57 protein-coding genes and 1 tRNA gene (1 of these 58 running past the window's edge) are annotated in these 54,029 nt (G+C 66.7%); 32 read left to right on the top strand and 26 right to left on the bottom strand.

The genetic code is table 11. The features are described from left to right. A protein-coding gene (locus ACFQ4E_RS05020; RefSeq protein ID WP_386801931.1) for a biotin transporter BioY crosses the window boundary here: on the bottom strand, positions 1 to 425 show its 5' portion. The gene continues 175 nt to the left of window position 1, outside the view; the window shows 425 of its 600 coding nt (coding positions 1-425); the start codon lies at positions 423 to 425; the stop codon falls past the left edge of the window. A gap of 86 nt (positions 426 to 511) precedes the next feature. Next, entirely contained in the window at positions 512 to 961 is a 450-nt protein-coding gene (locus ACFQ4E_RS05015) for a DUF6314 family protein (RefSeq protein ID WP_386801845.1), read from the bottom strand. A gap of 82 nt (positions 962 to 1,043) precedes the next feature. Between ACFQ4E_RS05015 and purB the strand changes: the two genes are divergently transcribed. The 4 genes from purB to ACFQ4E_RS04995 all read left to right on the top strand — a co-directional run bounded on the left by purB (position 1,044) and on the right by ACFQ4E_RS04995 (position 4,750). Next, positions 1,044 to 2,351, top strand: coding sequence for an adenylosuccinate lyase (gene purB / locus ACFQ4E_RS05010; RefSeq protein ID WP_386801844.1), 1,308 nt, complete (start codon positions 1,044 to 1,046; stop codon positions 2,349 to 2,351). A 66-nt stretch (positions 2,352 to 2,417) separates the two neighbouring features. Beyond that, on the top strand, positions 2,418 to 2,573 hold the full coding sequence (locus ACFQ4E_RS05005) for an adenylosuccinate lyase (protein ID WP_386801843.1): 156 nt from the start codon (positions 2,418 to 2,420) through the stop codon (positions 2,571 to 2,573). 111 nt (positions 2,574 to 2,684) lie between these two features. After that, positions 2,685 to 3,752, top strand: coding sequence for a flagellar motor switch protein FliG (locus ACFQ4E_RS05000; protein ID WP_386801842.1), 1,068 nt, complete (start codon positions 2,685 to 2,687; stop codon positions 3,750 to 3,752). 62 nt (positions 3,753 to 3,814) lie between these two features. Continuing rightward, complete coding sequence (locus ACFQ4E_RS04995) at positions 3,815 to 4,750, top strand: lysophospholipid acyltransferase family protein (RefSeq protein ID WP_386801841.1); 936 nt, start codon at positions 3,815 to 3,817, stop codon at positions 4,748 to 4,750. On the opposite strand, the gene ACFQ4E_RS04990 is transcribed toward ACFQ4E_RS04995, so the two are convergent. Then, positions 4,714 to 5,412, bottom strand: a complete 699-nt coding sequence (locus tag ACFQ4E_RS04990; RefSeq protein WP_386801840.1) for a DUF1223 domain-containing protein — start codon at positions 5,410 to 5,412, stop codon at positions 4,714 to 4,716. The genes ACFQ4E_RS04995 and ACFQ4E_RS04990 overlap by 37 nt on opposite strands. 228 nt (positions 5,413 to 5,640) lie before the next feature. On the opposite strand from ACFQ4E_RS04990, the gene acnA reads away from it, so the two are divergent. Further along, entirely contained in the window at positions 5,641 to 8,430 is a 2,790-nt protein-coding gene (acnA, locus tag ACFQ4E_RS04985; RefSeq protein ID WP_386801839.1) for an aconitate hydratase AcnA, read from the top strand. Positions 8,431 to 8,500: 70 nt separating this feature from the next. Here acnA and ACFQ4E_RS04980 read toward each other — a convergent pair whose 3' ends face one another. Both ACFQ4E_RS04980 and ACFQ4E_RS04975 read right to left on the bottom strand, forming a co-directional pair. Next, the gene (locus ACFQ4E_RS04980; RefSeq protein WP_386801838.1) at positions 8,501 to 9,202 is read right to left on the bottom strand and encodes a L,D-transpeptidase; all 702 of its coding nucleotides are present in this window, start codon (positions 9,200 to 9,202) and stop codon (positions 8,501 to 8,503) included. Positions 9,203 to 9,268: 66 nt separating this feature from the next. Next, complete coding sequence (locus ACFQ4E_RS04975) at positions 9,269 to 9,616, bottom strand: hypothetical protein (protein WP_386801837.1); 348 nt, start codon at positions 9,614 to 9,616, stop codon at positions 9,269 to 9,271. A gap of 189 nt (positions 9,617 to 9,805) precedes the next feature. Between ACFQ4E_RS04975 and ACFQ4E_RS04970 the strand changes: the two genes are divergently transcribed. Then, positions 9,806 to 11,113, top strand: coding sequence for a short-chain fatty acid transporter (locus ACFQ4E_RS04970; protein ID WP_386801836.1), 1,308 nt, complete (start codon positions 9,806 to 9,808; stop codon positions 11,111 to 11,113). Positions 11,114 to 11,309: 196 nt separating this feature from the next. On the opposite strand, the gene ACFQ4E_RS04965 is transcribed toward ACFQ4E_RS04970, so the two are convergent. From ACFQ4E_RS04965 to ACFQ4E_RS04940, 6 genes are all read right to left on the bottom strand, one after another. Continuing rightward, complete coding sequence (locus ACFQ4E_RS04965) at positions 11,310 to 11,852, bottom strand: DsbE family thiol:disulfide interchange protein (RefSeq protein WP_386801835.1); 543 nt, start codon at positions 11,850 to 11,852, stop codon at positions 11,310 to 11,312. Next, a complete protein-coding gene (gene ccmD / locus ACFQ4E_RS04960; RefSeq protein ID WP_386801834.1) occupies positions 11,842 to 11,994 on the bottom strand; it encodes a heme exporter protein CcmD in 153 nt (50 codons plus the stop codon). Before ccmD ends, ACFQ4E_RS04965 begins: the two co-directional genes overlap by 11 nt. Further along, positions 11,991 to 12,719: a heme ABC transporter permease gene (locus tag ACFQ4E_RS04955; RefSeq protein ID WP_386801833.1), complete on the bottom strand. Its 729-nt coding sequence runs from the start codon at positions 12,717 to 12,719 to the stop codon at positions 11,991 to 11,993. Before ACFQ4E_RS04955 ends, ccmD begins: the two co-directional genes overlap by 4 nt. Before the next feature lie 42 nt (positions 12,720 to 12,761). Next, on the bottom strand, positions 12,762 to 13,418 hold the full coding sequence (gene ccmB, locus ACFQ4E_RS04950) for a heme exporter protein CcmB (protein ID WP_386801832.1): 657 nt from the start codon (positions 13,416 to 13,418) through the stop codon (positions 12,762 to 12,764). Continuing rightward, positions 13,415 to 14,020: a heme ABC exporter ATP-binding protein CcmA gene (gene ccmA / locus ACFQ4E_RS04945; RefSeq protein ID WP_386801831.1), complete on the bottom strand. Its 606-nt coding sequence runs from the start codon at positions 14,018 to 14,020 to the stop codon at positions 13,415 to 13,417. Before ccmA ends, ccmB begins: the two co-directional genes overlap by 4 nt. A gap of 130 nt (positions 14,021 to 14,150) precedes the next feature. Next, positions 14,151 to 15,296: a pyridoxal phosphate-dependent aminotransferase gene (locus ACFQ4E_RS04940; protein WP_386801830.1), complete on the bottom strand. Its 1,146-nt coding sequence runs from the start codon at positions 15,294 to 15,296 to the stop codon at positions 14,151 to 14,153. 54 nt (positions 15,297 to 15,350) lie between these two features. Here ACFQ4E_RS04940 and ACFQ4E_RS04935 point away from each other — a divergent pair, with 54 nt between their 5' ends. From ACFQ4E_RS04935 to ACFQ4E_RS04925, 3 genes are read left to right on the top strand one after another with little or no spacing between them, the layout of a single operon-like run. Next, positions 15,351 to 16,667 carry a M48 family metalloprotease gene (locus tag ACFQ4E_RS04935; RefSeq protein WP_386801829.1) on the top strand — a complete coding sequence of 439 codons (1,317 nt, stop codon included), beginning with the start codon at positions 15,351 to 15,353 and terminating at the stop codon, positions 16,665 to 16,667. Between the two features lie 25 nt (positions 16,668 to 16,692). Beyond that, positions 16,693 to 17,442, top strand: coding sequence for a DsbA family protein (locus ACFQ4E_RS04930; protein WP_386801828.1), 750 nt, complete (start codon positions 16,693 to 16,695; stop codon positions 17,440 to 17,442). After that, positions 17,439 to 17,963, top strand: coding sequence for a hypothetical protein (locus ACFQ4E_RS04925; protein ID WP_386801827.1), 525 nt, complete (start codon positions 17,439 to 17,441; stop codon positions 17,961 to 17,963). The genes ACFQ4E_RS04930 and ACFQ4E_RS04925 overlap by 4 nt, the downstream gene beginning before the upstream one ends. Positions 17,964 to 18,079: 116 nt before the next feature. Here the strand turns inward: ACFQ4E_RS04925 and ispG are convergent, their stop codons facing one another. The 3 genes from ispG to hemA form a co-directional block, all read right to left on the bottom strand. Next, a complete protein-coding gene (gene ispG / locus ACFQ4E_RS04920) occupies positions 18,080 to 19,213 on the bottom strand; it encodes a flavodoxin-dependent (E)-4-hydroxy-3-methylbut-2-enyl-diphosphate synthase (protein WP_386801826.1) in 1,134 nt (377 codons plus the stop codon). 102 nt (positions 19,214 to 19,315) lie between these two features. Next, positions 19,316 to 20,584: a helix-turn-helix domain-containing protein gene (locus ACFQ4E_RS04915; protein ID WP_386801825.1), complete on the bottom strand. Its 1,269-nt coding sequence runs from the start codon at positions 20,582 to 20,584 to the stop codon at positions 19,316 to 19,318. Positions 20,585 to 20,736: 152 nt separating this feature from the next. Continuing rightward, entirely contained in the window at positions 20,737 to 21,966 is a 1,230-nt protein-coding gene (gene hemA, locus ACFQ4E_RS04910) for a 5-aminolevulinate synthase (protein ID WP_386801824.1), read from the bottom strand. A 378-nt stretch (positions 21,967 to 22,344) separates the two neighbouring features. On the opposite strand from hemA, the gene ACFQ4E_RS04905 reads away from it, so the two are divergent. The 4 genes from ACFQ4E_RS04905 (at position 22,345) to ACFQ4E_RS04890 (ending at position 25,848) form a co-directional block, all read left to right on the top strand. After that, complete coding sequence (locus tag ACFQ4E_RS04905) at positions 22,345 to 22,677, top strand: 5-aminolevulinate synthase (RefSeq protein ID WP_386801823.1); 333 nt, start codon at positions 22,345 to 22,347, stop codon at positions 22,675 to 22,677. Positions 22,678 to 22,823: 146 nt separating this feature from the next. After that, the gene (locus ACFQ4E_RS04900; protein ID WP_386801822.1) at positions 22,824 to 24,203 is read left to right on the top strand and encodes a M20/M25/M40 family metallo-hydrolase; all 1,380 of its coding nucleotides are present in this window, start codon (positions 22,824 to 22,826) and stop codon (positions 24,201 to 24,203) included. 209 nt (positions 24,204 to 24,412) lie between these two features. Beyond that, positions 24,413 to 24,949 (top strand): hypothetical protein, encoded by a 537-nt coding sequence (locus ACFQ4E_RS04895; RefSeq protein ID WP_386801821.1) that lies wholly within the window; start codon positions 24,413 to 24,415, stop codon positions 24,947 to 24,949. A 17-nt stretch (positions 24,950 to 24,966) separates the two neighbouring features. Next, on the top strand, positions 24,967 to 25,848 hold the full coding sequence (locus tag ACFQ4E_RS04890; protein ID WP_386801820.1) for an alpha/beta fold hydrolase: 882 nt from the start codon (positions 24,967 to 24,969) through the stop codon (positions 25,846 to 25,848). Here ACFQ4E_RS04890 and choV read toward each other — a convergent pair. Further along, the gene (choV, locus tag ACFQ4E_RS04885; RefSeq protein WP_386801819.1) at positions 25,845 to 26,870 is read right to left on the bottom strand and encodes a choline ABC transporter ATP-binding protein; all 1,026 of its coding nucleotides are present in this window, start codon (positions 26,868 to 26,870) and stop codon (positions 25,845 to 25,847) included. The genes ACFQ4E_RS04890 and choV overlap by 4 nt on opposite strands. Continuing rightward, complete coding sequence (gene choW, locus ACFQ4E_RS04880) at positions 26,867 to 27,703, bottom strand: choline ABC transporter permease subunit (protein ID WP_386801930.1); 837 nt, start codon at positions 27,701 to 27,703, stop codon at positions 26,867 to 26,869. The genes choV and choW overlap by 4 nt, the downstream gene beginning before the upstream one ends. Positions 27,704 to 27,794: 91 nt before the next feature. Here choW and betI point away from each other — a divergent pair, with 91 nt between their 5' ends. After that, positions 27,795 to 28,379: a transcriptional regulator BetI gene (betI, locus tag ACFQ4E_RS04875; protein WP_386801818.1), complete on the top strand. Its 585-nt coding sequence runs from the start codon at positions 27,795 to 27,797 to the stop codon at positions 28,377 to 28,379. On the opposite strand, the gene ACFQ4E_RS04870 is transcribed toward betI, so the two are convergent. Further along, complete coding sequence (locus ACFQ4E_RS04870; RefSeq protein ID WP_386801817.1) at positions 28,361 to 28,732, bottom strand: lipocalin; 372 nt, start codon at positions 28,730 to 28,732, stop codon at positions 28,361 to 28,363. The two genes, betI and ACFQ4E_RS04870, sit on opposite strands and share 19 nt — an antisense overlap. A 132-nt stretch (positions 28,733 to 28,864) precedes the next feature. Here ACFQ4E_RS04870 and ACFQ4E_RS04865 point away from each other — a divergent pair, with 132 nt between their 5' ends. Next, the gene (locus ACFQ4E_RS04865) at positions 28,865 to 29,092 is read left to right on the top strand and encodes a hypothetical protein (protein ID WP_386801816.1); all 228 of its coding nucleotides are present in this window, start codon (positions 28,865 to 28,867) and stop codon (positions 29,090 to 29,092) included. Here the strand turns inward: ACFQ4E_RS04865 and ACFQ4E_RS04860 are convergent. Together ACFQ4E_RS04860 and ACFQ4E_RS04855 are read right to left on the bottom strand one after the other, a co-directional pair. Then, the gene (locus tag ACFQ4E_RS04860) at positions 29,070 to 29,810 is read right to left on the bottom strand and encodes an RlmE family RNA methyltransferase (protein WP_386801815.1); all 741 of its coding nucleotides are present in this window, start codon (positions 29,808 to 29,810) and stop codon (positions 29,070 to 29,072) included. The two genes, ACFQ4E_RS04865 and ACFQ4E_RS04860, sit on opposite strands and share 23 nt — an antisense overlap. A gap of 106 nt (positions 29,811 to 29,916) precedes the next feature. Then, positions 29,917 to 31,029, bottom strand: coding sequence for a Ppx/GppA phosphatase family protein (locus ACFQ4E_RS04855; protein WP_386801814.1), 1,113 nt, complete (start codon positions 31,027 to 31,029; stop codon positions 29,917 to 29,919). 170 nt (positions 31,030 to 31,199) lie between these two features. On the opposite strand from ACFQ4E_RS04855, the gene ACFQ4E_RS04850 reads away from it, so the two are divergent. The 5 genes from ACFQ4E_RS04850 (at position 31,200) to ACFQ4E_RS04830 (ending at position 35,273) form a co-directional block, all read left to right on the top strand. After that, positions 31,200 to 32,120, top strand: a complete 921-nt coding sequence (locus ACFQ4E_RS04850; RefSeq protein WP_386801813.1) for a hypothetical protein — start codon at positions 31,200 to 31,202, stop codon at positions 32,118 to 32,120. A 191-nt stretch (positions 32,121 to 32,311) separates the two neighbouring features. Next, positions 32,312 to 32,608, top strand: coding sequence for a virulence factor (locus tag ACFQ4E_RS04845; RefSeq protein WP_386801812.1), 297 nt, complete (start codon positions 32,312 to 32,314; stop codon positions 32,606 to 32,608). A 28-nt stretch (positions 32,609 to 32,636) separates the two neighbouring features. Continuing rightward, positions 32,637 to 33,548 carry a methylenetetrahydrofolate reductase gene (locus ACFQ4E_RS04840; protein ID WP_386801811.1) on the top strand — a complete coding sequence of 304 codons (912 nt, stop codon included), beginning with the start codon at positions 32,637 to 32,639 and terminating at the stop codon, positions 33,546 to 33,548. Between the two features lie 10 nt (positions 33,549 to 33,558). Then, a complete protein-coding gene (locus ACFQ4E_RS04835; protein ID WP_386801810.1) occupies positions 33,559 to 34,227 on the top strand; it encodes an HAD family hydrolase in 669 nt (222 codons plus the stop codon). Then, positions 34,224 to 35,273 carry a methyltetrahydrofolate cobalamin methyltransferase gene (locus ACFQ4E_RS04830; protein ID WP_386801809.1) on the top strand — a complete coding sequence of 350 codons (1,050 nt, stop codon included), beginning with the start codon at positions 34,224 to 34,226 and terminating at the stop codon, positions 35,271 to 35,273. Before ACFQ4E_RS04835 ends, ACFQ4E_RS04830 begins: the two co-directional genes overlap by 4 nt. 62 nt (positions 35,274 to 35,335) lie before the next feature. Here the strand turns inward: ACFQ4E_RS04830 and ACFQ4E_RS04825 are convergent, their stop codons facing one another. From ACFQ4E_RS04825 to ACFQ4E_RS04815, 3 genes are read right to left on the bottom strand one after another with little or no spacing between them, the layout of a single operon-like run. Beyond that, positions 35,336 to 37,159, bottom strand: coding sequence for an ABC-F family ATP-binding cassette domain-containing protein (locus ACFQ4E_RS04825; protein ID WP_386801808.1), 1,824 nt, complete (start codon positions 37,157 to 37,159; stop codon positions 35,336 to 35,338). 9 nt (positions 37,160 to 37,168) lie between these two features. Beyond that, positions 37,169 to 37,948 carry a GNAT family N-acetyltransferase gene (locus ACFQ4E_RS04820; RefSeq protein ID WP_386801807.1) on the bottom strand — a complete coding sequence of 260 codons (780 nt, stop codon included), beginning with the start codon at positions 37,946 to 37,948 and terminating at the stop codon, positions 37,169 to 37,171. Between the two features lie 31 nt (positions 37,949 to 37,979). After that, complete coding sequence (locus tag ACFQ4E_RS04815) at positions 37,980 to 38,471, bottom strand: outer membrane protein assembly factor BamE (RefSeq protein WP_386801806.1); 492 nt, start codon at positions 38,469 to 38,471, stop codon at positions 37,980 to 37,982. Between the two features lie 108 nt (positions 38,472 to 38,579). Here ACFQ4E_RS04815 and ACFQ4E_RS04810 point away from each other — a divergent pair, with 108 nt between their 5' ends. From ACFQ4E_RS04810 to ACFQ4E_RS04760, 11 genes are all read left to right on the top strand, one after another. Continuing rightward, entirely contained in the window at positions 38,580 to 39,146 is a 567-nt protein-coding gene (locus ACFQ4E_RS04810; protein ID WP_386801805.1) for a YceD family protein, read from the top strand. A 197-nt stretch (positions 39,147 to 39,343) separates the two neighbouring features. Next, entirely contained in the window at positions 39,344 to 39,550 is a 207-nt protein-coding gene (gene rpmF / locus ACFQ4E_RS04805; RefSeq protein WP_386801804.1) for a 50S ribosomal protein L32, read from the top strand. 21 nt (positions 39,551 to 39,571) lie between these two features. Beyond that, positions 39,572 to 40,717, top strand: coding sequence for a phosphate acyltransferase PlsX (plsX, locus tag ACFQ4E_RS04800; RefSeq protein ID WP_386801803.1), 1,146 nt, complete (start codon positions 39,572 to 39,574; stop codon positions 40,715 to 40,717). Next, positions 40,714 to 41,685, top strand: coding sequence for a beta-ketoacyl-ACP synthase III (locus ACFQ4E_RS04795; RefSeq protein ID WP_386801802.1), 972 nt, complete (start codon positions 40,714 to 40,716; stop codon positions 41,683 to 41,685). The genes plsX and ACFQ4E_RS04795 overlap by 4 nt, the downstream gene beginning before the upstream one ends. A 98-nt stretch (positions 41,686 to 41,783) precedes the next feature. Then, complete coding sequence (ihfA, locus tag ACFQ4E_RS04790; RefSeq protein WP_386801801.1) at positions 41,784 to 42,086, top strand: integration host factor subunit alpha; 303 nt, start codon at positions 41,784 to 41,786, stop codon at positions 42,084 to 42,086. A gap of 10 nt (positions 42,087 to 42,096) precedes the next feature. After that, a complete protein-coding gene (locus tag ACFQ4E_RS04785; protein ID WP_386801800.1) occupies positions 42,097 to 43,056 on the top strand; it encodes a MerR family transcriptional regulator in 960 nt (319 codons plus the stop codon). Between the two features lie 83 nt (positions 43,057 to 43,139). Next, a tRNA-Pro gene (locus ACFQ4E_RS04780) sits at positions 43,140 to 43,216 on the top strand. Positions 43,217 to 43,358: 142 nt separating this feature from the next. Continuing rightward, positions 43,359 to 44,087 (top strand): glycosyltransferase family 2 protein, encoded by a 729-nt coding sequence (locus tag ACFQ4E_RS04775; RefSeq protein ID WP_386801799.1) that lies wholly within the window; start codon positions 43,359 to 43,361, stop codon positions 44,085 to 44,087. Then, entirely contained in the window at positions 44,084 to 44,395 is a 312-nt protein-coding gene (locus tag ACFQ4E_RS04770; protein ID WP_386801798.1) for a lipid-A-disaccharide synthase N-terminal domain-containing protein, read from the top strand. The genes ACFQ4E_RS04775 and ACFQ4E_RS04770 overlap by 4 nt, the downstream gene beginning before the upstream one ends. After that, a complete protein-coding gene (locus tag ACFQ4E_RS04765; protein ID WP_386801797.1) occupies positions 44,392 to 45,882 on the top strand; it encodes an ArnT family glycosyltransferase in 1,491 nt (496 codons plus the stop codon). The genes ACFQ4E_RS04770 and ACFQ4E_RS04765 overlap by 4 nt, the downstream gene beginning before the upstream one ends. Further along, entirely contained in the window at positions 45,875 to 47,350 is a 1,476-nt protein-coding gene (locus ACFQ4E_RS04760) for an ArnT family glycosyltransferase (protein ID WP_386801796.1), read from the top strand. Before ACFQ4E_RS04765 ends, ACFQ4E_RS04760 begins: the two co-directional genes overlap by 8 nt. A 64-nt stretch (positions 47,351 to 47,414) precedes the next feature. Here ACFQ4E_RS04760 and ACFQ4E_RS04755 read toward each other — a convergent pair whose 3' ends face one another. The 4 genes from ACFQ4E_RS04755 to ACFQ4E_RS04740 form a co-directional block, all read right to left on the bottom strand. Continuing rightward, positions 47,415 to 48,206 carry an FAD binding domain-containing protein gene (locus ACFQ4E_RS04755; RefSeq protein ID WP_386801795.1) on the bottom strand — a complete coding sequence of 264 codons (792 nt, stop codon included), beginning with the start codon at positions 48,204 to 48,206 and terminating at the stop codon, positions 47,415 to 47,417. A 99-nt stretch (positions 48,207 to 48,305) separates the two neighbouring features. Then, the gene (locus tag ACFQ4E_RS04750; protein WP_386801794.1) at positions 48,306 to 50,672 is read right to left on the bottom strand and encodes a xanthine dehydrogenase family protein molybdopterin-binding subunit; all 2,367 of its coding nucleotides are present in this window, start codon (positions 50,670 to 50,672) and stop codon (positions 48,306 to 48,308) included. A 96-nt stretch (positions 50,673 to 50,768) separates the two neighbouring features. Beyond that, positions 50,769 to 51,254 carry a (2Fe-2S)-binding protein gene (locus ACFQ4E_RS04745; protein ID WP_386801793.1) on the bottom strand — a complete coding sequence of 162 codons (486 nt, stop codon included), beginning with the start codon at positions 51,252 to 51,254 and terminating at the stop codon, positions 50,769 to 50,771. A 79-nt stretch (positions 51,255 to 51,333) separates the two neighbouring features. Then, on the bottom strand, positions 51,334 to 51,855 hold the full coding sequence (locus ACFQ4E_RS04740) for a CoxG family protein (RefSeq protein ID WP_386801792.1): 522 nt from the start codon (positions 51,853 to 51,855) through the stop codon (positions 51,334 to 51,336). 330 nt (positions 51,856 to 52,185) lie between these two features. Here ACFQ4E_RS04740 and ACFQ4E_RS04735 point away from each other — a divergent pair, with 330 nt between their 5' ends. Beyond that, complete coding sequence (locus ACFQ4E_RS04735) at positions 52,186 to 53,619, top strand: fused MFS/spermidine synthase (protein WP_386801791.1); 1,434 nt, start codon at positions 52,186 to 52,188, stop codon at positions 53,617 to 53,619. Positions 53,620 to 54,029 lie beyond the last annotated feature (410 nt).

Below are 54,029 nucleotides of genomic sequence, written 5' to 3'. Positions count from 1 at the left end.
CCGACGATCATCGCCAGCGCCATTTTCGGCGCCGAGCGGTCCCAGCCGGCGCGCGCCAGAACGCCGAGCGCGACGGTGGCGAGCACGTAGCCCAGGAGATAGCCGCCGGTGCCGCCCATCATGTAGGTCAGGCCGAATTTTTCGGCCGAGGAGCCTGCGAAGACGTCGAAGCCCAGCGCGCCGACCAGCATGTAGCCAAGGATGGTCACGAGACCCAGCCGCGCGCCATAGGCTGCGCCGAGGGTCAGGACGGCGAAGGTCCCCATGGTGATCGGCACCGGCCACATCGGCACGCGGATCTTCGCGGCAATGGCGAGGACCGCGATCCCCAGCACCACGAGAAGCGCCTGCTTGGCGCGCAGCGCCGTGCCTTCGGTGGCGCCGAAGCGCTCGACCAGCACGTTACGGTTCAGAGCGAGAGTCATCATGCATCCCCTGTCATCGTCAGTTCCCCTTCTTCTGTCCTATGCGGCACCCTTGCGCAAGCATGTTGCGCGCGCGCCGCCCGCGCTCAGCCCGCACGTGCGAGAAGCGTCTCCATAAGGTAATCCTTGCGCGGTCCGGTCACCGTCCAGGTGGTGCGCCAGACCGGCCAATCGGCGAAATCATACGTGACCGCATAGCTGTCGGGATCGCACCAATGCGCCGCCTCGGGCGTCGCCTGCCCCAGCGCGAACCGATGAAACGGCGCGCCATCGGCAAAGTAGACCGCGACCTCAGCCCCGTCGTGGCGCCAGAGATAGCGCCGCGTCCCATGCATCGGCGCATGATCGGCAAGATGCATGACGCTTTCCTCGGAATAGCCCAGGCCCTCGGCGTCGGGTTCCAGACGCGCGGTGCCGTCGACGGAAATGACCTGGTGGCTCAGGCGGTCGTGGATCTTGCGGCTGAATTTCCACGTCCCGGCGAAATCCAGCAGCGCTTGCGGCAACCGGGGCCCGGCACCGGGGGACATCTCCATCGCGGCCCTCCCTTGTTCAGCTGTCAGGTGCAGTCTATGACCCGCCGCAACACACAAACAAGTGAGGAAAGGGTCTCCTGCCATGATCCCCCGCTACTCCCGCCCCGACATGGTCGCGATCTGGTCGCCGGAGACCAAGTTCCGCATCTGGTACGAGATCGAGGCCCATGCCTGCGACGCACAGGCCGAGTTGGGTGTCATTCCCAAGGCCAATGCCGAAGCCGTCTGGAAGGCCAAGGATGTCGAGTTCGATGTCGCGCGGATCGACGAGATCGAGGCGGTGACCAAGCATGACGTGATCGCCTTTCTCACCCACCTGGCCGAGATCATCGGCAATGAGGACGCCCGCTTCGTGCACCAGGGCATGACCTCCTCGGACGTCCTGGACACCACGTTCAACATCCAGCTCGTGCGCGCCGCCGACATCATCATCGCCGATCTCGAAGCGCTTCTGGACGCGCTGAAGCGCCGCGCGGTCGAGCACAAGGACACCGTCCGCATCGGCCGCAGCCATGGCATTCACGCCGAGCCCACCACGATGGGCCTGACCTTCGCGCGCTTCTATGCCGAAATGGATCGCAACCTCGCCCGCATGAAGGTCGCCCGCCAAGAAGTTGCCACCGGGGCCATTTCCGGCGCCGTCGGCACCTTCGCCAATATCGATCCGGCGGTCGAGGCGCATGTCTGCGAGAAGCTCGGCCTCACGCCAGAGCCGATCTCGACCCAGGTCATCCCGCGCGACCGCCATGCCGCCTTCTTCGCGGCGATGGGCGTCGTGGCGAGCTCGATCGAGAACATCGCTATCGAGATCCGCCACATGCAGCGCACGGAAGTACTTGAGGCCGAGGAGTTTTTCTCGAAGGGCCAGAAGGGCTCCTCGGCGATGCCGCACAAGCGCAACCCGGTCCTGACCGAGAACCTCACCGGTCTTGCCCGGCTTGTCCGCATGGCCGTCGTTCCGGCGATGGAAAACGTGGCGCTCTGGCACGAGCGCGACATCTCGCACAGCTCGGTCGAGCGCAATATCGGCCCCGACACCACCGTGACGCTCGATTTCGCGCTGGCGCGGCTGACGCAGGTGATCGACAAGCTCGTGGTCTATCCCGAGACCATGATGAAGAACATGAACAAGTTCAAAGGCCTGGTCATGTCGCAGCGGGTGCTTCTGGCGCTGACGCAGGCCGGCGTCTCGCGCGAGGATGCCTACCGGCTGGTTCAGCGAAACGCTATGAAGGTCTGGGAACAAGGCGCTGATTTCAAAACGGAACTCCTGGGCGATGCCGAGGTGACCGCGGCACTTTCGGCCGAGGAGATCGAAGAGAAATTCGACCTCGGTTACCACACCAAGCATGTCGATACGATCTTCGAGCGAGTGTTCGGCAAATCGTGAACATCGGGCTTTTGGTGCTGGGCGCGGAACGTGCTACCGTTCCGCATCAGCATCGGAGGCATTGCCATGATCAAGACCACCCTGACCGCAGCCGCGCTCTTTCTGGCCTCGGCGCTCGGCGTCTCGGCCGCCTGCTCGGGTCATTCCGACCAGGCCATGACCTGCGCCGACGGCACGGTCTACGATTCCGAGAGTAACAGCTGCAAGACGGTCAGCGGCTGATCCGACGCCTGTCCGGTCCGGGACGATTTTTTCCGTCCCGGCACGGCATGCTCAGGCTTCCTTAACTTCCGGTGCGCTAGAACAGGGCATGTCCCTGTTCTCCGCGCACATATGACCTCTCTCACCCGCTACGACGCTGCCTCTGAACCGGCGCCTCCGCCGCCGCACCGGCCCGCGACGCTCTCGCGCAAGGCCAAGGCGGCGATCGTGGTGCAGTTTCTCCTGAACGAAGGCGCCGAGGTCCCGCTCTCGGCCCTGCCCGACGCGCTGCAGGCCGAGCTGACGCAGCAGCTTGGCCGGATGCGCTACATCAACCGCGCCACGCTCGACGCGGTGATGCGCGAATTTGCCGATGAGCTGGACGCGGTCGGGCTCTCGTTTCCCGGGGACATCGCCGGGGCGCTGTCGGTCCTCGACGGTCGGATCAGCGCGCAGACCGCCCAGCGCCTGCGCAAGGAGGCGGGCGTGCGCCAGCTCGGCGATCCCTGGGAGCGGATCGCCAAGATCGACCTCGACCGTCTGAGAACCATGATCGAAAGCGAAAGCACCGAGGTCGCCGCCGTCGTGCTCTCGAAGCTCGAGGTCAGCCGCGCGGCGGAGCTTTTGGGAAAGCTGCCCGGGACCAAGGCGCGCAAGATCACCTATGCCGTCGCCAAGACCGCCGGTGTCACGCCCGAGGTGGTGGACCGGATCGGCCTCAGCCTCGCGAGCCAGCTCGACAGCGACCCGCCCCGCGCCTTCGCGGCACGGCCGGTGGAACGGGTCGGCGCGATCCTGAATTTCTCGAGCAACCTGACCCGCGACGATCTGCTGACCGGCCTCGACGAAACCGACGAGGATTTCGCGCAGGCGGTGCGACGCGCCATCTTCACCTTTTCCAACCTGCCCCAGCGCGTCGATCCGCTGGACATCCCCGCCATCGTGCGGGACGTCGATGCCGCCACGCTCCGAACCGCGCTGGCCGGTGCGACCGAAGCCGACGATATCGCGGCGGCGGAGTTCCTGCTTGGCGGCCTGTCCAAGCGCATGGCCCAGTCGCTCCGCGACGAGGTGGCCGAGGCCGGGACGATCACTCCGGCGGATTGCGACGCGGCCCAGAAACAGGTGATCCTTGCGATCCGTCGCCTCGCAGACGCCGGAGAGCTGCAACTGCGCGCGCCCGAACAATCGACGCGCTGACTTGTGCGACGCGCCTGCCGGGCCTAGGTCTCGAGTCACCCGGGACAAGGCGAGCCGCGCACGTGACCGAACCGACAGACACCCGCCCTTCGGGCCGCTTACGGGACCGCGCCGAAGACGCGGTGCTGCGCGGCCTGATCGCGGCGGCGCTGGCGCTGCCGCTGAAGGCACGGCTCTGGCTGATGGGGCGGTTCGTGGCGCGTGTGATCGCGCCGCTCGCCGGTTGGCGCAAGCGCGCGATGGCGAACCTGTCCTATATCCATCCCGACATGGCCGAGGACGCGCGCCGCCAACTCGCGGACCGCGTAGCCGACAATGCCGGGCGCACGATGATCGAGAATTACGACCCCAAGGGCCTGCTCAGGCGCATGGCCGATGCCCCGCTGACCGGAGAGGGCCTCGCCGACATCGAGGCCGCCCGGGCCGAGGGTCGGCCCGTCCTCTTCGTGACCGGCCATTACGGCAATTTCGAAGCGCCGCGCGCCGCGCTCGTGGCGCGCGGCTACCGGATCGGCGGCCTCTATCGGCCGATGTCCAACCCCTATTTCAACGCCCATTACGCGCGGAACATGCACGCGCTCTCTGAGCCGGTCTTCGAGCAGGGTCGCCGCGGCACCATGGGACTATTGCGGCATCTGCAGAAGGGCGGCATGGCTGTCCTGCTCTTCGACGTCTACGCAGGCGATGGCGCGCCGATCCCGTTTCTCGGGCAACCCGCGCCGACCCTGACCTCCGCCGCCGAGATCGCGCTTCGGACCGGCGCGCTGCTGATCCCGTTCTTCGGCATCCGCAACCCGGACGGGACCAGCTTCACCCCGGTTTTCGAAGCGCCGATCCCTCACGGCGATCCCCTGGAGATGATGACCGAGGCGACGCGCCGGCTCGAAGCGCGCATCGCCGAAGACCCCGGCCAATGGTTCTGGATCCATCGCCGCTGGAAACCCGAGCGGCAGGCGCGGCGTCAGCGCAAACGCGCGGCCGCGAGCACCGGGCCGTAATCGGGCTCCTGCGCGAGGATCACGACGGGCTCCTGCCCGGGCGCCGTGACCCGGGTCTCGAAGGCGCCCTCTCCGTTCCACTGAGCGACGGGGCGAATCTCGGTCACGATATGCGAATAGCCAAGCTTGTGCCCCGCGTTCTCGCCGCGCGTCACGGCGACCTCCGCCTTGGGCTGGTAGCGCACCAGAACGATGTCGACCGGCCCGATCTTGCGCAGCGCGCGCGCCGCGATCTGCAGTTCGGCGCCGTGGCGCGACAGGTCGAGCGCGATGACGGCGGGCGCCGCCTTGTGCCGCGCGATCAGGGCCGAGATGTCCTTTTCGCGGTGGCCGATGGCATCCTCTGCGCCGTCGACGACCACCTGCGGCGTGTAGATCGACTGCTGCCCGGAGCGGCGGGCATAGCCCTTCTGACGGCGGGTGAAGCCGGGCTGGGCGAAGGTGTCGCGCCAGCCGATATAATCCCAGTAATCGACATGCAGCGCCAACGCGATGACATCGTCCCTCTGCCCGATCTCGCGCAGAAGCGCATCGGCGGGCGGACAGGACGAACACCCCTGCGAAGTGAACAGCTCGACCACCACCGGATGGTCCTGCTGGGCCGAGGCCGCGGAGAGCGATGTCATGAGACAGGCGATGAAAAGAGCGGCGATCCGGCGCATCTGCGACCTCTTGGTGGGCGTTTGCATACATTCCGATAGCCAGCGGGAACTGAAATAACCAATCAAGGTTTTGAGAGAGAGCGTGCTCGGGTCCCGCGAGGGCGCCGGGGCGCGACAATTGTGCACAATGGTATACACAACTTGTTTCAGCCGCTTGAACGCCGGGGTCCTATCGGGCAATAGGCCCTTATCCCGGATTTTCCGCAACAGACGCCAGGGAGGCTCCTGATGCCCATTACCGTCGGCCACGACAGCTCCAAGACCCGCAAGACACTGACCCTCGGTGACAAGACCGTCGCCTATTATTCGCTCAAGGCGGCGTCGGAGGCCGGGCTCGGCGACACCGCCAACCTGCCCAAGTCGCTCAAGGTCGTGCTTGAGAACATGCTGCGCTTCGAGGACGGCAACACCGTCACCGTGGACGACATCAAGGCGTTCGGCGAGTGGGCGGAGAAGGGCGGAAAGAACCCGCGCGAGATTTCATATCGTCCGGCCCGCGTGCTCATGCAGGACTTCACCGGCGTTCCCGCCGTGGTCGACCTCGCCGCGATGCGCGACGGTATCGTGGCGCTCGGCGGCGACGCGCAGAAGATCAACCCGCTGAACCCGGTCGACCTCGTGATCGACCACTCGGTGATGATCGACGAGTTCGGCAACCCGCGTGCCTTCCAGATGAACGTGGACCGCGAATACGAGCGGAACGGCGAGCGTTACGAGTTCCTCAAGTGGGGTCAGAAGGCGTTCCAGAACTTCCGCGTGGTCCCGCCGGGCACCGGAATTTGCCACCAGGTGAACCTCGAGTATCTCGCAAAGACCGTCTGGTCGGACAAGGATCAGAACGGCGAGCTCGTGGCCTATCCCGACACGCTTGTCGGCACCGACAGCCACACCACGATGGTCAACGGCGCGGCCGTCCTTGGCTGGGGCGTGGGCGGCATCGAAGCCGAGGCCGCGATGCTCGGCCAGCCGATCTCCATGCTGATCCCCGAGGTCGTGGGCTTCAAGCTGACAGGCGCGATGCCCGAGGGCACCACGGCGACCGATCTCGTCCTGAGGGTCGTGCAGATGCTGCGCGAAAAGGGCGTGGTGTCGAAATTCGTCGAGTTCTACGGCGACGGGCTCGACAACGTGCCGCTCGCGGACCGGGCCACCATCGGCAACATGGCGCCTGAATACGGCGCGACCTGCGGCTTCTTCCCCATCGACGCCGAGACCCTGCGCTATCTCGAGCAGACCGGCCGCGACAAGGACACGATCGAGCTGGTCGAGGCCTATGCCAAGGAACAGGGCATGTGGCGCGAGGCCGGCGAGGAGCCGGTCTTCACCGACACGCTCGAGCTCGACATGGCGACCGTGAAGCCCGCGATCTCGGGTCCGAAGCGCCCGCAGGATCACATCGATCTCGACAAGGCGGCCGAGACCTTCCACGCCTATATCGAAGGCCAGTCCGGCAACCGCAAGGAATCCGCCAAGGACGAAACCCGCTGGGAGGCCGAGGGCGGCATGCCCGAGCCGCGCAAGATCCCAGGCGACACCGGCAGCCACAAGCGGGCGATGGTGGAGATGGAGGATATCGACGGCGAGACCAAGCAGTTCCAGCTGCATGACGGCTCGATCGTGATCGCGTCCATCACCTCCTGCACCAACACCTCGAACCCCTACGTGATGATCGGCGCCGGTCTCGTGGCCCGCAAGGCCCGCGAGCTCGGTCTCGACCGCAAGCCCTGGGTGAAGACCTCGCTCGCCCCCGGCTCGCAGGTCGTGTCTGCCTATCTCGAGGCCACCGGCCTGCAGGACGATCTGGACGCCATCGGCTTCAACCTCGTGGGCTATGGCTGCACCACCTGCATCGGCAACTCCGGCCCCATCGCCGAGGAGCTGTCCAAGGCCATCGCCGAGAATGACCTGATCGCGGTCTCGGTGCTTTCGGGCAACCGCAACTTCGAGGGCCGCATCAGCCCCGACGTCCGCGCCAACTACCTGGCCTCGCCGCCGCTCGTGGTGGCCTATGCTCTGGTGGGCGACATGAATGTCGACATCACCACCGAGCCGCTCGGCCAGGACAAGGACGGCAACGACGTGTTCCTGAAGGATCTCTGGCCGTCGCAATCCGAGATCGCCGAGCTGGTCGAGAAGACCGTGACCCGCGAGAGCTTCCAGGAGAAATACGCCGACGTCTTCAAGGGCGACGAGAAGTGGCAGGCGGTCGAGACCACCGACAGCCAGACCTATAACTGGCCGCCGACCTCGACCTATGTCCAGAACCCGCCCTACTTCCAGGGCATGGACAAGGAGCCGGGCGAGATCACCGACATCACCGGCGCGCGCATCCTCGCGATCCTGGGCGACATGGTCACCACCGACCACATCTCCCCTGCCGGCTCGTTCAAGGAATCCACGCCGGCCGGCACCTATCTGACCGAGCGCCAGGTCGCCCCGCGGGAGTTCAACTCCTACGGCTCGCGCCGCGGCAACCACGAGGTCATGATGCGCGGCACCTTCGCCAATATCCGCATCAGGAACGAGATGCTGGACGGCGTCGAGGGCGGCTACACCAAGGGCCCGGATGGCGAGCAGACCACGATCTTCGAGGCCGCGATGGCCTATGAGGAGAACGGCACGCCGCTCGTCATCTTCGCGGGCGAACAGTATGGCGCGGGCTCCTCGCGCGACTGGGCGGCCAAGGGCACGGCGCTTCTGGGCGTCAAGGCGGTGATCGCCGAGAGCTACGAGCGTATCCACCGCTCGAACCTGGTGGGCTTCGGGGTCATCCCCTTCGAGTTCACCAATGGCGACACCCGCGAGAGCCTCGGCCTCAAGGGCGACGAGAGCGTCGACATCCTCGGCCTCGACACGATCAAGGCGGGTGCGGTCGTGCCCTGCAAGATCACCTATGCCGACGGCTCCGAGAAGGAGATCGAGATCAAGTGCCGGATCGATACCGCCATCGAGAAGGAATATGTCGAGCATGGCGGCGTGCTGCATTACGTGCTGCGCAACCTCGCCAAGGCCGCCTGATCTCAGGCTGAGCTGACACGGAAAGGCCCCGACGGCGACGTCGGGGCCTTTTTGCGTTCGGTGCTTTGGTTCAGTAGAGCGCGCCAAGTCCCTTGGGCTTGATCGACGGCAGGACCGTGACGGAAGCGCCATGCACATGTTTGGCGTGCAGGTGGATCACGTCGTGGTTCAGCATCCGGATGCAGCCCGAGGACACCGCGCGGCCAAGCTCCTGCGGCACCGCATCGCCATGGACCCGGTAGAGCGTGTCCTTGCCGTTCTTGAAGAGGTAGAGCGCCCGCGCGCCGAGCGGATTGCCAGGACCGGGATCCATCCCGCCATTGCTGACCGAATAGGGCGCGAGCTCGGGCTTCCGCGCGATCATCGTCTCGGGCACCTTCCAGCGCGGCCATGCGCGCGCGAATTGCAGGCGCGCGGTCCCCTCCCAGGCGAAGCCCGCCGCGCCGACCGACACCGCGTAGCGCGTCGCGATCTCGGGCGTGTCGATGAAGTGCAGGATCCCGGCATCTGGGTCGATGACGATGTCGCCCCGGCTGCGACCCGTCCAGGGGTTGGGCACTTCGCGCCGCCAATGCTCCGGCTTCAGGGTCCCGGGCGGAATGGCGGGCACCGGGTAGGGTTCGTCATGTATCGCGCCGTAGATCGCGGGAAGCGGCGGCTCTGGGGAAAGCGGCGCCGTCGCGGCGCGGGTGATCTCGGTCTCGCGCCGGGGTGCGCAGGCGGCAAGCGCCGCCGCGCCGCCGAGGGCGAGGACGTGTCTGCGTGTGAACATCTGGTCTATCCTTGGAAAAGTCTGACGGAACGACGGCGCGATGCGCCGGTCGTGCGGGAAAAGCCGTCAGGCTCGTCGCGGAGGCGCGCGAGGCGGCACATGCGCCAGCCCCTCCGCCGTTCGCCTGGACGCAGGTCTCTCGTGGTCGCCCAGGACACGCTCGGGCCAGTCCGCAGTCTCGACGAGGAGCGCCGGTGCCGCGCAGCTGCCGCCCGGAACCAGCGCCGTCCGGCACTGGCGCGCGGATACTGCGCGCAGCGTCGGGGCAACCTTCGGTCGGACCGCGTCCGTGCCTTCAGAGAGCGAGACCACGCCCGCGCCGTCTGCTGCCCTGTCCATCGCGCGCAGATACCCGCCCACGGGCAGGAGCGCGAGGACCAGCAGGAGGATCAGGAAGGGGCGCAGAATGGTCATCGCGGGCAAGGTCCGCCATTGACCTTGCGCTGTCCAGACACGTCCCGGTGAGCGCGCACGCCTGTGCGCAGATGCCGCACGGAGACTGCAACGCCGGGATATCGTTGGAAAATCAGGGCATTTGACCTAGCTCACCCCTCAAAGAGCCCGCGATGCGGGCCGCATGTTTTAACGGAGGAGACAGTCCCCATGCTCAATGCGCTCTCGCGCCCGATGGTGCGGGTAGTTGACCGCTACCTGCCCGACCCGTTCGTTTTCGTCCTCGTTCTCACCCTCGTCGCGGCGGTTGCGGCGATGCTGGTCGAGGGCACCTCGCCGCTTCAGGTCGTCACGATCTGGGGCGACGGGTTCTGGTCGCTCCTGACCTTTTCGATGCAGATGCTGCTGGTCCTGGTGACCGGCTACATGATGGCTTCGACGCCGCTGGTGCGCCGTGGCCTCTCGGCGCTCGCCGCCACGGCGAACACTCCCGGCGGAGCGATCCTCCTGGTGTCCTTCGTGTCGCTCGCGGCAAGCTGGATCAACTGGGGCTTCGGCCTTGTCGTCGGCGCGCTCTTCGCCAAGGAGCTCGCACGTCAGATCAAGGTCGATTACCGGCTGCTGGTCGCCTCGGCCTATTCGGGCTTCATCGTCTGGCATGGCGGGCTCGCGGGCTCGGTGCCGCTGTCGATCGCGACCGAGGGGCACCCCTTCGTCGACATCACCGGCGTGATCCCGACCTCGGAGACGATCTTTTCCTATTACAACCTGATCATCGTCGCCGCGCTCTTCGTTGCCGTGCCGTTCATCAACCGCGCGATGATGCCGAAGGAAGGCGAGGAGATTTTCGTCGATCCGAAGCTTCTCGAGGAAAAGCACACCGAGACCAAGACCGAGCCAACGCCGGCCGACCGGGTCGAGAACAGCCGCATCCTCGCCTGGCTCGTGGGGGCCGCGGGCGCGGCCTGGCTGATCCAGTATTTCGCAACCGGCGGCGGGTTGTCGCTCAACGTGATCAACTTCCTCTTCCTGACGCTGGCGATCATCCTGCACGGCACCCCGCGCAACCTGCTCGACTCGCTGCAGGAAGCGGTCCAGGGCGGCGCCGGGATCGTGATCCAGTTCCCCTTCTATGCCGGGATCATGGCGATCATGGTGCAGTCGGGCCTCGCCGCGACAATCTCCGAGGCGATCATCGGCTTCGCGTCGGCGACGACCCTGCCCTTCTGGTCGTTCCTCTCGGCGGGCCTCGTGAACTTCTTCGTGCCCTCGGGCGGCGGTCAGTGGGCCGTGCAGGCGCCGGTGGTTCTGCCTGCGGCCGAGGCGCTCGGCACCGATCTGGCGCGGGCCTCGATGGCCGTGGCCTGGGGGGATGCCTGGACCAATATGGTGCAGCCGTTCTGGGCCCTGCCGATCCTCGGCATCGCCGGTCTGAAGGCCAAGGACATCATGGGGTTCTGCATGGTGCACCTGATCCTGTCGGGCGCGATCATAGCTCTCGGGCTGACCTTCCTGTAAGGCAGCGCGCTTGAAGCGACACATGACTGAAGCGCCCCTGCCGGACCTCCGGCGGGGGCGTTTTCGTTGGCACGCGGATTTCGGTGAAATCCGCACGAAATCCGAGCCGGATTTCGCGCGCGTTCCGCTTCGGAACGCGCCCGCGGACGACATTTCGTGAGAGGTGACGCCGTCCGTCCCGCAAGACGTGCCGACCTTACTGCTGAGACTCCAGCGCCTCTTCGAGCGCGGGCAGGAAGCGCTGCTCGTAATCCGATCCGACCAGAGGTCCGGCAAACCGGAACAGCACCGTGCCCTCCCCGTCGAGGATGAAGGTCTCCGGCGGCGCCGTCACGCCCCATTCGATGGCGCTGCGGCCCTGGGGATCGAACGCCACCGCCTTGAACGGGTTGTCCTCATCCTCGAGATAGCTCAGCGCCGACCCGGCCTGGTCCTTGAAGTTCACGCCGAGGATCGGCAGACCATCGGCGGCCATCTCCATCAGCACCGGGTGCTCGACGCGGCAGGGCGGGCACCAGCTCGCCCAGAAATTCACCAGCGTCACTTCTCCCGAGGCCACCATCTCGCGCGAGATCGCCGTGTAGCCCTCCAGCCCCTCGACGGGCAGGCTCGGCGCCTCCCGTCCGACCCGGGTCGAGGGCAGCCCCTGCGGGTCCTCGCGGAACATGCCGACAAAGGCCAGCCCGGCGAAGGCCGCGAAGACCAGCGGCGGCAGAAGCATCAACGGCTTAACGCGCATCGCGCCGCTCCACCTTGTCGAGCTCGGATTTCACCTGTGCCGAGCGGCGCAGGCTGAGCCAGATCAGCGCCGCCAGAAGCGCCAGCGACACGCCATAGGCCGAGAGCACGTAGACCGCGTATTTGCCCAGTTCCGGCATCATGCCATCCGCTCCTTCGCGATCAGCGCCTTGAGCCTGCGCACGCGGATCTCGGTCCGGGTCCGCAGGAGGACCAGCGCCACGAAGACCAGCCCGAAGCCCACCATGGTCAGCACAAGCGGCTGCCAGAACACGTCCGAGATGTTCTCTTCCTTGTCCATCGACAGGGTCGCGCCCTGGTGCAACCCCTGGTTCCAGAACAGAACCGCGTAGCGCGACAGGAAGGCGAAGACCGAGCCGACAAGGCAGAGGATCGAAGTCAGATCCGCCGCCGTGTCCGGGTCCTCGATCGCCTCCCAGAGCGCGATGTAGCCGAGATAGAAGAGAAAGAGGATCAGGAACGAGGTCAGGCGCGGGTCCCAGACCCACCAGGTGCCCCACATCGGCTGCCCCCAGAAGGCCCCCGTCACCAGCGCCACCAGCGTCATCACCGCGCCCACCGGCGCCGCGGCCCGCGCCGCAAGAGCGCTCACGTGGTGACGCCGCACGATCCAGATCAGCGAGGCCACCAGCATCATCGCCCAGGCGTTGATCGCCATGAGTGCGGACGGCACGTGGATGTAGATGATCTTCACCGTCGAGCCCTGGCGGAAATCGTCCGGCGTGAAGAAGAACCCCCAAAACAGGCCGATCCCGACGCAGAGCGCCGCGACCACCGAGACCGGTGTCAGCACGCGATCCACCACGCGGGTGAACTTGACCGGGTTGGCATATTCCCAAAGCGACATGTGTTCTCCCCTAGCCGCTTGCCGCGCGGCGTTCAATTCACATCAGCGCAGGTTGATCCTGAGCACCGCCGCGCCCGCGAAGGGCAAGAGCGCAAAGGCCCCGAGGCTGATCCCCGCCAGAAGCAGAAGCGGCGTCTCGACCGCGAGCCCCGCCGCCCCGCGCCGCGCCGCCTCGGCCCCGAAGACAAGCGTCGGCACGTAGAGCGGCAGGACCAGGAGCGACATCAGAAGCCCGCCGCGGCGCAGCCCCACGGTGAGCGCCGCGCCGAACGCGCCGATGACCGAGAGCGCCGGCGTGCCGATCAGGAGCGACAGGAACAGCCAGAGATATCCGCCGGACGGCAGGTTCAGAAGCACCCCGAGCGCCGGGGCGGCGATGACCAGCGGCAATCCGGTGGTGATCCAATGCGCCAGCGCCTTGACCGCCACCACCCCTTCCAGCGGCAGCGGCGCCGTGGCCAGGAGATCGAGAGACCCGTCCTCGCGGTCGAGCGCGAAGATGCGGTCGAGCGACAAAAGGCACGCCAAAAGCGCCCCGATCCAGAGGATGCCCGGCGCGATCACCGACAGCGTCAGGGTCTCGGGCCCCACGCCCAGGGGCACCAGCACTGTCACGATAAGGAAGAACGCAAGCCCGAGGCCAAAGCCGCCGCCCGCCCGCACCGCGAGCGCCAGATCGCGGATCAGGAGCGCGGTCACAGGAACGCCTCGTCGCTGGCCGCCACGCGCGGCTCGGCGCGGAAGCGCGAAACGTCAAGCACCGCGCTGTCGAGCCCGAGGTCGATATGGGTGGCCATGAGCGCAGCGCCGCCGCCCGCGAGATGGGCGCGCACCGCATCGGCGAAGCGCGCGACGGACGCGGTGTCGAGCGACACGGTAGGCTCGTCCAGAACCCAGACCCGGCGACCCGTCACCATAAGCCGTGCGAGCCCCAGCCGCCGCTTCTGCCCGGCCGACAGCTGACCCGCGGGACGGTCGACGAGCGTCTCCAGGTCAAAGCCCGACAGCGCCGCCTCGATCCCGTCTTGCCCGAAGACGCGCGCCCAGAAACTCAGGTTCTCCGCGACGCTCAGCGTCGGCTTCAACCCGTCGGCATGGCCCGCATAGGCCACCTCCTCGGCGCCCATTATCTCACCGGATTCGACCGGCTGAAGGCCCGCGACGGCGCGCAGAAGTGTCGTCTTGCCCGCGCCGTTCGGCCCGCGCAACACCAGCGCCTCGCCTGCGCCAAGCGACAGGCTCACCCTTTCGAGCACCGGCACGCCCCCGCGCGCCACAGAGACGTCGCGCAACTCGAGCATCACTCCGCGCGTCCCACGCCGGGCAGACGCGCGCCGCCACGCCGGTTCATCTGTCCGAAAATATCCGCGGGGGGAACGGCGCCGCAGGCGACGTGGGGGGCGAAGGGCCCCCCTCTGCCCGCGCCGCGGGTCACCTGCGGTCCTCCATGAAGCGGGCCAGCCGTGCAAGACCCTCCTCGATATCCGCGGTCGCGCGGGCATAGGAAAAGCGCAAGGTGGTCGCGCCGCGCTCGGGATCGAAATCGAGCCCCGGCGTTACGGCGACGCCCGCGCCCTGCAGGATCTCGGCTGCGAAGGCGCGGCTGTCCTCGGTCAATTCCGAGACATCGGCATAGACGTAGAACGCCCCGTCCGGAGGCGCGATCCGCGTGAACCCCGCCTTCGGCAGGCCCTCGAGCATCAGGCCGCGGTTCTCGGCATAGACGGCGAGATTGGCCTGCAGCTCCTCCTCGGCATCCATCGCCGCCAGGGCCGCCACCTGCGCGGCATGGGGCGCACAGATGAAGAGGTTCTGCGCCAGCCGCTCGACCTGCCGCAGCTGCGCCTCGGGCAGGACCATCCAGCCGACCCGCCAGCCGGTCATCGAGTAGTATTTCGAGAAGGAGTTGATGACGCAGACTTTGTCAGAGAGTTCGAGCGCCGTGACCGCCCGCGCCTCGTATTCGATTCCGTGGTAGATCTCGTCCGAGATAAAGGCCGCGCCCCGCGCCTCGGCGCAGTCGATCAGCGCCCCCAGCGCCCCGCGGTCCAGCATGGTGCCGGTGGGATTGGCCGGCGAGGCGATCATCAGGCCCTGCCAGTCCAGCCCCTCCAGGTCGGCCGGCACCGGCTGGTAGCGGTGCGACGCAGCACTTTCGACCTCGACCGGTTCAAGATCGAGCGCACGCAGGATCTGGCGGTAGGAGGGATAGCCCGGACGCCCGATCGCGACCTTCTCGCCCGCATCGAAGAGCGCGGTGAAGGCCAGGAGGAACGCCCCCGACGAGCCCGGCGTGACCACCACCCGGGCCGGGTCGAGATCGACGCCATAGCGCTCGCCGTAATGCCGCGCGATACGTCGCCGGAGCGCCGGAAGCCCCAGCGCCACTGTATAGCCCAGGGCGTCGTCCTTCATCGCGACACCAAGCGCTTCGCGCGCCCGGGCGGGCGCGGGCGTGCCGGGCTGGCCCACCTCCATGTGGACGATCGACCGGCCCGCCTCCTCGGCGGCGCGGGCCTCTTCCATCACGTCCATCACAATGAAGGGATCGACCGCTCCGCGCCTTGAGTTCCGCATCCTGCCCTCTCTATCCTGCGGCCCAATGTCTGTAAGGAACGGCGCGCAAGGTCAATGAAGAGCCTCCGCTTTCTCGTCCTCCTGGCCGCGCTTGTCGTCGCAGGCGCCCTGCCCGCCCGCGCGGTCACGCTCCTGCGCGATGCCGATATCGAATACGCGCTGGGCGAACTGGCCGAGCCGGTGCTGCGGGCTGCGGGTCTCTCGCCCGGGTCGGTCAAGGTGCTCCTGGTCGATGACGGGGCGCTCAACGCCTTCGTCGCCGACAGCCGCCATATCCTGATCCATTCCGGCCTGGTCTTGAAGCTCGAGACCGCGCGCTCGCTGCAGGCGGTGATCGCGCATGAGGCCGCCCATATCGCCAATGGCCACTTCACCCGCCGCGCCGCGAACATGCGCAACGCGCGCACCGCCGCCGGTCTCGGCGCGGTGCTGGCCGCCGTCGCCGCGGCAAGCGGGCAGACGGAAGCGGCGGTCGGCATCGGGGCGGGTGCCGGATCGGCGGCGGCGCGGAACTTCCTCGCCCATACGCGCGCCGAGGAAAGCGCCGCCGACCAGAGCGGCATCCGCTACATGCAGCGCGCCGGGATCGATCCCGAGGGCGCGGCCGAGGTCCTGCGCATCTTCCGCGGGCAGGAGGCGCTCTCGGCCGCGCGGCAGGACCCCTATCTTCTGACCCATCCGCTGACGCGCGACCGGCTCCGGGCGGTCGAAGGCTTCGCCGCCGCCGCGCGCGGCTCCTATCCGCCCGATGGCACGGCGGCCTATTGGTTCGCCCGCGCCAAGGGCAAGCTCTCGGCCTTCCAACGCGCGCCGAAATGGACGTTGCGCCGGGTCTCGGAAGGGCCGACCCGCGACATCGCGCTAATGCGCGAGGCCGTGGCGCGCCACCGCCAGAGCGATCTCCGCGGCGCACTCAAGGCGATCGACGGGGCCCTGGCCCTGCGCCCCTCGGACCCGTTCCTCATGGATCTCAAGGGGCAGATCCTTCTGGAGAACCGGCAGGCCGGTGCCGCGGCGCAGGTCTATTCCGCTGCGTCGAGCCGCGCGCCGGGCAATGCGTTGATCCGCGGCGGGCTCGGTCGCGCGCTTCTGGCGGCGGGCGACTTCAAGGGCGCGCTCGTCGCGCTCGAAGGCGCCCGGGATCGGGACGCGCAGGACGGACGTGTGCTGCGCGATCTTGCGGTTGCCTACGCCAAGACCGGCCAGATGGGGCTTGCCTCGGTCGTGACCGCCGAGCGCTACGCCCTTCAGGGCCGGATGCGGGACGCGGGCGTTCATGCCACGCGCGCGCTGGGACTGCTGCCGCGCGGCAGCCCGGCGTGGAACCGCGCCGACGATGTGTTAAGAGCGGCGGAACGCACCCGCCGATGAGACGGATTTATCCAAGGAGAGACCCATGATTTCACGCCTCACCACGGCGACCGCACTGGCCCTTGCCCTCGCGGCCCCGGCCTATGCCTTCGACATCACCAACATGACCGATGCCGAGCGCGAGGCGTTTCGGGCAGAGGTGCGGTCCTATCTCCTCGACAATCCCGGGGTGATCATGGAGGCCGTCGACGCGCTCGAGGCGCAGCAGGCGCAGGCGCAGGCCGATGCGGATGTGCAGATGGTGGCCGACAATGCCGACGCGCTTTTCGAGGGCCATGGCTGGGTCGGCGGCAATCCCGAGGGCGACGTGACCGTCGTGGAGTTCATGGATTATCGCTGCGGCTATTGTCGCCGCGCCGATCCCGAGGTCAGCGAGTTGATCGAGAGCGACGGGAACATCCGCTTCATCCTGAAGGAGTTTCCGATCCTGGGCGAGAACTCCGAGATCTCCTCGAAATTCGCCATCGCGGTGCGCAATGTCGCGGGCGACGATGCCTACAAGGCCGCCCATGACGCGCTTTACGCGATGAACCAGGACATGTCCGAGCCGGTTCTGCAGCGGCTGGCCGAGAGCCTGGGCGTCGATGCGGATGCGGTCCTCGCGGAGATGGAAAGCGATGCGGTCGCGCAGGAGATCGCCGACAACCGGGCCCTGGCGCGCGAGATGCAGATCTCGGGCACGCCGAGCTTTGTCATGGGCGAGCGGCTGGTGCGCGGCTACGTGCCGCTCGACGGCATGCGCCAGGTGATCGCGGGCGAGCGCGCGGACGGGTGATCCGGACGCTCTGGGGGGCGGCGCTCTGGACAGCGGCGCTCGGGACGACCGCCGCGCCGCTTCACGCGGGAGCGCTATTCCCGGAGACCGAGCAGCGCGCGGCCTTCGGCGCGGAACTGCGCGCCGCGCTGATCGCCGATCCCGCTCCGATCCTTGAGGCGCTCAACCCCTCGCCGGTCAGCTATGCCGAGGACATCGCGGAGGATCTGGCCCGCCTCGATGCAGAGCGCGCGGCGCTCTACGCGCCCCATTTGCCGCGCCTCGGAGCCCAAGACGGCGCGGTCACGATCGCCTTCCTGACCGGTCCGGACTGCAACGATTGCGCCTTGGCGGAGACGGAGCTTACCGCGCTTCTGGAGCGGCTCGGACTGGCCGCGACACGGATCGACACGGGCGATGACGCGGCGGCGGCGATGATGGCGCGGCTGACCCTCGACGCGCTTCCGGCCTATGTGCTGCCGGACATGATGATCCGTGGTCACGTGCCGGATTTCGTCCTGGAGCGCTATCTCACCGAGTGAGGTATGCGCCGCGATGGCGCGCGTCGAACGAGGCTTTGCGCCGCGCTGGCGCGCGTCGCCGGTCGCTCGCTGCGCTCGCGAGAGGTTGCGCGCGGGGCTGTCGCCCCGCGCGGGCGCTATTCGGCGGCCTGAGTCTCGGCTGCGGTTTCGGCCTCGATCGCCGCGGCCTTCTTCTCGACCTCCTCGACGATGTGGTCGATCATCTTCTCGTTGGACATCTTGTGGCTGGCCTTGCCCGCCAGATAGACCATGCCCGACCCGGCACCGCCGCCGGTGAAGCCCACATCGGTCATCAGCGCCTCGCCCGGCCCGTTGACCACGCAGCCGATGATCGAGAGCGACATCGGTGTCTTGATATGTTCCAGCCGCCGTTCCAGTTCCTCGACCGTCTTGATCACGTCGAAGCCCTGACGCGCGCAGGACGGGCAGGAGATGATGTTCACGCCGCGGTGGCGCAAGCCGAGGCTCTTGAGGATCTCGTAGCCGACCTTCACCTCTTCCACCGGATCGGCGGAGAGAGAGACGCGGATCGTGTCGCCGATCCCCATCCAGAGCAGGTTGCCGAGACCGATCGCAGATTTGATCGTGCCCGAGGTGAGACCGCCCGCCTCGGTGATGCCGAGATGGATCGGCTTGTCGGTGGCCTCGGCGATGCCCTGATAGGCGGCGGCGGCCAGGAACACGTCCGAGGCCTTCACCGAGATCTTGAACTCATGGAAATCGTTGTCCTCGAGAATGCGGATATGTTCGAGACCGCTCTCGACCATCGCCTCGGGGCACGGCTCGCCGTATTTCTCGAGGAGGTGCTTTTCCAGCGACCCGGCATTCACGCCGATCCGCATCGAGCAGCCGTGATCGCGCGCCGCCTGGATGACCTCGCGCACCCGGTCGGGCGAGCCTATATTGCCGGGATTGATCCTGAGGCAGGCTGCGCCGGCCTCGGCGGCCTCGATGCCGCGGCGATAATGGAAATGGATGTCGGCGACGATCGGCACCGGGCTTTCGCGCACGATCTCCTTGAGCGCGCGGGCCGACGCCTCGTCGGGCACGGAGACGCGCACGATGTCGGCCCCTGCCTCGGCGGCGCGGGTCACCTGGTCGACGGTCGCCTTGACGTCGGTGGTCGCGGTGTTGGTCATGGTCTGCACCGAGATCGGCGCATCGCCGCCCACGGGCACGGAGCCGACCATGATCTGCCGCGACGCCCGGCGATAGATATTGCGCCACGGGCGGATGGAATTGAGGCTCATGGAAGCGTCTCCGGACGGGTCGGTCTTGTGGCAGAGCCTAGCGCGCTGCCTGTCCGATAGCTAGGTTCTGAGGCGGCGGGACGCAACCGCCGCCCGGTCGGATTACTCGACCGCGGGCGCCTCGGCGGCGTTCAGCTCGGCCACGACACGGGCGAGATCGGAATCCTGCTCGAGCTCGGCGACGCTGAAGCTCTCGGAGAGCGCGTTGACCGACAGCGCCAGGTTCGAGGTGACCTGACCGCGCGGACCGGCGGGACCGAAGGTCTGGCCGTTCATGGCGAAATAGATCGCGCCCGATTCGCCCACGCGGAGCGTCGGGGCATCCTCGGTCTGCGGGACGGCATAGGTGTCGCCCGCGTTCATGATGCCTTCGTAGATGACCGAGCCATCGGCGGCGCGCACGCGCACCCAAGCCGGGCGCACGGCGATCATCGTGACGCCGGGCGCCTGCTGTTCCAGCACCTGCGGTGCTCCGGGTTCGCCCTGCGCGATCTCGGTGGTCTCGTCGCCGAGCGCGGCGCGAAGCGCGTGATCGACACCGGCCAGTTGCGTGCCGGGTTCGCCGGACACGCCGTCGACCTGCGGCAGACGGCTTTCCGCCGAGCGCCGGGCGTAGAGGCCCACGCGGCTCGGATCGAGGGTCGAGATCGGGGCGTCGCGTGCCACCAGAACCGGGACGTCGAGCGCCTGCGGGCGGTAGAGCCGGTCGAGCGCTTCGTTCGACGGCGGGGTGAAGACACCCGCCTGTTCGGTCGGGAGCGATTCGTCTGGGGTCGGCGTTCGGGTGGCGGTTGAGATCGGGTCGAGATCGGAGAGCACCACCGGCGTCTGTTCGACCGGCGCGAGGCGCACGCGCTGCACTTCCTGCAGGACCGACCAGCCGCCATAGCCGATCCCGGCCACGAGCGCGATGAGCACGAGGGTCGAGCCGATGGCCGCCGGTTCGATCCGCGACATCAGACCGTCCCCGCCGGGCTGGAACGGCAGCGATGGCTGGGTGAAGGGATCGCGCACCGCGGAGGCCGCGACGATGGGCTGGTTCGACTTGCGCTTCACGCCCGAGGCGGCCTCGGACATGCCGTGGGCGACGGAGAAGCCGCTTTCCTCGCAGAAGAGCGCGAAGGTTTCGTCCGGGTCCATGCCGAGATAGCGCGCGTAGGAGCGCACATATCCCGCGATGAAGCCGGGCGTGTCGAAGGAGGACGGGTCGCAGTTCTCGATGGCGGCGATGTAATTGGCGTTGATTCGCAGCTCGCGCTGAACGTCGAGCAGGGACTTGCCCAGCGTCGCCCGCTCACCGCGCATTATGTCGCCCAAACGCAATTCGAAGTCGTCGAAGCTCCGCGGCTTCGCGACTTCGTCAAGCGGCAAGTCTTGCCCCTTTCGCCCGATCATAGCGATTGTCCTGTATTCACCATCTCGTGCCCCGTGCCCTGTTTATTCCAGCGACGTGGCCGATTCGAGTCGCTGGTTTATTTCGCTCACGATAGCACATCGCAAGGAATTAAACAGGAAAGGTGCAATCAGGCGGTTAATTCGGCACGATTTAGCGCGCAATGGCTCCAGAGCTCGTCCATCGCCTGGACGAGGCGGCTCATTTCGCCGGGGCCGTGAACCGGGGACGGCGTGAAGCGCAGGCGCTCCGTGCCGCGCGGGACGGTCGGGAAATTGATCGGCTGAACATAGATACCATAGCCGTCGAGCAGCATGTCCGATAGCTGCTTGGTATGGACCGGATCGCCCACGATCACCGGCACGATATGGCTGCCACGATCGATCAGCGGCAGTCCCATGCCCTTGAGCCGGGTCTTCAGAATCGAGGCGCGCTCCTGGTGCAGATCGCGCAGCTTCTGGCCTTCGGAGGTCTTGAGAAACGCCACCGATGCCGCGGCACCGGCCGCTACGGCGGGCGGAAGCGAGGTGGTGAAGATGAAGCCCGGCGCGTAAGAGCGGATGGCATCGCACATTTTCGCCGAGGCCGCGATATAGCCGCCCATCACGCCGTAGGCTTTGGCAAGGGTGCCGTTGATGATGTCGAGCCGGTGCATCAGCCGATCGCGCTCGCAGACACCCGCGCCGCGGGGGCCATACATGCCGACGGCGTGAACCTCGTCGATATAGGTCAGCGCGCCGAACTCGTCGGCGAGATCGCAGATCGCCTCGATCGGGCCGAAATCGCCATCCATAGAGTAGATCGATTCGAAGGCGATCAGCTTGGGCGCCGCCGGATCGTCGGCTTCGAGCAATTCGCGCAGATGCGCCACGTCGTTATGGCGGAAGATGCGCTTGGCACCGCCGTTGCGGCGCACGCCTTCGATCATCGAGGCGTGATTGAGCGCGTCCGAGTAGATGATCAGCCCCGGGAAGAGCTTCGGCAGGGTCGAAAGGGTGGCGTCATTGGCTATGTAGGCCGAGGTAAAGAGAAGTGACGCCTCTTTTCCGTGGAGATCGGCCAGTTCCGACTCGAGCCGCTTGTGAAAGACCGTGGTGCCCGAGATGTTGCGCGTCCCGCCCGAGCCCGCGCCGGTGGCGTCGAGCGCCTCGTGCATCGCGGCGAGAACCGCCGGGTGCTGGCCCATGCCGAGATAGTCGTTGCCGCACCAGACCGTGATCGGCGTCTCGGTGCCGTCGGACTTGCGCCATGTGGCGTGAGGGAACTGGCCCTTCTTGCGCTCGATATCGATGAACGTGCGATAGCGGCCTTCCTGGTGAAGACGGTCGATCGCTTGGTCCAGCTGCAGGTTGTAGTCCACCCTGCCCTCCTGTCGTCTCGGGTCCTGTCGCATGGAACCCCGTGATGCATTCAGCCTTGTGAATGCATATAGAAGCCACCCGCGCGGGACAAGCTCCTAGCACATGACAGAGCGTCGCAACCTTGACCTTGGTCAAAGGCTCCTGTCTCCGATCGGAAACAACCGCGGCCACCCAGTGCCTTCATTCACCACGCTGGAGGGCCTGCGGACCATGCCTCCTTTGGTCGCGCCCTTACGGTCTGACCGGCGCCCCGAGCGGACCGGCGAGGCCTGTGACCGCCGGCACAGACGGGCCGCGCCGGGGCAGGTAAAGTTCGGACATCGCCGCGACACTCCGGTGCGGCCCGTTCCCTCAACCCGATCACGAAAGCCAGACCAATGTCCCTCACCTCGTCCGGCCCGCTTCCGCTCTTCCTGCTCTGCGTCGTCTCGGCGGGTTATCTCACCGCGACCTTGGCGATGAAGATGGTCGCCGATGGCAGCGCCTCCTCGGTGGCCGCGGGATTACTCGCGCTCGGGCTCGCGGCGGTGGTGTTGGGCGAGATCGCGCTTCTGCGTGGCGCGCATCTCTCGGTGGTCTATATCGGCATTCTCGCCAGCGAGACGCTTCTGGCGCTGGCCTATGCCGCATGGATCGGAGAAGGCGTCACCCTGCGCCAGGGCGTCGGCGCGGCCTTCGTGCTGACCGGCGCGGTCGTGGTGCTGCAATAGCCGCGAAGCGGCCGAAAATCGACGCGATTTTCGCCGGTTTCCGGTTCGGAAACCGCGCCCGGCGATGACCGTGCGCTCCTCTGGACAGTGCCCGGCCTGCTGCTAGGGTCTGCCGCAACAGACCCCCGACAGGAGCCGCACCCGCCATGTCCCTCGACGCCGTTCTCGCCCGTATCGACACCGATTTCGACGCCGCGACCGACCGCCTCTTCGATCTTTTGCGGGTCCCCTCGATCTCGACCGATCCGGCCTACAAGGACGACTGCCGACGCGCCGCCGAGTGGCTGGTCGCCGATCTCGAAAGCCTCGGCGTGCGCGCCACCCTTCGCGACACGCCGGGCCACCCGATGGTCGTCGGCCATGTCGATGGACCGGGCCCGCATCTGCTCTTTTACGGGCATTACGACGTGCAGCCTGTCGATCCGCTGGAGCTCTGGGACCGCGACCCGTTCGATCCGGCGCTGGAAGAGACGCCCGCGGGCAAGGTGATCCGCGCGCGCGGCGCGTCGGACGACAAGGGGCAGCTCATGACCTTCGTCGAGGCCTGCCGCGCCTGGGTCGCGGAACATGGCAGCCTGCCCTGCAAGATCACCTTCTTCTTCGAAGGCGAAGAGGAATCCGGCTCGCCCTCGCTCATCCCCTTCCTCAAGGACAATGCCGAAGAGCTCTCCGCCGATATCGCGCTGATCTGCGACACCGCGCTCTTCGACAGCCGCGTCCCGGGCATCGTGACGATGCTCCGCGGCCTTCTGGGCGAGGAGATCACCATCACTGGCCCCGACAAGGACCTGCATTCGGGCTTCTTCGGCGGCGCGGCGATGAACCCGATCCGCGTGCTCTCGGGCATTCTCGCCAACCTCCATGACGACACCGGCCGGATCACCGTGCCGGGATTCTATGACGGCGTGCCCGAGCTCTCGCCGGAGCTCCGCGCACAATGGGAGGGCCTGGGCTTCGACGCGGGCGCGTTCCTCGGAGCGGTGGGGCTTGCGACCCCCGCAGGCGAGCAGGACCGCAGCGCGCTCGAGATGGTCTGGTCGCGCCCCACCGCCGAGATCAACGGCATCATCGGCGGCTATACCGGCGCGGGGTTCAAGACGGTGCTGCCGTCCAAGGCCTCGGCCAAGATCAGCTTCCGGCTCGTCGGCGATCAGGACCCGCACGCGCTCCGCGACAGCTTCCGCGACTGGGTGCGCGATCAGGTGCCCGCCGATTGCAGCGTCAGCTTCACCGGGCACGGCGCCTCGCCCGCCTCGACCATGGCCACCGATCACCCCGCCTTCGAGGCCGCGCGGCAGGCCCTGTCCGAGGAATGGCCCGAAGAGGCGGCCTATATCGGCTGTGGCGGCTCGATCCCGATCGCAGGCTATTTCAAGACGCTTCTCGATACCGACGCGATGCTGATCGGCTTTGCCAAGGATGACGACCAGATCCACTCGCCGAACGAGAAATACGATCTCGAGAGCTTCCACCGCGGCATCCGGAGTTGGGCCCGGATTCTCGACGCCGTGTCCCGTCAGGGTTGATTCTCTGACGCACCGCGACCCCGTCAGGCCGATCTATCCCTTCGGATAGGCGACCTGACCGAAAGACGGGAAAACTATCTGGTTTGGGCAGTGTCGAGCTGCAACATCGGCCCAAACCTTTAGGATTTCCTTAACTTTTTGAAGAATCCGCACGCGGTCGCCCGCTTCGTATCACGTTTGCGCCACATTGTTCCGGCGATATGGCCGCCATGACGCAAACGTTCCGCAAATTGACCCAATCGGATTTCCAGTCCCGGATCGCCCGGGTGGACCCGTTCTTCGCGCGTCACGGCGTTTGCCGGGTTGCACGCACGCAGCGCGTGTCGAACCCCGTGCTCTGGACGGTGATCGGGTTCGGCTGGATCTACTTCGTCGTCACCATCGGACGTCGCCGCGACTGGCTCGAGCAGAGCCTGGCGCAGGGGTCTCTGCCCGAGCATATGCGGGACTGGGTTCTCGCAGGCCTTGCCGCGCTCATCGGCGTGACCGCGGTGATGATGGTCCTGCATCTCGCGCGCTTCCTGCTGCGTCGTCGCGGCCAGCGTGGCGCCTCCGGCAACATCCTTGCAGGGGCCCTGGGCGCGCTGATGCTGGTCAATGCGCCTGCCGATATGCTGACCGGCGGCGCGCAAGGGATGGGCGGCAGCGTCGGCGCGTTCCTGACCGCCGCGCTCGACAGCACCCACACCCCCGACGCCTCTCTTGACGTCTCCGACATCCGGCTGGTCTCTTCCAAGGGCAACTGACCGACCCCGAGGCCAAATTGTTCCATCCCGCTCCCGCGACCGAGACAGCGCAGCTGTCCCAAGGCGCCATCGCGTTCGAACGCTCGGGCGACGGCCCGCCGCTTCTTCTTCTCCACGGCTATCCGCAGACGCGCGCGATGTGGCGCCCGCTGCTGCCCGCGCTGTCGGACCGGTTCACCGTCATCTGCCCGGATCTGCGCGGCTACGGCACAAGCTGGAAGCCAGAGACCATGGAAGAGATGAGCTTCCGCGCGATGGGCGTCGACATGCTGGAGCTCATGTCGGAGCTCGGGCATGACCGCTTCCACCTCGCGGGCCACGACCGGGGCGCGCGCACGGCTCACCGGATGGCGCTCGATGCCGAAGAGCGCATCGCGAGCCTCACCCTGATGGACATCGTGCCGACGCATCATCTGCTCGACACCGTCACCCAAGCGACCGCGCGCGCCTATTATCACTGGTTTTTCCTGGCGCAGCCAGCGCCCTTTCCCGAGACGCTGATCGGCCACGACCCCGACCTCTATTTCGAGCGCTGCCTCTTGGGTTTCGGCAAGGCGCGGCTCGACGAGTTCGATGCGGACCTCCTCGCAGAATATCGCGCGGCCTGGCGCGATCCGGGCATGATCCGCGCCAGCTGCAACGATTACCGGGCCGCGATCGATGTGGATTTCGCGCTCGACGCCGCCGATCTCGACCGGCAGGTCCGCTGCCCGTCGCTGGTGCTTTTCGGAGAAGACGGCGCGATGGCGCAGGCGATGGACGTGCCCGCCACCTGGGCACCCCGGCTCGCGGAGATGCGGGCCGAGGCGGTGCCCGGCGGTCATTTCTTCCCCGACCAGTTCCCGAAGGCGACAGCCGACGCGCTGCTGCGCTTTCTTGGCGCGTTGCCGCCGCTCTAGCCGCGCGGGTCCAGAAGCCGCTTCAGAAGACCCGCCTGCGTGACCTGCCCGATCAGCGCACCGTCTTTCTCGACCCCGACCGGACCCGAGGTCTCCGCCGTCGTCCGCATGACATCCGCCACGGTCAGATCGAAGGGCACCCGGATCTCCGGCGCGCCCTCGGCGGGTTCCATGACGTCGCGCGCGGTCAGAACGCCGAGTGGGTTCATGTGGGCCACGAACTCTGCCACGTAATCGTTTGTCGGAATGGAATAAATCTCTTGCGGGCTGCCGCATTGCACGATCCGGCCGCCCTCCATGATGGCGATCCGGTTGCCGATCTTGAAGGCCTCGTCGAGGTCGTGGCTCACGAAGACGATGGTCCGCTTCAGCCGCGCCTGAAGCTCCAGAAGCTCGTCCTGCAGCTTGGTGCGGATGAGCGGGTCGAGCGCCGAGAACGGCTCGTCCATCAGGAGGATCGGCGCCTCGGTCGCGAAGGCCCGCGCCAGACCCACCCGCTGCTGCATACCGCCCGAGAGATCGCCGACCTTGCGGTCGCCCCACCCGTCGAGGCCGACAAGCCCGAGCTGGGTGTCGACCTTCTCGGTCCGCTCGGATTTCGACATGCCGCCAAGCTCGAGCCCCAGTCCGACATTCTCGCGCACGGTGCGCCAGGGCAAAAGGCCGAACTGCTGGAACACCATCGCGACGTGGTTGAGACGCACGCGGCGCAGCTCGTCCTTCGACGCATGGGTGACGTTCACCATCTTGCCGCCGTCATTGACCGAGACGGAGCCCCGCACCACGGGATTGAGCCCGTTGATCGCGCGCAGGAGCGTCGACTTGCCCGACCCCGACAGCCCCATGAGAACGAGGATCTCGCCCTCGGCCACGTCCACGGAACAGTCGTGAACGCCGAGCACCTGGTCGGTCTGTTCCTGGATGTCCGGGCGCGACATGCCCTTGTCCATCAGCGGCAGGGCCGCTTCAGGATCGTCTCCGAAGACGATGGAAACATTATCGATCTTGACCGCCGTCGTCATTTCTTCGCTCCCAGGTTCAGGATCCGGTCGAGCATGATCGCCACCACCACGATGACGAACCCGCTCTCGAAGCCGAGCGCCGTGTCGACGCGGTTGAGGGCCCGCACCACCGGCACGCCCAGACCGTCTGCGCCCACGAGCGCGGCGACCACCACCATCGACAGAGACAGCATGATTGTCTGGTTGAGACCCGCCATGATCTGCGGAAAGGCCGAGGGCATCTCAACCTTCCAGAGAACCTGGTTCGGTGTCGCGCCGAAGGCCCGCGCGGCCTCGAGCAGCGGCTGCGGTGTCGAGGAGACGCCGAGATAGGTCAACCGGATCGGCGCGGGCAGCACGAAGATCACCGTCGCGATCAGGCCCGGAACCATGCCGATGCCGAAAAAGACGATGGCCGGGATCAGGTAGACGAAGGTCGGCAGCGTCTGCATCAGGTCCAGAACGGGCCGCAGGTAAGTGTAGAGCCGCGGCCGGTGCGCGGCGGCGATGCCGATGGGGACGCCCACGCCCATGCAGACCACGCAGGCCGAGATCACCAGCGTCAGGCTCTCGGTCGTCTCTTCCCAGTAATCCTGGTTGAGGATGAAGAGAAAGCCCAGTGCCACGAACAGGCAGGTCTTCCAGTTGCGCTGCAGCACCCAGGTCAGCGCCACGAAGGCGGCGATGACGATCAGCGGATTCGGCCCCTGCAGGACCCAGAGGATCCCGTCGATCAGGTGCTCCATCAGCCAGGACAGCGCCTCGAGAAACCAGTCCCCGTTGCGCCGGACCCAGTCGAAGAGCGCCTGCGCGCCCTCTCCGACGGGAATCTTGTAATCTGTCAGCACCTCCAGCATCCGTCCCTCGCTTCGCGATTGTTGATTGACTGGTCAATTAATGCCGCAGTATCCTCGAGATTGCAACAACGACCGGAGACGCTGCGAGTTGAGCGCGAGCCAGAAAGAGACGCAACGCCGACGTGACCTGATCGCGGCGACGCTGCAGGAAATCGGCGCCCATGGCACGCTCAGCGTCACCGTTGGGCAGATCGCCAAACGCGCGGGCGTCTCGCCCGGGCTGGCGTTTCACTATTTCGGCGACAAGGAGGCGCTGTTTCTCGCCGCGATGCGCGCGGTCTTGCGGCGCTACCGGCGGGCGGTTGTCGCGGCGCTGCGCGAGGCCGAGACCCCGGAAGCGCGGATCGAAGCGGTGATCTCGGCCAGTTTCGACGCGACCAATTTCCAGGACGGTGCAGTGGCGGCCTGGCTCAATTTCTACGTGCTCGCGCAGACCGCCCCCGAGGCGCGGCGGCTTCTCGAAGCCTATCACGCGCGGCTCGATTCGACCCTGCGCCACGCCCTGCGCCCGCTTCTGGGTCAGGCCGCGCCTGTGGTGGCCGGTCGTCTGGCGGCGCTGATCGACGGGCTCTACCTGCGCCAGGCGCTGACCTCCGGAAGCCCCAGGGAGGCCGAGGCGCAGATCCGCGCCGCGCTGGCGGATGCGCTGGCCGGTCAGGCCCCCGGCCGCTGATACCCGTACCAATCGAGGATCGTGCGCGCCGCCGCCAGGCGCTCGCCCGGCCTGCCTTCGCGGTCGAGGATCATCCACCAGCCGCCCTCGGGATCGCCCAGCGCCGCCGTCCGCGCATCGGCGTCGAGCCAATGCACCCAAAGCGCGCGTCCCCCGACCCGGAACCTCCCCCGTCCCTCCGAGACAAGGCTCTGCGCGACCCCGGCGACGGAAAAGCTCTCGGGCCCGATCTCGACCGCCATTCCCGGAACGACGCCCGCCCCCTCGACCACGCGCCAGTTCCCTTCGAGCCGCGCGGCATCCGCATCGACCTGGCTCGCGACCGGCTGGCTGGCATCCCGGACGGGGATCATGGCGGGCGCCTCGGGCACCGGCTCCGGCTCTGAGCACGCAACAAGCCCCAGGAAGGCCAAAAGGAGGAACCGAAATCGCCCCAATCGGCGCCGAGGCTGGCGCGAGAGCACATAGCCTCCGGAGGACCCGACATGCCCCCAGCCCTGACCGCGCTCGCCGCCGATCTCGCTCAAGACGCGGACCATGACCGCCGCTCCCCCGCGGCGCGAGCCTGCGCCACCACGCGGCTCTTTCTACTGCACGCACAGGCGCTTAGGCAAAAGCGCGGCCGGGTCCGCGACCATCGCGTGCCCGCCTTCGTGATCGACCTGATGCGGCAGGACGCCGTCGCCTCGCTCACCCGTCCGCGCCCGGACTGAGCGGACCCCGGAACCCGGTAGCGACGACGAATTTCTCGGAACTGTCGGACCGGCTCGCCGGGGGCTTGACGTTCGCCACCTTGTCGAAGCGCTGCTTCAGAAGCGCCTGAAGCGACCCTTCGGCGCCGCCCGCCAGCACCTTGGCGACGAAGGTGCCACCCTCTTCCAGAACGTCGAAGGCCAGCTCCGCCGCGGCCTCGCAAAGCGCGACGATCCGCAAATGGTCGGTCTGCTTGTGCCCCGAAGACGCCGCCGCCATGTCCGACATGACCACGTCCGCCGATCCGCCAAGCCATTCCTTGACCCGGTCGTCGGCGCCCTCCTCCATGAAATCGAGCTGGTGGATCTCGGCGCCCGCGATGGGCTCCACCTCTTGCAGATCGACGCCCAGCACCGTGCCCACCGCCTTGCCGGGCTTCTCGCCCAGCGCGTTGACCCGCCGGACCGCGACCTGGCACCAGCCCCCCGGCGCGCAGCCAAGATCGACCACGCGCGCGCCCGGCACCAGGAAGCGGAACTTGTCGTCGAGCTCCAGAATCTTGAACGCCGCGCGCCCGCGATAGCCCTCGGCCTTGGCCCGCTTTACGTAAGGATCGTTCAACTGCCGCTGGAGCCAGCGCGTCGACGAGAGCGTCCGCCCCCGCGCCGACTTGACCTTGACCTTCAGATCGCGCTGCCCGCGCCCCGAGGATTTCCGCTCACCGGGTTTTCTCGCCATCTCGCGTGCTTCTTCTTTTTCCAAATACGCACCACGCCGTCCGTGACTGGCGCAACTCTTCGAGGTCTCATAGGCCCTTTCCGCGGGCCTGAAAACTGCGGCGCTGTCAGACCGGCCCGTCCTCGAGCACGCCATCGGCCGACATCTGCGCGTAGAGAAGCCCCTCGCGGAGCCCGCGATCGGCCACCGACAGCCGGTCGGTCGGCCAGAGCCGCAACAGCGCCTGCAGGATCGCCGCGCCCGACATGATCAGCGCGTGCCGGTCCGACCCGATCCGAGGATCGCGGCGGCGTCCCTCCGGGCCCATCGCGAGATAGCTGTCGATCACCGCCTCGATCTGGGCCGAGGTCATGCGCAGCCCGTCGACCTTGGTGCGGTCGTAACGGCGCAGCCCCAGATGCGAGGCCGCCACCGTCGTCACCGTCCCGGACGTACCGACGATCTGAAAGCCCGCGCGGGTTTGCTCGTCCTTGTATGGCGCGAACTCGGCGAGGTTCTCCTCGAAGAACCAGCTCATCAGCGCGTAGCGCCCGGCATCGTCATCGACATCGGAGAACTGGTCACGCAGCGTCGCCACGCCGAGCGGCACCGAGATCCAGTCCACCACGCGGGCGGTCGGGAACGGTGTTTCGGCCTGCTGGAACCCCGCATGTAGGCGCATGATCGCGCGCGGCCGGTCGCGATGCGGCACGCTCGAGAGGTCGATCCAGACCAGCTCGGTCGATCCGCCGCCGATATCGACAACCAGAAGCTGCTCGGTCTTGGTCGACACGAGCGGCGCACAGGAGATGACGGCAAGCCGCGCCTCCTCTTCCGGCTGGATGATCTCGAGCTGCAGGCCTGTCTCGCGCTTGACCTGGCGGATGAACTCGGGCGCGTTCTTGGCGCGACGGCAAGCCTCGGTGGCCACCAGCCGCATCCGCTGGACCCCGTGCCGCGCGATCTTCTGGTGGCAGACCCGGAGCGCGCTGATCGTCCGCCCCATCGAGGCCCGCGACAACCGTCCCGTGCGTTCGAGCCCAAGGCCCAGCTGAACAGATTTCGAGAAGGAATCGACGACGTGAAACTGACTGCCCTTTGGCTGGGCAATCAGCATGCGACAACTGTTTGTACCCAGATCCAGCGCCGCGTAGAGCGCAGCCGGATCGGGCCGAGCGGGCGCGGGGCTCTCGACCGGTTTCGGGAACGCGCCCGCACCACCGGGACGCTGAGGCGCCATGTTCAATGCGCCTTATTCCGAACTTCAACTTACCGATCAAGATACGCGCCGCCCCCCGCTCGCGCAAGCTTTGTCACAGCGAGGTGACAGTGCCGAAGACTGTGACTTCAGCGCATAAGGCGCAAAACGGCCACGGGGCGCGGCCTTGTGACATCGGTCTCTGAGAACGCATGTTCTTCGGCATGACCAGCCCAAACGCCCCGAGCGGCCTTTACATCCATCTTGGACTGCATCGCACCGGATCAAGCGCGCTCCAAGACTGTCTTCACCTCAACAAGGCTGCAATCGAGGATGCGGGGCTTCTGGTCTCTGTCGCCCGTCGCGACGGAGCTGGACAGAATCCTGTCAGGCTGCGCATGCCCGGCCCCGGAGAGTTTGGCAAAAACCTGCACCGACTTGCCTTCCGCCGCGACCGTGCGCTGCGGAAGCGCGGGATCACCGCCGCAAATTGCGCGATACTGTCCGAGGAGAACCTGATCGGCAACATGAGCGCTGCACTGCGAGAACGCCCGTATCGGCTGGCAGGACGCCGACTGGCATTCCTCGCCGAGGGGCTGAACGCACCGATCCGCCGCGTGCTGATCGTCGTGAGAGGCTACGGGCCCTTTGCCGCGTCGCTCTACAGGAAACGCTGCGAATTCAACCTGATGCCGCCCTTTTCCGATCTTGCCGACGGATTTTTGCGCAGCAGCCGCGGCTGGGTCGACTTGATCGAAGATATCCGCGTGGGCCTCGCCCCCGAAGAGATGGTCGTCCTGCGCCATGAGGACCAAACCCCGCCGCTCTCGGTCGCCCGACATCTCGCGCCGTCTCTCGTCGAGCTGTCGCTCACGCCCTTGGAGCGGCGCGTCAATGCGAGCGTTCCCGACGCCGCGCTTGAGGCCCTTCAAGAGGCGTTTCGCCGCGACGAGAACCTGTCGCACGAAGACCGTCTCGAGCTGATCGACGCACATGCCGGACGTGACGGGCCATCCATCGCTTCCATTCCGCCCAGCCTGAGCGCGACGCTTGAAGACCGCTACATGCGCGACCTTGACGTGATCGCCGCGATGCCTGGTGTCCAAATGCCCGACCCGCGACCTGCCACCTGACCGAACCGGCTTCGGGACATGAACGCGGCTCATGGTCTTCATGGGAATTATGAGCCTCCCGCCACATGGTCTTTCCCGCCGCTTGCGCATAGCGTCCGTGTCGCAGCGCAAGGGTGCGGTGTCGCAAAGCGACCCTCCCGGATCGCGCGCTGTCGCTATTGCTGTGCCAGACCGGAGAGATGAGGAGCGCCATGCCCGAGGTCACCATCGTTTACTGGCGGGACATTCCCGCGCAGGTGATCGTGGGCCGAGGCCGCCGCGCGGTGAAACAACCGCTGGCGGAGCGTTTCGAACAGGCGATCGACCGTGCCGCGATGAAATCGGGTGCGGCGGGGACCGACGACTATCTCGCGGAATGGCGCAAGGCCGCGCCCTACCCGGTCGATGGCGAGCCCGCCGAGGTCGCCGCCGCGGAAGCGGCGCGTCTCGAGGCGGAGTTCGACTCCGCGAGGCTGAAAAGCCTCATCGACAGCGATGGCCGGGCGTGACCGCCCGATGCGATTATGGGAGGCCCTGATGGCCCTGTTTTCCTTCGGTAAATCCACTCAGGCGCCGAGTTCTGCCGCCTCGGCCGCGCTCCTCGACGGCTTCTCGATCGAGGTGATGCCGCGCACCGCCGCGAAGGTCGACGATTTCCGCGCGCTGCTGCCTCGGGGCACCCGCGTCTACATCGCCCATATCGACGGCACCCCGATCGAGGAGATGGTCACGACGGCCGCCAGGCTGTCGGAAGACGGCTTCACCGTGATGCCGCATTTCCCGGCCCGGATCATCCAGGACGAGGCGATGCTCGGCGACTGGATCGCCCGCTACCAGGGCGAGGCTGGCGTCACCGAGGCGCTGCTCCTTGCCGGGGGCGTGTCGGAGCCGCGCGGGGCGTTTCACAGCTCCATGCAGATGATGGAGACCGGCCTTTTCGAGCGCGCGGGCTTCACGCGCCTGCATGTCGCCGGTCACCCCGAGGGCAACCGCGACATCGATCCCGACGGCTCCGACCGCATGGTCGGCGAAGCGCTGCGCTGGAAGCAGGTCTTCTCGGAGCGCAGCGATGCCGAGATGGCGCTTGTCACCCAGTTCGCCTTCGAGGCCGAGCCGGTCCTGGCCTGGGCCGCGCGCCTGCGCGACGAGGGCATCGCCCTGCCCGTGCATGTCGGCATCGCGGGGCCCGCGAAACTCCAGACGCTCATCCGCTTCGCCGTCGCCTGCGGCGTCGGCCCGTCGCTGCGCGTGCTTCAGAAGCGCGCCCGCGACGTGACGAAGCTCGTTCTGCCTTACACGCCGGACGAGATCGTCGCCGATCTCGCGCGGCAGGCGACACCCGCCCATGGCATCGCCGGTCTGCACCTCTTCCCGCTCGGCGGCATCGTCCAGAGCGCGGAGTGGGCCAGCAGCGTCTTGGGCCAGGAGCGCCGCTTGCGCGCGGTCTGACCGGGGTTTCATGGCACTCGCACTTCTCTTCGATCTCGACGGCACGCTGCTGGAAACCGATCCGCTGCATGTCGCGGTGTTCCGCGAGCTTTTCGCGGAACGCGGTCGCGAGATCGACGAGGCCTACTACCTCGAACGCATCCACGGCCGTCACAACGCCGATATCTTCGCCGACGAGTTTCCGGGCGAGGATCCGCAGGCGATGAGCGACGAAAAGGAGGCGCGCTTCCGCGCCAAGCTCGGCGACAGCGCGCCGCCGATGGCGGGCCTTCCCGCGCTTCTCGACCGTGCAGAGGCGGCGGGCTGGCCGATAGCGGTCGTGACCAACGCGCCGCGCGCCAATGCCGAGGCCTCGCTCGGCGCGATCGGGCTGCGCCACCGCTTCGAGACGCTGATCATCGGCGACGAATGCGCGCGCGGCAAACCCGATCCCGAACCCTACCTCGCCGCGATGCGCGCGCTCGGCGTCGCGCCCGGCGAGTGCCTCGCTTTCGAGGACAGCCCCTCGGGGCTCCGCGCGGCGCGCGCCTCGGGTGCGTTTACCTTCGGAGTGACCTCCAGCCTGTCGCCCGCGGCGCTCCGCGACGCAGGCGCGCAGGAGGTGATCGACGATTTCACAGATGACCGGTTGATGCGCGCCCTGGCCGCGCGGGCCGCAGACCAAGGAGCAGACACATGACCCGCACGATCCTCGAATCCGCGACCAAGACCGCGATCATCGGCTTCGACCAGCCGTTCTGCGTGATCGGCGAGCGGATCAACCCCACCGGGCGCAAGAAGCTCGCCGCCGAGCTCGAGGCCGGGGATTTCTCGACCGTCGAGGCGGACGCGGTGGCGCAGGTCGCCTGCGGCGCGACGGTGCTCGATGTGAACGCGGGCGTGGTCTACAACTCGAACCCCAACCCCAACGAGACCGAGCCGCCCTTGATGCGGAAGATGATCGAGCTGGTGCAGGGGCTTGTGGACGTGCCGCTCTGCATCGACAGCTCGGTGCCGGGCGCTCTCGAGGCGGGGCTCGAAATATGCAAGGGCCGTCCGCTCGTGAACTCGGTCACCGGCGAGGAGGAGCGGCTCGAGTTCGTGCTGCCGCTCGTCAAGAAATACAATGTGCCCGTGGTGGCGATCTCGAATGACGATACGGGCATTTCCGAGGATCCGGACGTCCGCTTCGCGGTTGCCAAGAAGATCGTCGAGCGCGCGGCGGATTTCGGTATTCCCGCGCATGACATCGTTGTCGATCCGCTGGTGATGCCGGTGGGCGCGATGGGCACCGCGGGGCTCCAGGTCTTCACGCTGGTGCGGCGCCTGCGCGACGAGCTCGGCGTGAACACGACCTGCGGGGCGTCGAACATCTCGTTCGGGCTGCCCAACCGGCACGGCATCAACAATGCCTTCCTGCCGATGGCGATGGCCTCGGGGATGACCTCGGCGATCATGAACCCGGTGGCCCTGCCGGTGCCCGCCTCGAAGATCGCCGAGAAGCGCGCCGAGGTCGAGGCCTCGGGGATCGTGCTGCCCGAGGGGATGGACGACGAGGCGTTCTGCCAGATGTTCAACCTCGGTTCGACCAAGCCGCGTCCCGGCAAGGAGATGGAGGCGATCCGCGCCGCGAACTTCCTGACCGACAACGACGCGTCGGGGGCGGAGTGGATCCAGTTCAACCGCGCGCCGGGCGAAGAGGCCCGTGGCGGCCGCGCCGGCGGTCGGCGTCGCCGCCGCGGCTGACGCCGCGGCCGTTTTCCGATCCGGAAAACGCGCGGATTTCGGTTCGAAATCCGGCCCCCGCCCTATCCTTCGGCTTTCTCCTCGAGGGTGAGCCATTCCTCTTCGGCGGCGTCTAGCTTCGCCTGCCGCTCGGCCAGCGCCTCGGTCGCCTTGCGGAACTTGACCGGCTCGCGGGTGAAGAGCTCGGGATCGGTCAGAAGCGCGTTGAGCTTGCCGATCTCCGCCTCGAGCCGGGCGATCTCGCCCGGCAGCGCCTCGAGCCGGTGCTTCTCGGTGAAGCTCAGACCGGCCTTCGGCGCGGTTTTCGCCTCGGGCACCACCGGTTTCGGGGCGGATTTCGCCGCGGACTTTCCACGCTCGGGCGCCCTCTCCGCCAGCCCTTCGGCGCGTTGCGCGCGGTAATCCGACCAGCCACCCGCGTAGACCGTCGCGCGCCCGTCGCCTTCCATCGCGACCGTGGTGGTCGCCACCCGGTCGAGGAAATCGCGGTCGTGGCTGACCAGCAGCACCGTGCCGTCATAGTCGCCCAGGAGATCCTGCAGAAGATCGAGCGTCTCGACATCGAGATCGTTGGTCGGTTCGTCCAAAACCAGGAGGTTGCTCTCGCGCGCCATGATCTTGGCCAGGAGCAGCCGCGCCTTCTCGCCCCCCGAGAGCGAACGCACCGGCGCACGGGCCTGGCGTTCGTCGAAGAGAAACTCCTTGAGATAGCCCACGACGTGCTTGGGCTGGCCGCGCACGAGGATCTGGTCGGCCTTGCCCGACACCCGCATGTCCGGATCGCCGGTCAGGCTGTCCCAGAGCGTCATGTCGGGGTCGAGCCGCGCACGGGTCTGGTCGAACACCGCCGGCAGCAAATTCGTACCGAGCCGCACCGTCCCGCTATCCGGTGCCTCTTCGCCCATCAGGAGCTTCAGAAGCGTGGTCTTGCCGACGCCGTTCGGGCCGACGAACGCGACCCGGTCGCCGCGCATGATCCGGAGCGAGAAGTCCTTCACGATGGGCCGGTCATAGGTCTTCGAGATCGCCTCGGCCTCGATCACCCGCTTGCCCGACTGCGGGCCCGATGTCAGGTCCATCGCCGCCGTGCCCTGCCGCCGGATCATGCCCGCGCGCTCTTCGCGCAGCGCCTTGAGCGCGCGCACCCGGCCCTGGTTGCGCGTCCGGCGGGCCGAGATGCCCTCGACCGCCCATTTCGCCTCGGCCTTGATCTTGCGATCCATCTTGTGGCGGGCCTCGTCCTCTTCGGCCCAGACCGTGTCGCGCCAGGCCTCGAACCCTTCGAAGCCCTGCTCGCGGCGGCGCACCGCGCCCCGATCGATCCAGAGCGTGGCGCGGGTCAGTTCCGACAGGAAGCGGCGGTCGTGCGAGATCAGGACAAAGGCACGTCGGGTCGACTTGAGCTCGTCCTCGAGCCAGCCGATCGCCTCGATATCGAGGTGGTTGGTCGGCTCGTCGAGCAGCATCAGGTCCGGCTCCTGCGCCATCAGCCGCGCCAGGGCCGCGCGCCGCCGCTCGCCGCCCGAGGCGGTCTCGACCGCGCGGGCGGGATCGAACTTAAGCCCCTCGCCCGCGCGCTCGACGCGGTACATCTCTCCGGGCTCCAGCCCTTCGGACGCGTAATCGCCAAGGGTCGCGAAGCCGGAGAGGTCGGGGTCCTGCTCCATGTAGCCCACGCCCGCGCCCGGCGGCACGGTGCGCTGGCCCCGGTCGGGCTCGACGAGACCGGCCATCACCTTCATCAGCGTCGATTTGCCCGACCCGTTGCGCCCCACGAGCGCGACGCGGTCGCCGGGCTGGACGACGAGCGAGAGGTCATCGAAGACCGGATTGCCGCCGAAGGTCAGCGAGATATCGGAGAGTTGGAGAAGCGGGGGGTGTGCCATGCGCGGCATCTAGAGGTCGCGAGGCAGACCCGCAAGGGTGCCCGCAGCGCCCCCCTCTGCGAGCGCGCGCAACGCCCGGGCGCGCGCGGACGGGATGCGCGCCACCTCGACCGCGCAAAAGACGTGGCAAGTGCCCAGGTCGCGGTCGATCACCAGGTGATCGCCGACCCAACCGCCCATGCCGAGATAGGTTCTCAGAAGCGGCGGCAACATCGCCAGGGCCGCGCGCGGCGCGCCCGCGGGCCAGGTCGCGAGCGGCAGCGTGTCGGGCGCAAGGCGCTCCGGTTGCCAGCGGCCGGGGGCCGCGTGGCTGCGTCCGAGCCAGCCCAGAGCGGCGCCGAGAGCCGCCGGATCGGTGCCCGGGAACGACACGCAACCGAAGAGGAGGCCTGCGCCCAGCCGGTCGACCTCTGTCGCGATCAGGGCCCAGAGCAGGCGCAGGATGTCGGGGTCGTGGGTGTCGGGCGCGAGGCAGAAGCGTCCGATCTCGAGAAGCGGGCCCTCGAACTCCGCCAGCCGGTCGAGCCTGTAGCGCGAGGCGGAATAGCTCTGGCCGATCTCGGAGCCGTCGGCACAGGGCAAGAGACGGCAGCAGGCCAGCGTCTCGCCAGTGTCGCGCCGTTCGACGATGAGATGACGGCAGCGCAGATCGAACACGTCGCGATCCGAGGCACCGCCGCCGCGAAAGACAGCGCGGCGCAACCCCAGCGCGCGCTCGACGTCCGCGGGGGTTGCGGCGACCATCGCCCGGTAGCGTCCGCGGTCCAGGACTGGGTCTTCGGCCGTCACGCGTCGCCGCTCCCCGCCCCGGCGCGGGGCGTCAGTTGTTCAAGAGACCGCCTGCATCGAGACCGCCGATATTGCCGAAGAGCTTGCGGATGAAGCTGATCTCGCCATCGGAGGTTTCGGTGATCCGTGGCGAGAGCGCAACGACGCGCCCGTCCTCGAGCCCGTAGCGGGTGATGTCCTGCACCACATCCGCACCGTCGAAGGAGACCGCGATCACTTCGCGCTCGATCACGCGCGGCGCGAAGAAGGCCAGCGTCGAGGTGGTCGATCCGACATAGTAGTACGACCCCGAGCCGGACACGCCCGTGGCGCTCGGCGGGCCGAGCACGTCTTCGACGGTGGCGCGGGTGTCGATGCCGGGCACGATCTGCGAGACTTCCTCGGCTGGCGGAATGTAGCCATAGGTGTGAATGCGCGGCGCGCAGGCGCCAAGTGCCAGGACAAGGGCGGCGCCAAGAGCCGCAACCCGCCCGAACCGCGCTCCGGTTATGCCGCGGCGCGGCGTCGTTTCGCTGGGTTGCATCCTGCCCTCTTGCCTTCCGTCCCCGGCTTGCTTCATTCCGCTTACAGAAGGAATGTGCACCGATCAAGACACCGTTCCCGCGCGATCAAACAAGGAAACCCGCCTGTTATGCCCGATGCCCCCCTCTCCGCCGGACCGTTCCGCGTGGCCGAGCTGCCCGCGTCGCGGCCCATCTCGTTCGAAGTGATACCGGCCCCCGAAGCCCGCGCCGCGCTCGCCGAGGAGCTGGGCGCGACCTCCCTGAAGAAGCTGCGCTTCGCAGGTCAGCTCTCCCCGCTCGGCAAGGCCGGGTGGAAACTGACCGGAACGCTCGGCGCGACCGTGGTTCAGCCCTGCGTGGTGACCCTGGCGCCGGTGACCACGCGCATCGACACCGAGGTGGAGCGCCGCTTCGTGCCGCCCGAGCGGCTGGAGATCCTGCCCGAAGGCTCCGAGACCGAAATGCCCGAGGACGACACCACCGAGCCTCTGGGCGAGGTGATCGACCCCGCGCAGGTCATGGCCGAGGCCCTGGCGCTGGCCGTTCCGAACTATCCGCGTGCGCCGGATGCCGATTTCGGCGAGGCCAGTTCCCGGCCCGAGGGCGCCGAGCCCATCGAGGAGACCGAGGTGAAGCCCTTTGCCGGGCTCAAGGCGCTCAAGGACCGGCTGGAGGGCGGCGGCGATCAGGACTGAGGCGTGCCCCGGGGGGCGCGACAGCCTGTCGCCAGATGCCCCTTGCGTTCCACACGCGCCTGTCTATTTTCGCCCCTTCACAGCGATTCAGGGTTGTCACCCACCCACCTTCGCGACTAAGTGCGCGAACATCCGAGACATCGGGCCCGGTCCTGTCGTGACCGTTGCCCCCCAAGCGAACGATCGAGGTCGAGACCATGGCCGTCCAACAGAATAAAGTCAGCAAGTCCCGCCGGAACAACCGTCGGGCGCATGACGCGCTCACTGCGGCGAATCCCAATGAGTGCGACAACTGCGGCGAGCTCAAGCGCCCGCATCACGTCTGCCCCTCCTGCGGCCACTACGCCGAGCGCGAAGTCGTCGCGATGGCCGACGAGATCGAACTGGACGAAGACGCCGCCTGAACTTCCTAGGGCTTCACCCCCATGACCGCATCGCAGGACCGCAAGACGAAGGCCGACGGGCCGGTAGTCTTGTCCATCGACGCGATGGGCGGGGACGAAGGGCCCGAGGCGGTCGTCGAGGGAATCTGCGCGTCGGCTGAAAAGAACGCCGACCTGCACTTCCTCCTGCACGGTCCACGCGACACGCTCGAACGGCTGGTCGAGAAGCGCGCCGACATCCTGGCGGGGCGGGTTCAAATCCGCGACGCCGATGGCGTGGTGTCGATGACCGACAAGCCGTCCCAAGTGATGCGCAACGGCAAGGGAACGTCGATGTGGTCGGCGATCGATGCCGTGCGCGATGGCGAGGCCACCGTAGCCGTCTCCTGCGGGAACACCGGAGCGTTGATGGCGCTGTCGATGGTGCGCCTGCGCAAGCTGCCGGGCGTGAACCGTCCCGCGATCGCGATTCTCTGGCCCTCGCGCAATCCCCAGGGCTTCAACGTGATGCTCGATGTCGGCGCCGATATCCGCGCCGATGCCGAGGATCTGCTCCAGTATGCGCTGATGGGCATCTCCTATGCCCGCAACGGCCTCAGCCTCGAGCGTCCGCGCGTCGGGCTCCTGAACGTCGGCACCGAAGAGCACAAGGGCCGCGCCGAGCTCAAGGAAGCGCATGACCTGATCGCGCGCGCCGCCGGTGACGCGAATTACGAGTTCGTGGGCTTCGTCGAGGGCGGCGACATTCCCGGCAATGTCTGCGACGTGATCGTCACCGACGGCTTCACCGGAAATATCGCGCTCAAGACCGGCGAAGGCACCGCGTCGCTCATCGGCGATCTCCTGCGCGAGGCATTCAACTATTCCCTGCCCTCCCGGCTTGCCTCGGTGCTGGCGCTCGGCTCGCTCAAGCGGCTGAAAAAGCGCATCGATCCGCGCCGGGTCAATGGCGGCGTGTTCCTCGGACTGAACGGCACCGTGGTCAAGAGCCACGGCGCGGCCGACGCCACCGGCGTCTCCGCGGCGGTGAAGCTGGCGTTCCGGCTGGCCGAATCCGGCTTCTCCGACAAGCTTGCCGCGCGCGTCGCCTCGGCGACCGAGCAGGTGCAGGACATCCAGGCCGAAGCCCAAGCCGAAGCTCAGGCTGGCGAGGACACACCCGAGGAACCCGAGGAGAGCCGCTCATGACATTGCGTGCTGTCGTCCGGGGCTGCGGCCACTACCTGCCAGAACGGGTCGTCGAAAACTCCGAGTTCGAGAAGACGCTCGACACCACCGACGAATGGATCCGCGCACGCTCCGGGATCGAGCGGCGGCATTTCGCGGCCGAGGGCGAGACCACCTCCGACCTCGCGATCAAGGCGGCACGGGCCGCCCTGACCGACGCGGGCCTCGAGGCCACGGATCTCGACGCGCTGATCGTCGCGACCTCGACCGCCGACCTGACCTTCCCCTCTGCCGCGACGATGGTGCAAGCCGGGATCGGCATGGAAGGCGGCTTCGCCTTCGACGTCCAGGCCGTCTGCGCCGGGTTCATCTTCGCTCTGGCCAATGCCAACGCGTTGATCCTGTCGGGCCAGGCCAAGCGCGTCATGGTCATCGGGGCCGAGACCTTCAGCCGGATCATGGACTGGACCGACCGCTCGACCTGCGTCCTTTTCGGAGACGGCGCGGGCGCGCTGATCCTCGAGGGTGTCGAGGGCGAAGGCACCAATGCCGACCGGGGCATCCTCTCGACCGATCTCAATTCCGACGGCCGCCACCGCGACATCCTCTATGTCGATGGCGGCGTGTCGACCCAGACCACCGGCTACCTGCGCATGCAGGGCAAGGAGGTCTTCCGCCACGCGGTCGAGAAGCTCGCCGCGACGGCCACCTCGGCGCTCGACAAGGTCGGCCTCACCGGCGCGGAAGTGGACTGGGTCGTGCCGCACCAGGCCAATATCCGCATCATCCAGGGCACCGCGAAAAAGCTCGGCCTGCCGATGGAGCGGGTCGTGGTGACGGTCCAGGATCACGGCAACACCTCTGCCGCGTCAATCCCGTTGGCGCTCTCGGTAGGCCGCGCGCGCGGCCAGATCCAGGAAGGCGATCTGGTGGTGACCGAGGCGATCGGCGGCGGCCTCGCCTGGGGCGCCGTCGTCCTGCGCTGGTAGGCGTTCAACCGCCATCTAAACGGCGTCCGGCAAGCTGTTGATATTGACTCGGAAAAAACCGTTCCTCTATGCTCGCCCTCAAACTTGGAGGGCTGCGCATGGGCGATAAGACTTTGACTCGCATGGATCTGAGCGAGGCGGTGTTCCGCGAGGTCGGACTGTCCCGCAACGAGAGTGCAGAGCTCGTCGAAGCCGTACTGGGCCACATGTCGGACGCGCTCGTCGCCGGCGAGCAGGTCAAGATCTCGTCCTTCGGAACCTTCTCCGTGCGCGACAAGGCCGCCCGAATCGGCCGCAATCCCAAGACCGGCGAAGAGGTCCCGATCCAGCCCCGCCGGGTCCTGACCTTCCGCCCATCGCATCTGATGAAGGAGCGTGTTGCCGACGGCAACAAGCGCTGAGGTCCGGTAGATGAGCAAGTCGCGCGACGCGTTCCGCACGATCAGCGAAGTTGCCGACTGGCTCGACACTCCCGCCCATGTGCTGCGTTTCTGGGAGAGCAAGTTCACCCAGGTGAAGCCCGTGAAGCGCGCGGGCGGACGGCGGTATTACCGTCCCTCCGACATGATGCTGCTCGGCGGTCTGAAAAAGCTGCTCCACGAAGACGGCATGACGATCAAGGGCGCCCAGAAGGTGCTCTCGGAGAAGGGCGTAAAGGCCGTCTCGGCGCTGTCGCAACCGCTCGAGCCGCAGTACCAGCCCGACGATTTTGGCGACGAGGCCCCGATGGCCGAGATGGTCACCGACCAGTCGAGCGTCGTGCCCTTCGCGGCCCCGAAGCCCGCCCGGAGACGTCCCTCCAGAGTGGACGATGCCGAGATCGCCGAGCCGGTGGCCGACGCCACGCCCCCTGCCCCGGTGACCGACGCGCCCGAGGCGCCAGCGCCCGAAGCCGATCCGGTCGCCGCGCGCAGCTCGGAGGTGGATGCGGACCTGCCGCCCGCCCCCGAACCGGAAACCGAACCTGAGACCGAGGCGGAGCCCGCCCAGCAGCGCTTCGAGGATTCCGAGGCCAGCGGCCCTGTGCCCGATTTCCTGCGCCAGCCGCTCGACGCGCGCGACGGGGAGAATGAGGGGGAGAAAGAGCCCGACCTCGCGCCCGCGCCAGAGGACGCACCGGCCGTGGCCACCGCCGAAGAGCCGGAGGACATCTCCGAACCCGACGAGAGTGACGCCATCGACGACGACGCGGCGGCGCGGGCGGCGCGCCACGCCGAGCTGCTCGCGCGTCTCGATGCCGCGGAGCCGCCCGCGACCGGACCCGCCGGTCCCCTGGGGCTTCTGGCGCGGGTTACGCATCTGACGCCTGATCTCGCCCGCCGGATCGGCCCGCGCCTCGCCGCGCTCAGCCGCCATCACGCGGGCGACTGAGCCCCCGACCCGCGCGAGCACGACGATTTTCGCGCGCAAGGGGGTTGCTCCCGCCGGTGGATGGGGTAAGAGGCAGCAAGTGTCGGGCTATAGCGCAGTCTGGTAGCGCGTCCGTCTGGGGGACGGGAGGTCGTAGGTTCGAATCCTGCTAGCCCGACCATCGAACACCCCGAAAAAGCGACAAGTTTGACACGCGCCCGTCCGGGATACGCGGGTGTCGGCCTATTGCCCCCCGACGGGTTGAGAAATCCGGGCCGATCCGCTACCGCCCGGAAAGACGCATTATTTGCAGGTCTTTCGACATGACCACTCTCTCCGTCGTCGTTCCGGCCAAGAACGAAGCCGAGAATATCGGCGAGCTTATCGCCGGCATTGCCGAGAGCCTCGCGCCTGTTACCGATTTTGAGATCATCGTCATCGACGACGGCTCGACCGACGGCACCCGCGCCGCGCTGCTCGCGCTGGCCGAGACCGAGACGCGCCTGCGCGTTCTGGCCCATGACAAATCCGGCGGCCAGAGCGCAGCGGTGCATTCGGGCGTGCTCGCGGCCAAGGGCCGGCTGGTCTGCACGCTCGACGGCGACGGCCAGAACCCGCCCGGAGAGCTGCCGAACCTCGTGGCCCCCCTTCTGGCCGAGGACGCGCCCGACGATCTGGCTCTCGTCGCCGGACAGCGCGTCGGGCGTCAGGACACCTGGTCCAAGAAGACCGCCTCGAAGCTCGCCAACGGCCTGCGCGGCTGGCTCCTGAAGGACGGCACCCGCGACACCGGCTGCGGGCTCAAGGCGTTCCGGCGTGACGCCTTCCTGCGGCTGCCCTATTTCGATCACATGCACCGCTATCTGCCTGCCCTCTTCCAGCGCGACGGCTGGCGCGTCGCCCATGTCGATGTCGCGCATCGCGCGCGTCAGGGCGGCCGGTCGAACTATTCCAACCTGCAGCGCGGGCTGGTCGGTGCGGTCGACCTTCTGGCCGTGGCCTGGCTGATCCGACGCCGCAAGAAGGCGCGCCCCGAGGAGATCCAACCGTGAAAGAAACGATCTTCTCGGCGCTGCATGTCGCGAACTGGGTGGAGTTCTGGTGGGTCGCCTTCGGCCTTGGCGGACAGCTCCTCTTCACCGCGCGCTTCCTCGTGCAGTGGATCGCGTCGGAAAAGGCCGGGCGATCGACCGTGCCGCTGGCCTTCTGGTATTTCTCGATTGGCGGCGGGCTGGTGCTGTTCGTATATGCCCTATACCGCAGGGATCCTGTCTTCGTGCTCGGCCAGTCGATGGGTCTTTTGATTTACGCCCGAAACCTCTGGCTGATCCGCCGCGAACGCGGCTCCGCAAGTCGATGACTGTTCAAATCTTCAAAAAATTTCGCTGGTTACCGTACGGTAATGCGCACAAATTCGCAGTCGCCTCGTTAGCTTTGATCTGGTTGTACCACTTCTCGTGGATTGGCACCGGTGCTCTTGAGCACTACGATGAATATCTTACCTATGATCGAACACTCGGCTTTGAACGATTTTCAGATTGGCTCACAGTATACCGATCAAACGTTCCAGACTTCAATAAACCTCCACTTCAATACTGGCTCTCCGCCGCACTAATTTACATTGGAATACCCGACCTCATCGCCCTGAGAATACCATCCATGGTTTTCGGCGGGCTGTTTATATTCTCCACTGGCTATCTCGCATACAAACTCACCAAAGGGAGTATCTTGGCGGGCTGGATTTCCGCTATTCTCCTCTGCAGCTCGACGCAATTTTGGCATTTTTCAACGTCCGCAATGCTCGATATTGGTGCGGGCGCGTTTATAACATTGACACTAGCCCTTATCTTTAAGAGTATCGAAGACAAGAGAGTCTGGCTCGCGGTAGCTTTTGTGACTACGTTAGGGGCATGGCAAAAAGCACCATTTTCTCTAGCAATTTTTGTTATCTCCGTCATCTGTGGACTCTTAAGCTTCGGCCTTCTTAATGAAGCGGAGCGCAAATCTCTCCGAAGTAGAGAACTTCTCGCAGCCTTATTATTGGCCTCCATCGGATCGACAGCATGGTTTGCAATTCAGTACCTTCATTACGGCGCAGAAGCTCTGCGTACCTATTATATCGAGCAATCCGCCGCAAGAATTCTTCCGGGAGAAAATCAGATTTTCAAAAGAAATCTTGACGATACGATTAGCTATATTTATTCTGGAGGCGAAATCTGGCCTCGCGGATTAGGTTTCTTCGCAGCGTTCGCGATACCATTCGCGACAAAGAGACCTCTCGCAGCGATTATTCCAATCATTCTGTTACTTTATCTTTTCTTTATCTCTATCGGCAGCGGTTATATCTCCCATAGATACTCGCTTCTGATCGTCGGACTCCTTATGGCGTCGACCTCCGTTATGTTATGTACAGTGCTTAGAAAGAAATTGAATCTAGGAATTTCCGTTGCCATTCTATCACTCTCAAGCGCGGGACCCATTAAAACTGACTCTCAACTAACACTTTATCCGGACCCGCTATTGGTTACCGCCGCAGAGGGCTTGGAGCACATCGGGAACAGCTTAAATTCGCGGGAGGTATTCCTTCTGTGCAACTGGAATGTGAAGAAAAAGGTACCTACGGGCATGGCTTCAATTCTTGCGTCCAACGGACGACCGTTTCTAGCCTTGACCCAAGTCTCCGACGTCCAAGCGAAGCTGAGACAGATCAATAATCGGCAACGACTGCGTGGTTTCTGCACTTCTGAGCAATTACAGGATATAGTAGCACTCATTGTCACACCGGAGATTGATGGAGTTTTTGGCCCCTACGTCTCCTGGACCGCTGAAGTCGGCACCAATGAGTGATCAAAACAATCAGCCCAAAGATCTCTTTAACTTAATTCTTTCGCTATCGTTATCGATAACTTTCCTACTGTCCGCCGTTTTTATATTTTTACAGATCGTCTCTCAGACTACGCTTAACCACTACGATGAGTTCTTCACGCTCGACCGCACCACCGGCTTTGCGCGGCACCACGACTGGCTCACGGTCTGGTCGCAGAACGAGCCGAGCTTCAAGAAGCCGCCGCTGCAATACTGGACCGGGGCGTGGTTTCTGGAGGCGGGGCTGCCCGAGACCATGGCGCTGCGGCTGCCGAGCTTCCTGTCGGCGCTGCTTCTCCTGGCCGCCACGGGGGCGCTGGCCTTCACCCTGCGTCCCGGGAGCCCGTGGATCATCCCCGCGGCCATCGCCTTTACCGCGGCCTCTCCGCAGCTCTGGTCCTATGCGCTCTCGGCGATGCTCGACATCGCCACCGCGTTTTGGTCGACCCTTGCGGTCACGCTGGCCCTGGTCGCGCTGCGGCGCCCGAACTGGTGGTATGCGGTCGCCGTGGCCTGCGCGCTCGGCGCTCTGCAGAAGGCGCCGGTGGGCGTCGTCTTCGTCGGCCTGATGCTCTGGGTGATCCGTCTGGTCGAGGACGGCACCGATCCGGCGCTGCACCGGGTCACCAAGGGCCGGACCTTCCGCCGGGCCTTCTGGCTCATGGTGGTGCTGGTCCTCGCCTGGCCGGTGCTGCAGGTCTTTCGGCACGGGCCGGACGCGATCATCGACCTCTATTTCAAGCAGATGTACCGCCGCTTCGCGCCTTCGGTCTTCTCCGATCCGGGCAGCAACGCCGCGTCCCTGCCGGACCTCCTTTTCGTCGGGGAGTATGCCCTCAGGGGCTTGGGCTTCGTGGCGCTTCTCTGGCTGCCGGTGCGGCTTGGCCGGAAAGAGCTCTGGGGGCTGGCGGCGCTGCCGGTGATCTACGTGGTGGCGGTGATCTTCACCGAAGGGTCGGTCTACTCGCGCTACTCGCTGGTGTTCCTGCCGCTCCTGACCGCGGCCCTGGCCGCCATGGTCTTTGCCCTGCCCGCACCCCTCTGGCTGCGCGGAGGCGTCGCGGCGGCGCTGGCGGCGCTCTTCTCGCTGCAACTCGAAGCCCCGCAGCTCACCCGGGATCCGCATGTGGTCCAGCAGATCGCCTTGGCGGAGCGTCCCGAGGCGCAGCTCGGCTCGGACGAGGTTCTGATCCAGTGCAAATGGGGCGCGGATGATGCGACCATTCCGGGCCTCGTGTCGGTCTACGCCGCCCAGGGCCGCCCGTTCGAGGTGGTGGGACGCCCGAAGGACCTCGCGCCCTTTATCGCGCGCTTCGAGCCGGGGCAGACATTCATGGGCTTCTGTACCGAAGGCAGCCTCGCCGATGTCACAGAGGCCGTGCCCGATGCCGCGGTCGTGGCGCAGGAAGGCCCGTTCCTGATCTGGCGCGGCACCCGGCCCGCCGAGTAAACGGCCCAATGACAAACGGCCCCGCCGGGAAAGCGGGACCGTCCGACTGGCTCGTAAAGGTCGATCAGCGCGCCTGCGCGACCGCCCGCTTGGTCAGCACCTTCACGAGATGCGCGCGGTAGGCGCCCGATCCGTGCAGGTCGGAGATCATGTTGCTGCCATCCGGCGCCGAGAGACCGTCCACGGCATCCGCCGAGAAGTTCGAGGACAGCGCCTCTTCGGCCTCGCTCCAGCGGAACACGCCGTCGTTCGACGCGCCGGTGACCGCGACGCGCACGCCATCGGCGTATTTCGCCAAGAAGATGCCGACGAGGCTGAAGCGCGAAGCGGGCTGCTCGAACTTGATGTAGGCGGCTTTCTCCGGGATCGGCAGCTTGACCGCGGTGATGATCTCGCCCTCCTCCAGCGCGGTGGTGAACATGCCCTGGAAGTAGTCGTCCGCCGCGATCTCGCGGGTGTTCGTCACGATCGTCGCGCCGGTGGCGAGCGCCGCCGACGGGTAGCAGGCCGAGGGGTCGTTATTGGCCAGGCTGCCGCCGATGGTGCCGCGGTTGCGCACCGCCGGGTCGCCGATACGGCCAGCGAGATCGCTGAGCGCCGGGAAGCTGTCGGCCGCGGCCTCGGCCACCGCGCGGTGCACGGTCGCGCCCTTGACGACCAGGGCGCCGCCCTCTTCCGAGACGCCCTGCAGCTCGGCGATGCCCGAGAGCGACACGAGGGTCGCGGGCATGGCGAGACGCTGCTTGAGGGTCGGGATCAGGGTCTGGCCGCCGCCCAGCGCCTGCGCCTCTTCGCCGCCCAGCGCCTTGACCGCCTCGTCCACCGATGTCGGGCGGACCACGTCGAAATTATACATTGTCATTCCTCCGTTCGGACCAGGAAGAACGCCCTGCGTTCCGTCTCTGGCCAAAGATACTTCGGGGAGGTCCGGGGGTCTGAGCCCCCGGACCTCGGATCACTTCTGCATGGCCGCCCAGACGCGCGACGGGGTCGCGGGCATGTCGACATGGTAGACGTGGTCGTGACCGCCGGAGCGCAGCGCGTCGACCACGGCGTTGATCACCGCGGGCGGCGAGCCGATGGCCCCGGCCTCGCCGCAGCCCTTCACCCCGAGCGGGTTGTGGGTGCAGGGCGTGCCGTTCTCGGACGCGACCCGGTAGAAGGGCACGTCGTCGGCGCGCGGCATGGCGTAGTCCATGTAGGAGGCCGACACGAGCTGGCCGGTCTCGTCATAGGCGCAGTTTTCCAGAAGCGCCTGGCCGATGCCCTGGGCCAGACCGCCATGGACCTGACCTTCGACGATCATCGGGTTGATGACGTTGCCGAAATCATCCGCCGCGGCGAAGCGCTCGATGGTCACCTTGCCGGTCTCGGGGTCGAGCTCGACCTCGCAGCAATAGGCGCCGGAGGGGTAGGTGAAGTTCGACGGGTCGTAGAACGCCGTCTCCTCGAGGCCCGGCTCGATGTCTTCGAGCGGGTAGTTGTGCGGCACGTAGGCGGCGAGCGTCACATCCCCCCAGGCGACCGACTTGTCGGTGCCCGCGACCGAGAAGGCGCCGTCCTTGAGCTCGATATCCCCTTCCGAGGCTTCGAGCAGGTGGGCGGCGATCTTCTTGGCCTTGTTGATGACCTTCTCCGCCGCACGGACCATGGCCGAGCCGCCGACCGCGATCGAGCGCGAGCCATAGGTGCCCATGCCCATCGGCGTGTTGGCCGTGTCGCCGTGGTTGATCTCGATCATGTGCTCGGGAATGCCGATCATCTCGGAGAGCACCTGCGGGAACGAGGTCTCGTGCCCCTGACCGTGGCTGTGGCTGCCGGTCATGACGGTGATGCCGCCGGTGGCGTTCACCCGCACCGTGGCGCTTTCATAGAGACCCGCACGCGCGCCGAGCTGACCCACGAGGTTCGACGGCGCGATCCCGCAGGCCTCGATATAGCAGTTGACGCCGAGACCGCGGAGCTTGCCCTTGGCCTCGCTCTCCTTGCGGCGTGCCTCGAAGCCCGACAGGTCGCCGATGCGCTCGAGCGTGTCCATCGTCGCGTGATAGTCGCCGGTGTCGTACTCGACCGCGACCGGGGTCGCGTAGGGGAACTCGGTGATGAAGTTCTGGCGGCGGAGCGCGATCGGGTCGACGCCCAGCTCGCGCGCGGCCTTATCCACGACGCGCTCAAGCTGATAGGTCGCCTCGGGACGGCCCGCGCCGCGATAGGCGTCGACCGGCACGGTGTTGGTGAAGACCGCCTTCACGTTCACGTAGATGAGCGGCGTCTTGTAGTTGCCGGCCATCAGCGTGCCGTGGAGCCAGGTCGGCACCGACGGCGCGAAGGTCGAGAGATAGGCGCCCATGTTGGCGTAGGTCTCGGTGCGGATCGCGGTGAAGTTGTTGTCCGCGTCGAGCGCCAGCTCGATCTTGGTCACGTGGTCGCGGCCATGCGCGTCCGACATGAAGGCTTCCGAGCGGGTCGAGGTCCACTTGACCGGGCGCTTGATCTGGCGCGCGGCGAAGGTGACGAAGGCCTCTTCGGCATAGTGGAAGATCTTGGTGCCGAAACCGCCGCCCACATCGGGCGCCACGACGCGCAGCTTGTGCTCGGGGATGCCGAGGACGAAGGCGCCCATCAGCAGCCGGATCACATGCGGGTTCTGGCTGGTGGTGTAGAGCGTCGACTCGTCATTGGCGCGGTTGTAGTCGCCGACGGCGACGCGCGGCTCCATCGGGTTCGCGACCAGACGGTTGTTCTTGAGCTCGAGCGTGGTGACATGCGCAGCCTTCTCGAAGGCCTCGTTCACCGCGTCCTTGTTCTCTTCGACGAAGCCCCAGTCGTAGCAGAGGTTGGTGCCGATATCGTCATGGACGAGCGCGGAACCGTCCTGGACCGCCGCCTTCATGTCGACGACGGCGGGCAGTTCCTCGATATCGACGACGATGGCCTCGGCGGCGTCACGCGCCGCGCCGAGGCTGTCGGCCACGACCGCGGCGATCGGATCGCCCACATGGCGCACCTTGCCCTGCGCGAGCACCGGGTGGCCGGGCTCCTTCATCGGCTCGCCGTGGCGGTCGGTGACCTGCCAGCCGCAGGGCAGACCGCCCACGCCTTCGAAATCCTTGCCGGTGAAGATCCGCACGACACCGGGCATGCCCTCGGCGGCCGAGGTGTCGATATTGGTGATCTTCCCGTGCGCCACGTCCGAGCGCAGGAAATGCACATAGGCCTGACCGTGCAGGCTGATGTCGTCGGTGTAATTGCCGGTGCCCGACAGGAAGCGTACGTCCTCGCGGCGCTTCGTGCTGGCTCCGATGCCCTGATCCTTCGGCATGTTCTCTCTCTCCCTGTTGGGGTGGTGCGTCGGCGGGCGGCATGGCCGCTCCGAGGCGGAGGCGTGCGCTCCGCCGGCACCTGTGATGACCTGGTGTTACTCGGCGGCGATGGCGGAGACGTCCTGTCCGGACGCCGCCAGGATGGCCTTGACGATGTTGTGGTAGCCGGTGCAGCGGCAGATATTGCCCTCAAGGTAATGACGCACCTCGGCCTCGGAGGGCTTGGGGTTGTCCTTGAGAAGCGCCGCCGCCGTCATCACCATGCCGGGGGTGCAGAAGCCGCACTGCAGGCCGTGGTGGTCCTGGAACGCCTGCTGGATCACGTTGAGCGAGCCGTCGGCGTTGTTCATGCCCTCGATGGTGGTCACCTCCGCGCCCTCGGCCTCGGCGGCGAACATGGTGCAGGCCTTGGCCGAACGGCCGTTCACATGCACCGTGCAGGCGCCGCACTGGCTGGTGTCGCAGCCGACATGGGTGCCGGTCAGACGCAGCTCTTCGCGGAGAAACTCGACGAGAAGCGTGCGCCCCTCGACCTCGCCGCTCACGGCTTTGCCGTTCACGGTCATGCTAACCTTGGTCATAAAATCCTCCCTTGGATCCCTGTCGTTTTGAAATGGAGTTGGCCGCGCGGGCGGCCCTCCTGTCAAGCGTTGCGACCGGTCAGGAGACCAGACGCTTGAACCAACCCTTTTTCTTCTCGCCGGAATTGCTTTCGGCATCGGCGGCCTCGGCGGCGTCCGCAGGGCCCTCGATGGCTTCCTGCAGGCGGGTGAAGAACTGGTCGGCCATCTTCTTGGCGAAGCCGTCGATGATGCGGCTGCCGAGCTGCGCGAGCTTGCCGCCGACCTGCGCCTCGACATCGTAGCTGAGCGTCGTGCCGGTGTCGGAGGGAGCGAGCGTCACCTTGGCGACGCCCTTGGCATGGCCGGCCGCGCCGCCCTTGCCGGAGCCCGAGAGCGTCAGCGCCTCGGGCTCGGTCATGTCCGACACCTCGACCTCGCCCTTAAAGGTCGCCTTCACCGGTCCGACCTTCTGCACCACCGTCGCCTCGAAGCCCTCTTCGGGCGAGCCGGTCATCTCGGTGCAGCCCGGCACGCATTCCTTCAGCACATCGGGATTGAGGATCGCGGCCCACACCACTTCGGGCGGCGCGGCGATCTCGCGTGTGTCACTCATCTTCATGGATGATCCTCCTGTCTGACGCGACGATAGGCGCTTGGCCGGACAGGCGATATAGGACCATTTTCCTAGTCGCTGCCGCGTGGGGTCTCGGCCATGAGGGCTGCGCGGCTCGGACGCTCATGATTGCGCGTCGACCAAGCCGTCTGCATGCCGCGCATGAAGGTTCATGACGACCGTTTTATTCGGTCGGCAAAACCGTCAAAGCGCCACAGACGCAAACATGCCGAACCTCACATCCACCTCCGCATCGCGTGACCTTGCGGCGCGCGTCGCTAAGTGGGCGCAGAGGGCGGCGGCCACATCCCCGCCGCCCGTCCCGAAGGAGACCCCATGCGGTTCTGGACCATCATCTCGCTGATCCTCGTTCTCTCTGCCGTCGGGCTGACCTACGAGATCGCCGCAGGCCGCGTCCTGGCGCCGTTTTTCGGAACCTCGCTCCTGACCTGGACCACGGTCATCGCCACGGTTCTCGCCGGGTTCTCGCTGGGCAGCGCGCTCGGAGGCCTGATCGCAGAACGTGAGCGGCCCGAGGCGATCCGCATGGCGCGCAAGGCTCTGGTCGCGACGGCGGCGCTGATGGCGCTCTCGCCGCTGATCCTCGGCGCCGTCTACGGGCTCGGCGCGCGCGGCACCGTCGGCATGATCGTCGCGGTCGTCGTGGCCTTCTTCCCGGCATCCGTGCTGGTCACCCTGCCCTCGCCGCTTCTGGCGAAACTGGCGGTCGACGCGCGCCCCGGACGCGAGGGGTCGTCCCTGGGCCTCGTCCTTGCCGCGGGCTCCGTCGGCGCAATCGCGGGCGCGATCCTCGCGGGCTTCGTCACCCTGCCGCTCATCGGATCCGCCGCGACATTCACCGCCTGCGGCGCGGTCGCGCTGATGTGCCTGCAGGTTCTGCGCTCGAAGGACGCCGGTCCGCACAGCCCAGGCGCGACGCTCGCCGCCGTCTTCCTGGTCGGCGCGTCGCTCCTGATCGGGCCGATCTGCCGCTACGAATCGGGCCTCTCCTGCATCGACGTGGTGCAGCGCGGAGCGACAATCTACCTGACCTCGGACCGGACCACTCAGGCGGCGGAGGCGACCGGTTCCGCGCGCGAGGACGCGCTTGTCCTCAGCTACACGCGCTGGCTCTGGGAGAGGATGGACCAGGATCTCGGACCCGATCCGTCGGTGCTCTTCATCGGCGGAGGCGGATATACCCTGCCGACCCAACTGCTCGAGACGCGCCCCGCGTCGCATGCGGTCACGGTCGAGATCGACCCGCTCGTCACCGAGGTCGTCCGCCGCCACCTGCCCGGCGCGGGCGCGGCGATCGAGGACAGCGGCTACACGCCCGGACAGGCCGAGGACGGCGACCGGTTCGGGATCGTGCATGCCGACGGGCGCGTCTTCATCAACGAGACCGACCGGCGGTTCGACGCCGTCGTGATGGACGCGTTCTCCTCGGGTTCGGTTCCGGCGCACCTGGCCACGCGCGAGACCTACGCAAGGCTGCGCGAGATCGTGGAGGGTCCGGTCTATGTCAATCTCCTTGACCGCCCCGACGGTCGTCTCGCCCGCGGGCTGCACGCGATCCTGTCCGAGCTCTACCCGCATGTCCGCGCGGTGCAGAGCCCGGTCTGGGACACCGGCCACGCCAATTTCCTGATGATCGCGGACGCCGCTCCCATCGAGCCGCTGGACAGATTGCCCGCGGGATATTCCGTCACGCAAATCTCCGAGGGCCGCGCCTTCACCGACGATCGCGGCTGGCACGGTCACAGGTAGGGCGCCGGGGGCCGAGAAGGGGTGACGCCGGTTTTTTCGCAGACAAAGATGAATTGTGGCTCAAGTCCGTTCTTGGATGAGACTTGGCAAGCTTGCTTTTCGGTAGGTTCGAACGTCCGGTCGAGATCTCGAAACCTGAAAATGAAAATGAGGAACTAGAAGTTCAGTAAGAGTGCAAGATCGAGCCCGTCACGAGAGTGTCGCATCGAGGATATGTCGATCGTTCTGGCATGCAGAAAACAAGAATTCGTCTGCAACCTGCGTTTCAGAGACTTAGACAGCGACTCTAAGAAGCAAACGTGACTGACCCACCTATGAACGGCAGAAGGATGTCTGAATAGCCCCGTGTATCGTGGACGCCTTCTTCGCTAATTTTGAGGCAAGGAGGCCATGATGAGCAGCAGCAAGTT

Origin of the sequence: Litorisediminicola beolgyonensis (genome assembly GCF_042679605.1) — a bacterium.
In the GTDB taxonomy this organism is placed as follows: Bacteria; Pseudomonadota; Alphaproteobacteria; order Rhodobacterales; family Rhodobacteraceae; genus Litorisediminicola; species Litorisediminicola beolgyonensis.
Note: the sequence above shows the minus strand (reverse complement) of the source record. Positions and strands in the feature narration are given on the sequence as shown.

What these genes read in the sequence shown, in the direction of transcription:
- ACFQ4E_RS05015 (WP_386801845.1), bottom strand. Translation starts at nt 961, where the DNA reads ATGGAGATGTCCCCCGGTGCCGGGCCCCGGTTGCCGCAAGCGCTGCTG.
- purB (WP_386801844.1), top strand. Translation starts at nt 1,044, where the DNA reads ATGATCCCCCGCTACTCCCGCCCCGACATGGTCGCGATCTGGTCGCCG.
- ACFQ4E_RS05005 (WP_386801843.1), top strand. Translation starts at nt 2,418, where the DNA reads ATGATCAAGACCACCCTGACCGCAGCCGCGCTCTTTCTGGCCTCGGCG.
- ACFQ4E_RS05000 (WP_386801842.1), top strand. Translation starts at nt 2,685, where the DNA reads ATGACCTCTCTCACCCGCTACGACGCTGCCTCTGAACCGGCGCCTCCG.
- ACFQ4E_RS04990 (WP_386801840.1), bottom strand. Translation starts at nt 5,412, where the DNA reads ATGCGCCGGATCGCCGCTCTTTTCATCGCCTGTCTCATGACATCGCTC.
- acnA (WP_386801839.1), top strand. Translation starts at nt 5,641, where the DNA reads ATGCCCATTACCGTCGGCCACGACAGCTCCAAGACCCGCAAGACACTG.
- ACFQ4E_RS04980 (WP_386801838.1), bottom strand. Translation starts at nt 9,202, where the DNA reads ATGTTCACACGCAGACACGTCCTCGCCCTCGGCGGCGCGGCGGCGCTT.
- ACFQ4E_RS04975 (WP_386801837.1), bottom strand. Translation starts at nt 9,616, where the DNA reads ATGACCATTCTGCGCCCCTTCCTGATCCTCCTGCTGGTCCTCGCGCTC.
- ACFQ4E_RS04970 (WP_386801836.1), top strand. Translation starts at nt 9,806, where the DNA reads ATGCTCAATGCGCTCTCGCGCCCGATGGTGCGGGTAGTTGACCGCTAC.
- ACFQ4E_RS04965 (WP_386801835.1), bottom strand. Translation starts at nt 11,852, where the DNA reads ATGCGCGTTAAGCCGTTGATGCTTCTGCCGCCGCTGGTCTTCGCGGCC.
- ccmD (WP_386801834.1), bottom strand. Translation starts at nt 11,994, where the DNA reads ATGATGCCGGAACTGGGCAAATACGCGGTCTACGTGCTCTCGGCCTAT.
- ACFQ4E_RS04955 (WP_386801833.1), bottom strand. Translation starts at nt 12,719, where the DNA reads ATGTCGCTTTGGGAATATGCCAACCCGGTCAAGTTCACCCGCGTGGTG.
- ccmA (WP_386801831.1), bottom strand. Translation starts at nt 14,020, where the DNA reads ATGCTCGAGTTGCGCGACGTCTCTGTGGCGCGCGGGGGCGTGCCGGTG.
- ACFQ4E_RS04940 (WP_386801830.1), bottom strand. Translation starts at nt 15,296, where the DNA reads ATGCGGAACTCAAGGCGCGGAGCGGTCGATCCCTTCATTGTGATGGAC.
- ACFQ4E_RS04935 (WP_386801829.1), top strand. Translation starts at nt 15,351, where the DNA reads ATGAAGAGCCTCCGCTTTCTCGTCCTCCTGGCCGCGCTTGTCGTCGCA.
- ACFQ4E_RS04930 (WP_386801828.1), top strand. Translation starts at nt 16,693, where the DNA reads ATGATTTCACGCCTCACCACGGCGACCGCACTGGCCCTTGCCCTCGCG.
- ispG (WP_386801826.1), bottom strand. Translation starts at nt 19,213, where the DNA reads ATGAGCCTCAATTCCATCCGCCCGTGGCGCAATATCTATCGCCGGGCG.
- ACFQ4E_RS04905 (WP_386801823.1), top strand. Translation starts at nt 22,345, where the DNA reads ATGTCCCTCACCTCGTCCGGCCCGCTTCCGCTCTTCCTGCTCTGCGTC.
- ACFQ4E_RS04900 (WP_386801822.1), top strand. Translation starts at nt 22,824, where the DNA reads ATGTCCCTCGACGCCGTTCTCGCCCGTATCGACACCGATTTCGACGCC.
- ACFQ4E_RS04895 (WP_386801821.1), top strand. Translation starts at nt 24,413, where the DNA reads ATGACGCAAACGTTCCGCAAATTGACCCAATCGGATTTCCAGTCCCGG.
- choV (WP_386801819.1), bottom strand. Translation starts at nt 26,870, where the DNA reads ATGACGACGGCGGTCAAGATCGATAATGTTTCCATCGTCTTCGGAGAC.
- ACFQ4E_RS04870 (WP_386801817.1), bottom strand. Translation starts at nt 28,732, where the DNA reads ATGATCCCCGTCCGGGATGCCAGCCAGCCGGTCGCGAGCCAGGTCGAT.
- ACFQ4E_RS04865 (WP_386801816.1), top strand. Translation starts at nt 28,865, where the DNA reads ATGCCCCCAGCCCTGACCGCGCTCGCCGCCGATCTCGCTCAAGACGCG.
- ACFQ4E_RS04860 (WP_386801815.1), bottom strand. Translation starts at nt 29,810, where the DNA reads ATGGCGAGAAAACCCGGTGAGCGGAAATCCTCGGGGCGCGGGCAGCGC.
- ACFQ4E_RS04855 (WP_386801814.1), bottom strand. Translation starts at nt 31,029, where the DNA reads ATGGCGCCTCAGCGTCCCGGTGGTGCGGGCGCGTTCCCGAAACCGGTC.
- ACFQ4E_RS04850 (WP_386801813.1), top strand. Translation starts at nt 31,200, where the DNA reads ATGTTCTTCGGCATGACCAGCCCAAACGCCCCGAGCGGCCTTTACATC.
- ACFQ4E_RS04845 (WP_386801812.1), top strand. Translation starts at nt 32,312, where the DNA reads ATGCCCGAGGTCACCATCGTTTACTGGCGGGACATTCCCGCGCAGGTG.
- ACFQ4E_RS04840 (WP_386801811.1), top strand. Translation starts at nt 32,637, where the DNA reads ATGGCCCTGTTTTCCTTCGGTAAATCCACTCAGGCGCCGAGTTCTGCC.
- ACFQ4E_RS04835 (WP_386801810.1), top strand. Translation starts at nt 33,559, where the DNA reads ATGGCACTCGCACTTCTCTTCGATCTCGACGGCACGCTGCTGGAAACC.
- ACFQ4E_RS04830 (WP_386801809.1), top strand. Translation starts at nt 34,224, where the DNA reads ATGACCCGCACGATCCTCGAATCCGCGACCAAGACCGCGATCATCGGC.
- ACFQ4E_RS04825 (WP_386801808.1), bottom strand. Translation starts at nt 37,159, where the DNA reads ATGGCACACCCCCCGCTTCTCCAACTCTCCGATATCTCGCTGACCTTC.
- ACFQ4E_RS04815 (WP_386801806.1), bottom strand. Translation starts at nt 38,471, where the DNA reads ATGCAACCCAGCGAAACGACGCCGCGCCGCGGCATAACCGGAGCGCGG.
- ACFQ4E_RS04810 (WP_386801805.1), top strand. Translation starts at nt 38,580, where the DNA reads ATGCCCGATGCCCCCCTCTCCGCCGGACCGTTCCGCGTGGCCGAGCTG.
- rpmF (WP_386801804.1), top strand. Translation starts at nt 39,344, where the DNA reads ATGGCCGTCCAACAGAATAAAGTCAGCAAGTCCCGCCGGAACAACCGT.
- plsX (WP_386801803.1), top strand. Translation starts at nt 39,572, where the DNA reads ATGACCGCATCGCAGGACCGCAAGACGAAGGCCGACGGGCCGGTAGTC.
- ACFQ4E_RS04795 (WP_386801802.1), top strand. Translation starts at nt 40,714, where the DNA reads ATGACATTGCGTGCTGTCGTCCGGGGCTGCGGCCACTACCTGCCAGAA.
- ihfA (WP_386801801.1), top strand. Translation starts at nt 41,784, where the DNA reads ATGGGCGATAAGACTTTGACTCGCATGGATCTGAGCGAGGCGGTGTTC.
- ACFQ4E_RS04785 (WP_386801800.1), top strand. Translation starts at nt 42,097, where the DNA reads ATGAGCAAGTCGCGCGACGCGTTCCGCACGATCAGCGAAGTTGCCGAC.
- ACFQ4E_RS04775 (WP_386801799.1), top strand. Translation starts at nt 43,359, where the DNA reads ATGACCACTCTCTCCGTCGTCGTTCCGGCCAAGAACGAAGCCGAGAAT.
- ACFQ4E_RS04765 (WP_386801797.1), top strand. Translation starts at nt 44,392, where the DNA reads ATGACTGTTCAAATCTTCAAAAAATTTCGCTGGTTACCGTACGGTAAT.
- ACFQ4E_RS04760 (WP_386801796.1), top strand. Translation starts at nt 45,875, where the DNA reads ATGAGTGATCAAAACAATCAGCCCAAAGATCTCTTTAACTTAATTCTT.
- ACFQ4E_RS04755 (WP_386801795.1), bottom strand. Translation starts at nt 48,206, where the DNA reads ATGTATAATTTCGACGTGGTCCGCCCGACATCGGTGGACGAGGCGGTC.
- ACFQ4E_RS04750 (WP_386801794.1), bottom strand. Translation starts at nt 50,672, where the DNA reads ATGCCGAAGGATCAGGGCATCGGAGCCAGCACGAAGCGCCGCGAGGAC.
- ACFQ4E_RS04745 (WP_386801793.1), bottom strand. Translation starts at nt 51,254, where the DNA reads ATGACCAAGGTTAGCATGACCGTGAACGGCAAAGCCGTGAGCGGCGAG.
- ACFQ4E_RS04740 (WP_386801792.1), bottom strand. Translation starts at nt 51,855, where the DNA reads ATGAAGATGAGTGACACACGCGAGATCGCCGCGCCGCCCGAAGTGGTG.
- ACFQ4E_RS04735 (WP_386801791.1), top strand. Translation starts at nt 52,186, where the DNA reads ATGCGGTTCTGGACCATCATCTCGCTGATCCTCGTTCTCTCTGCCGTC.